We start from the raw sequence: 57,671 nt of genomic DNA, 5'->3' as shown, positions 1-57,671 counted from the left end.
ATTTGCCTGGTGCAAGGCAAATAGTCCCACTTGTTCCCTCTCCCATCCGACCAGTTCCAGAAGCGCATTGACATTCTTGTGTACTTGGGTAATGGCAAAGTTGAATATTGCCATACCATCCATATAAAGGTCATTCTGAGTACGTCCGTTATTATCTTCGTCATATTTCAGCTCTGAAGTTTCGGCTGTGATTGGCTGACGAAAACCACCGGCAGGAACTATGAGACGATCTGCGCCGCTTCCGTCTGACTGGATATGAAATCCCATCGGCTCAGTTCCTTTACAAACAAGAGAAGCCGTACCACAATCACCAAATACCATACGTAAAGATTTATCCTGTGGATTAATCATGCGTGAAGTTGTATCTCCTGCCAGTACTAATACATTATTGCACATTCCACTGTTAATCCATGTCGCCGCAAGAAACAATCCATAAATGTATCCGGAACAACCGTAGTGCACATCTATGCAAATAGTATCCTTGGATAGTCCTAAACGGTCTTGAAGGCAGATGGATGTGGCTGGAAGGATATAGTCACATGTCTGAGAAACAAACACAAGTCCGTCAATGGTTGATTTATCTATATTCTCCTTCTCAATTAAATGCTCCGCAGCTTTTTGGCACATATCGGCACTGGTCATCTCCTTGTCTGCCACTCGCACACGCTCCACTCCAGTCGTTCTTATTATATTCCTCACCTCACTTTCGCCATATAAGCTATTGAATGATATCATCTCAATAGTATTGGTGGGCAGCCATGAGGTTATCGCCTTTATCTGTATATGAGGTATTATCGTTTTCATCATCAACTATTGTAATGTAAATCCTCCGTCTATGACAATATCCGAACCTGTCACAAAGCTCGATGCGTCAGAAAGCAAATAGATAATGCCATAAGCTACTTCCTTTGGGTCTCCAAAACGCTTCATAGGATAACGCTGAGCTTCAACAGCAAGTTGTTCTTTTGAAATAATTCCAGCATCTAATATGTGAGTATTAATCATGCCTGGACATACTTCATTTACTCGTATTCCTTTTGCAGCTAAATCCAAGGCAGCATTCATGACAAAACCTCGAACCGCACCTTTAGATGCTGAATAAAGTACATTTCCCCCCCCACACACACTAGTACCGGAAATCGAACAAGTAAAAACAATACTTCCACCTTTTCCAACTCTCTTTTTTTTCAATACTTTTTGCGTCAAAAGAATAGGCGCGATGGTATTGACTTCCAATACCTTTTCTAACTTCTCACGCTTTATAAATTGTGTTGGACAAGTCTCGGTTATACCAGCATTATTCACAAGACCCTGAATATCAGGAAGCTGATCAACAAGATAATCCAATTGTTCACAATCTGAAAGATCTGCTATGATCATAGCATGGCCAGTCCCCTCAAGCATATTAAACGTTCGCTTCAAACGTTCTTCATTACGTGCAGTTATCACAACCTTTGCCCCCATCTTAGAACATTCAATAGCAGTAGCCATGCCAATACCTGAGTTAGCACCTGTTATGAGAATGGTTTTACCTTCTATTGAGAATGGATTATAATTCATTACTGCTTATTTTTAACCAAATCAAATAACTCTTGAATGGTATTAGCCCGGCGCATTTCATCAGCCTTTAAACTAATATCATATTCGTCATCAATCATTGCCATCAAACCTAGAGCGACAAGTGATGACCACTCGTCTAAATCGCGAAATTTTGTATCTGGCTTGATCTCGCTTACATCCGTCTCATCAAGTTGTTCCGCAAAATGCTCAATAAATTCTTTCAGTTCCATATTTCCTAATTTTAAAGTTGTTCTATTTTATAATCAAGCTATTAATAATAAATTATTTAAAATCCATATCAGAATCGGCCGAGGTATGAAAGACCGCATATTCCCGTTGAGTAGCTGGCTTAAAACGAGCTACAATGTCCGCTCCACCTTGCTTCTCCCCAAAAGCATTCCGCTTTAGTTGCTGAGAAAAAACAGGTAGGGAGGAGCGTATGTAAACCCCAGCGAAACCCATCTGCCGAGACAGAGAAAGGGAAGCTTTTATAATAGCGTTTTGCCCTTCTTCATCACCAATTGCAAACCGATAATCCACGACATAAAGCAGTGGAATCCCCTTAAAAGAATCGTATTGTCTGCAAGCGAAATAGATATCATAACCGGCTCCTGCCACTTCGAGGGCATACACCTGATATTTGTCTTTCAATGTGAAAAAGCGCCAATCCATAAAACCAACCGAACGATCAAACTCAATCAGTCCGTCATTCCAATATCCGCCCTGCGGATATCTTAGGTCACCGGCTTTATCCAGCCGGCGAAACTTCCCCCAACGTGTCTTTATTTCTGGTGGATAGGAGGAATCCCCTACAATAGGCCTCCGTGCCGAAGGGAAAAAGGGCACAAGAATATATCGAAGCAAATATCGGTTAAACCGTATAAATGCCACAGACTTAGCGATAAACTTGGAGCGCATCCGTCTTTGAAGCTCAATCGATATCTGAGACAATCCAGCTCCAAAAAGGTTCTTAATCGAGAATAACTCTCCACAAATAAGAGTTCCCGCATCTGTCTGGCGATAGTCATCCAAAACCTTCGTGTCATACGACCAAACGATATCTTGCTCTTCGCTACCGATCCGAGCCTTCGTTCGCAAAAACATATTTGCTCCGATGATCTCTTGCCCCCTATAAATCAACAATGACATCTCCTCCCCTCCTAGCGGCATATACGATAAAGTAAAATCGATAAACGAACTCAAGTCCTTGCGAGAAGGATAGGCCTTCGCTATATAACTTACCAAAGCATTTTTGTCTGAAGAAGTATATCTCTTACTATAAATCTCCGTATTATCCATCAATTAATATCTATGTAGCGTATTATAATGCAATTTCTGATAATGGGATGCAAGTATATCCATCCCTCCATGAAGAGCCAATCGGGCTTGAATGGGAGATAGCGACTGAAAAAAAGATCTATGTTTCACCATTTTATCCATGTCATATTCCCCCGGTACAGAAATATAAAGTTTCTGATAACCTGCTTTCAACGATTCTGAAATAACTCGGTCTGAATAGTATCCTTGCGGATAGCAGACGCTATCGACCGTTTTTCCCAAAAGACGTTCAAAATAAGTCTTTGAAGTACACAAATCGTCTTGAAGTTCCTCATCAATCAGTGCACTCATGTTTTTGTGACGAACGCCATGTGACTGGATATTGAAACCCATCTCATGCAATCGCATGATCTCAGACTCTGACAGATAACCCTCTTTCCCAATCAAGGTAGTGGGAATAAAGACCGTGGGATAGACACGCTGGGAAACCAACCAATCCGCACAATCCAGCAATCCGCGAAAGCCATCATCGAAAGCGATTTGTATCTCCCCTTTGGACCTCTTAATATCTCGGACAATCTCAAAACCAGCCTTCCGTATAACCTCTACATGCCGCTTAAACAAGTCAAGAGAGGTCGACATATCTGTATACGACACACAGCCATGAATGTCATGATAATAGATCACCCTGCTACTTCTATTCTGACCTAAGAAGCTACCCACCAAGAAAATCCCAGTCCTAACTAGTTCTTTAATATTCATTGTTATAAAAAAATAAGGTTCACCTATTATTTAACTGATCACTTCTCAAACGAGCTTTTCTCTGGAAGGAGCGATTCAAAAGCGCTAATCAATGAGAGCTTAGCCTTTTCAAAGTCAACTGTCAAGTCTGAATCGTTCAAACAAATCACTCGTTTGCGCTGGTTGCGTATCAAATCTGATATATAGTCCAAATTATCGTTTTGTATCGCAACATATTCTGAGTCCTTCCAAACATTGTAAGGAGAGAACTCTCCGGAACAAAGCCTCCAATACCGCATGAGATATTGATTTACATTCGTAATGTCACGGAACCGAGACGCGGAGGTCTCTCGCAACAACTTCGGCTCCAACTCCCAAACTCGCTCGAAAGTAGACTTCAAGTAGGCGTTAGGCATGTGAGGATCGACAAAGCCTGTATGCAAGCTCCAAGGCCATAAAACCAATGTTCGATACCATTGGCTGGCATACCTCACGTTCAGCCATTTCCCTAGATGCCTCTTAAGCAAGTCCTTCTTGGGAAAATACTTATTGATCACTATCAAATCATTACAAATGATATGATCTATTCCACTATTATTAGGCTGCATTGCGTTTAGAGCTGCGATGTCGCAGGGTAACCCGTCACGGAAGAACCGCTCTTCCACGACATGATCGATCAAGAACGTATCATCATTAAAATAGATGAAATGATCAGATAATCCCTTGATCCGGTGAATATTCATCTCTATGGGATTACAATTGAATGTAGGAAGATATTCCGCCGGAATGAAATCCGCATGTTTGACAAAATGTAGCTTGGGTGCTTCTAAGTTCAACCATTCCGGGGCATGCCCACATGTCACAAAATGAACTTTCCCAACCCACGGCGCATATTTCTCGATACCCCGAAACAAGAACCTTAGATTATTCCAATCCCGGAAACGGACTTCTCTCTTATCACCTTTCACACAAGGAGCATACTTCGCATACTCCGCCTGCCAGACAGGATCATTCCCGTCTACCCATAGTAAAACTATGTCTATCATTCTATTAAATAATTATCATCTATTAATCAAATATCGTAGTGTAAGGAGAAATACCCAATCCACTGCCTAAGTAAACCTGACTATCCGTAATAGTCTTCTCATACAAGATCAAATAGATTAGGAAAAAAAGGAACAAGATTAACTTCTGATACTTCGGAGCCAAAACCTTACATACTGGATCTACCAAAAATGCGGGAACAAAGGCAAAGCATCCCATCAAACGGCCAAAAATGTGAATTTTTGCAGCCAACAAATAGCTTCCGATATATAGCATATCCAATATGGCAAAAAATGCTACATGACTATATCCAGCAGATATTTTACGATTTAACAAAAGGAATAAAAAAGGAATTATCAAATTAGCGATGATCCCCAGCCCAGTACCAACACTAGCCTCTCTATTATAAACATTCTCAGCATACACTCCATACGTAGAATCTATAAATAATGGGTGTGAGAATAAACGATCAATCAACTCCGTTCCAGACACGGCCAATAATATCACGCAAAAAAATAAATAAACTTTGGTAACAGATAGTCTAATATTTTTCAAGAATAAAAGAGGAAAATAAAGAACCGATGAAAAGTGAATCAAAAATGCGAGGATGGTACACAGCGTATACTTTAATCTACCTCTTTCCTTATATAAAGCAAACAGGCCACAGGTTATTAACGAAACCGCAATCGCTTGCCGACTAGTACTCATACAACTTGGGAACAATAGGAAAAAGTAAAAGACAATAAACGGATAAAACTTCCTTTTGGGAACATAATAGCAAATCGGCGCAAAAGCCAAAATAGCCAAAACAGCTATAAATATTTGATGGTTAAACCCAAATGTATTCATCAATTTCCCCAACAGCTGAAAACCTATTTCATGCTCATCACTATTCGTCCTATACCAATCATATAGTCCTACATAAGCCCAATAATCAGTACCTATCCCTTTACGGATAGAGGCCGGTATTACGATAGATAAAAATACAATCGTCCTATAAAAGTACTCAGTGTGCCGGGTGGATGATATCTTCACGAGATACCCAAACCATAATACAAACAAAAGTATCGCATTATATATTATATAAGTAAATAACATGATGATTATTTTTTAGAATCCCACAAGCGATTTACAAATAAATCTTAAGACATACATAATCCGGGCTAGACAAAAGGATAGATCTTCCTCTCTTATCTCAACCATTTTTTCAACCATTGAGTAAATCCGGACAAGGAGGCCTCTATCTCAAAGCGGGAGTAATAATGGCTAATATTCATACGCGACAGCGAGTACTCGGAAGCCTCAGCGTTATATTCATTCATCACGGCAAAAGCGAAAGCGGATTGTGCGCATTCTTTGATGACACGGGGGGTCACGTCCCGCTTATGACCATAAGGATAGGCGAACAAATCCGTGTTATACAAATGTCCTACCCGCTCGGAACAAGCCTCAAAGTCCAATCGCAACTCCCGTTCATTAAGCATTGATAATATATCATGGCACACGGAATGCCCTCCGATCTTATGTCCTTTCCGTTTCAACATCAAAAGCTCCTCTTCGGTCAGCCCCTTAAAGCGGAGGTCAAAATAAGCGGGATCAATCGGTAGCGCTTCGTAAGGATAAGTCACTCCCAACATCTCAATAATAGAATCTTTATCGTATTTCTCATACAACGTATCAATCAAAGAAGAGAACGCCAGCTGCCTGCTTAACGAATCTCCGATCCGTACCTTTCGGTTCGCAATCATATACTCTCCTTCGGGCACGTAAGCGAACCACGCCATAATCCGATCAATCCACAAAGGCATGGAAGAACCGACATTTGAGATAGGCATAAAAAAATAGGCGTTATTAGTTCTTTTCGCCAATACCTCATCCGCTATTAATGCTGCCCGATAACCATCATCGAAAGTGATGATGACAGAACCGGACCGCCCCAGCTCGGTAGTCACCTCAAAACGCTTATTGACTATCGACATCATCCAATCAAACCGTGAACGAGACGTACAAACAATCGCTTGCTCAAAACTATTATTCATATATTCATCTGGTATAATATGATGGAAAACAAGGATACGCTGCTTCTTCCTGTTTATCCGGTAAAAGAAGGAGAGGATACCGAGATAATAACACAATCCATAAATAAAAGGCCGCAATTTTCTATTCAGCATTATATCTTAATTTTTTAATTTATTAAATAGATTAACGAATAAGTGTTTAACGGATAAAACGAATGTATAAACAAATGGTTTCCAGTTATCTTTATAAAAGATATTGAGCTGCATATACTTACATATAAACAATTGGCATATATCCTTAAATAATTCCCCATAACGATGCTCTGAAAAGCGAGCTGATAATGTGGATCGTAAATCCATATATTTTACATTTCGAATCGTTAATTCATATTTAGCTACATCTAATATACCTACAGCATCCTCATAGGCGATTAAGGATAGAGGCAAAAATGAGTCGGATATAGAAATAAAACCATCTATGCGAATACTCATTTCTATAAAATAGTATTTACCATTAAAATATTTAAACTCAAGACCTCCAATTCCTTTATAATCAATCCTAGACAGGAAATCTCTGCAAATCCTCATTAACTCTGGATTTTCTTGAGTCTCTCCTATAGCCATAATCCCGTTACCCGGAGGAGACTGAAGTGTCTTTACTCCCATTACATCTAATACTTTTCCAGAATGAGACCTCACAAACAAATAGAACCATACAGAGTTGTCGTTTCCTGGTATGTACTCTTGGCACAAGAAATGATGGCCATTCTCTACAAATGAATTAGTATACGACCTAAAATCATCCCGCTCACATATTTTTGTTTTAAATCCCAATTTATCTTCACTTCTAGTAGAGACTGGTTTTATAATAACTGGAAAGTCAAATTCCTGTTCTATAAAATCCATATCAACAGTATTATTCACGAGCTTACTTTTAGGAACACTCAACCCATGTTCAGACGCATCAACCTCGGCAAAACCTTTCAATGTATATATGTCAATAATTTCTACAGAAGGGAATGTCAATAAAAAAAGCTCTTCATACCGATTCCTAAAGGTATTCACATAGATACAAGAAATATCAGTCGTTGAGATCAGAACCGGTCTCATTTCAAATCCCATCTGAGCATACCATGCCTCCATCTCTCTCAGTAAAATAGAAGGAGACTCAATCCCATCAAATGTAAATACTCCTGTAATATACTTACTCTTAGTAAAAACGGGCTGTAGATATGAGCTATTTATGCAAACTACATACGTATCAATCCCATAGGTTTTCCGTATATTCCTGCATGCAGAAATCACACTTCCAATAGCTCCTCCCGCAAAGACTACTACTTCTGGATATATCATTATTTTCTTATTATATTAACCAAACTATCCAATACCTCTTTTACAAAACCCTTGTTCAACAGTATGAACAAAGCGAAAAAGAGAGAGAATGACATGAGCCTCAAAGACCAGGCATCCAAAAACAGGATTCCTATGATAGCCCCCAATAGGAGTGCTATTTGAGATAAATAATCACCTTTGCCCTCTAGATAAACGTATTTATCTGACTTTATAATTCTCAAATACAAGATGATAAAATGTGCGATCAACAAGGAGACAGTAGCCCCCATAATCCCATATAAAGGTATCAGCAAAAGATTCATTCCAAGACACAACAGACCACCCCAAAGGCTTGTAGTAAGAAAATAGCGTGTATTTTTGGTTGCCATAAACATCGTCCCCATCAGCGTAGAGAAAGAGGAGAAAACCGCAGCGAGTCCCAAGAAGGGGATATATCGCCAAGCGTCGAGATAGGCTTCGTCCGCAAAGAAACGGATCAACCAATAGCTTGACAAACTAAGGAGGAACTCCACCAATAGTAACAAGACAAAACACAGTCTCATGATACGATTATAAAATATACGGAACCCGGGCTTCTCAAATTCTTCCAGTACAGAAATCTGCCACGAAAGGAAAAAGGTATTGAACACCATAGTTATAATCGAGGGAAAACGATTGGAAACGGCGAAGATCCCAACCAAGTCAGTCGAATGGTAATGTTCCAGGAACAACCGATTGGATGTACCCAATATCCACCAAAGCGTGGCATTTGGTATCATAGGAATTGAATAGGATAACATCTCTTTCATTGCAGATACAGAGATCGAGGAATAAGACAAATAACGATCTATGCGCATAGAAAAGGATGTATAGGAAATCGAAGCTGCAAAACCAATCAATTGGGAGATCAGATAACCGTCTACCCCCCATTTGGGAACCAACAATAACGAAGAGAGCGCTATAACAAACGTCAGGATGACTCCAGACATTACAAAGACAGACATCCGATCTATACTTCTTGAGAATTGCTGAAGATACAATTGCAAGAAACTAAAGATCAACAACGTATAGATATATCCAGCATAGGCGTCAAATACCCCCCATCGTACTCCCGTAGCCCATTTAAGTAAGCCATAATAGAGCCCCCCAAATAAGACAAGGGAAAGCGAAACGACCGCCAATCCAGAAGAGAAGAGTATCCGTTGCTCCTCACGGCCCTTTCCTTGTGGAAACCGGAAAATGGCATCAGTCACACACAAGGTCACTATCCCCATGATCAAAGAGACATAGGTACTCACCAAATCGACATCCCCGTAACTCTCCACAGAAAGCCATGCCGTATAAAAAGGAAGCATTAAGATAGCCAATAGCTTACTACCTATTGAACCCACAAATACCAATAAACTATTTTTCCCTAACCGTTTGTATTTATTCATTCGGAAAAGATGTTTTTCTTCCAATATTCCTCTAAAATTGTTAGGCAGCCGTTAACGGGCATCTTGAGAGTAATCCCTTCCCAAAAGGAACAAGCTGAGTCTCCCCCTTATCATTAACAATTATTAATAAATTTATCCACAAGCAAATAATAACAATCAACAACGTCAGGAGAGGACCGATCAACATATCAAATAGTACGAGGGTATCCGCACCAAAAGAAACCCACCTCACGAGTAACGTCTCCAGAAGCAATGATTGAATAACATACACTCCTAACGTGTATTGCCTCCACTTAGCAAAAGAAAGGGAACAGGCATCGTGCGCATCAGTGCACAACCAATAAAAAGGGTGATAAAAAACAGCGAGCCCGACAATCCGATAAAAAGCTGAAAATACCTCTTGAAAATCACCTCCAATAAAAAGAGCGCATTCTCCGTCAGCGACAACGTTCCTGAGAAAAGAGCTTCGCAAATCTCTTGATTCCTTACCCAAAAATCAGGCGTGAAAGCAACATACAACGATGATGCCACAAAAAGTAAACCCGATATGGTCAGCGCCCACCCCTTGAATCGCATGATCTCGGACAAATAGCTAAAGACACCGATACCGAAAAAGAAACAAGGATACATGATAAACACATTCCAAACCAATGTCACTTGACTCAGCAAAAGAGAGAAGGTGACCCATAGGACTCGTTTTCCTTGCAGCTTAAATGCCACGAAACCTAAGAGCCCGCATACAAAAACACTCTTCAAGAACCACAAGGTATTGACAGCGAACGATCTGATCCCATGGATATGTATGTCTCCATCCAAAAAGGCCAATACAATGTAGATTATCAAGCTCCATAAGGAACAGGGCAAAAGCACTTGCCGACCCCGCTTCACCAAGAAATCCTTAAAAGAACCCTGATACGCCCTCCTAGCAAACAAACCTGACAAAGCCATGAACAAGGGCATATGAAACGAGCTTATCCACAAAAACATCGGATTATGTGTGACATCTACCTCCAATAGATACTACATACAATGGTCGTACACCACCAATAAGATAGCAAATAAATTAAGCAAGTCCCAAGCCACTACACACGTCGGGCAAATGGATGAATTCACTAACTCCATAAACAATAAAAATATAAGCACTCAAGACTGCTGTCCGGATGTATGGATCCAGCTCCGACAGAATAAATCGAGTGTCTAAATTTAAATTGAGTTTAAGCTATATTTATAAAGATAGATTACTGAGATAAAATAGCCTACCACTTTTTTATCTCACCCCTTCCCCCAGCACATACTTCCTGATCCCATACCGAATGCTCGGTACATTCGCCCCGTTCACGAACGTGAGGTGAGGCAAGAGGGCGCTGATGAAGGCACGGCTCTTGACCAGCTTGAGGGGAGACGAGTAGTCGGCTAGGATCTCGTTGTAAAGGTCCGTCAATACCGTCTGGCAAAGGGTGACCGTGTCCGGGCAGGCGCATAGGCGGGCCTCGTAGACAAGACGGGTCGCCTCGTCCGGGATGAACAAGGCCAACGAGGAGGGTTCAGCCGTCACTGGAGGGGCAGGAGAGTTTATCGGAGGAGACGGAGACTCATGAAGTCCCGATTCCGCGGGCGTAATCCAACGTTCCGTCCGTGTCACCGTCCCGTCACCCCAATGGATGTTCTGGATAGCGATGGTGGCATTGGGCAGGATCTGCACGTTACCTCCATTGACCGTAAAGGCAGAACGTGCCTGTTCCGCCCGCTCTTGATTTTCTGTCATATCCGTTTTTAATTTAAGTGTTAACAATAATCACCCCTTTCACGGGGGTATATTTTATTTCTATCCTCATTTCATCCACCGTACGTCCGTTTCCGTACCCGTCCCGTCCATCGCTATTCCGGGAACGGGCAGGAACGCGTTCCTTTACCGGCAGTAACCGAATAATCAATTTATTTTATCCGATCATGAAAGAGTCTATCTTTTCCTTTTTCAACGCCCCCATCACCAATCAAGTACCGAACGGGGTCGTCTGTGTCAGTCAATTGTACGCCTATATCACCACCAGCGAGTGGCTGCGTGAGCGTACCGATCAGGTACGTGCCGCATCGGGCGACGAGAAACGGTTCAGGCGGCTGAAACAGAGTTTGCTACCCTATGTCACGCCCGCCGGTATCTTCTCCTACCGCAAGGAAGATCACTTGCTCGTGCCCTCGGGCGAGTTCGTCATCGACATCGATCACCTTTCCTCACCCGAAGAGGCGATCTGTTGGAGGGACACGCTGTTCGCCGATGAGCGGCTACGCCCCGATCTCTCCTTCGTGAGTCCCAGTACCACGGGAATCAAGCTCCTCGTACCCTATCGCCTGTCGATCAAGAAAACCGTAGAGGAGTCTTTCGATGAGGCGGTACGATTCGCTTGGGAATATCTTGAGTGGAAATACGGGCTGAAAGCTGATGCCACGAACGCAGACCTCTCACGGGCTTGCTTCCTTTGCCACGATCCCTCAGCGAGGCTAGGAGACCGGAATCGTTGACAGAGGACAAGTGACAGTTGGCAGTTATAAATCGTTATTCATTATTCACCATTCATTATTCATTCATCATGAACCCATTATCAGATCTGGAGCGGCTCGTTGCCGCCATCGAGAAACAGGGGGCGAACATCGCTCCCACCTATCAAGAGTATATGCCGATCGCCTTCGCCATCGCCAACGATTGCGGAAAGGCCGGCCGGACATTCTTCCATCGTATCTGCCGGATGTCGGAGAAATATGTCTCTACCGAGGCGGATAAGCTATACGACCATGCCCTCAAAGGAGGCAATGGACGGAATGGCTTGGGATCCGTATTCCACTTGGCGGACCTAGCCGGCGTGAGGCTGGACAAATCCTTGGCCGAGGCCGGGAAACTTTCAAACTTTCAAACATTCACGCCTCCTTCACACACGCACACGTGTACGCACGAGGAACAGTCCGTGAAAAATGTCCCGCCCGCCTTTCCGGAGTATCCTTGGCCCGCTTTCCTCAAGCGGATGATCGACCGGGGCGATACCCCCGCCCAAAAGGATATCCTCCTGCTGGGCGCTATCACCGTGTTGGGAGCGACACTCAACAAATCGATCCGGATATCGTACGGGCGAAAATTCTACTACCCTTGCCTGCAAACGTTCATCGTCGCCCCTCCCGCCTCGGGAAAGGGAGCCCTCGCTTGGACACGCCGGCTTGCCGAGCCGATACATGAGGCGATGATGGCGAACTACCGGCAGAGGCATAAAGCTTACCGGGAGGAGAAGAGCCGTTGGGACTCGCTGGGCAAGAAAAAATCCGATACGCCGGAGCCCGAGATGCCTCCCCTCAAGATGTTCCTTATCGCCGGTAACAATTCCGGCACCGGCGTGCTGGAGAACCTCATCGAGGCCGACGGCATAGGGCTGATCTGCGAGACCGAGGCCGATACCGTGAGCACGGCCATCGGCACCGAGCACGGGCACTGGAGCGATACCTTGCGTAAATGCCACGACCACGAGCGACTGGCCTTCAACCGACGCACGAACCGGGAATACCGGGAGTGCCCGGCCTCTTACCTCAGTGTCTTGTTAAGCGGCACTCCAGCGCAGGTACGGCCACTTATTCCCTCGGCCGAGAACGGGCTGTTCTCACGCCAATTGTTCTACCGGATGCCACCCATCGACGAGTGGGCGGATCAGTTCGAGCAGGGCGACGAGGACATGGATAGCCTCTTCTCCGATTGGGGGAGACAGTGGAAGAAACTCGTGGACTACCTACATGAGAGGGTCAATGTCATACAATTCCATCTCTCCGACACGCAAAAGGAGCGATTCAACAGCTGCTTCGCACGCATATTCGGGCACGCCGGTCTTTCCTACGGTTATCCGATGCGAAGCTCCGTGGCCCGTATCGCCATCAATATCTGCCGGATCGCTTCCGTGGTGGCCTTCCTGCGATCGGTGGAGAGTCTCTTCATCCCACAAGCCATTCTCGATTCTCAATTTTCAATTCTCAATTGTCCCGGTCTCTCGCCTGCCCCCGAGATCCCGGAGGAGAACGTACGGGACGGTATCGTTCCTTCCCTAGAGTTACGTATCAACGATGACGATTTTAAGGCTGTCCTCTCGCTCGTGGAGCCGCTCTACCGTCATTCGGCGGGCATACTCTCCCTGCTTCCGTCTGACGAGGTGCCACGCTCTCGCACGCCCACGCCCCAAGAGGCTCTCTTCGCGGCCCTTCCACTCTCTTTCAACCGACAACAGGCCTTGGAGGAAGCAGAGAGGAACAACATCCCCACCGCCACCCTAGATACCTGTCTCAAGCGAATGCAGGAACGAGGCACGCTGGAGAAGAACGGCCGGGGCGAGTACAGCTTCGGCGGCCGTGTCACCCATAAGTAATCCCGGCCTCCCTCACACCCCTATATAACGTACCCCACGGGCGTGTGTGTGTGAGGGGGGGACGAATGTTTGAAAGTTTGAAAGTTTCATTCTCCCAAATCTATAAATCATAAATCAAATGTTCTTGCCATTAAGAAAGTCCGCACTAGCGGCATCCTATTTCCCGGAGCTGGCCTCCCATCAAGCTTGCAACCGCTTACGTCGTTGGATCATTCGATGCACGGAATTGCACGACAAGCTGCTGGAGACGGGCTACCGCCCCGAGCAACGTATATTCACGCCCCGACAGATCAGATTAATCATCCACTACCTAGGAGAACCGTAAATTAGTTGACAGTTGCGCACAGAGGTAAATAAAAACAGCCTACTGTCACTAGTCAACTGTCAACTTGGATGGGTATTCTAAGATCTTTACAATGCCCATCCAAGGCTTCTTATAATGCCTATTCAAAGGGGCTTACGATAGGCAGCGTAAGAAACCGGCGGTTATCACTGCGTCCCATGTTAATTAATCGTTATTCCCTACCCCGGGCATCAATCGGCATCACCGCCCCTTACGGCGGAACCTATCTTTGTAACATTGATCAGCAAGCAATTAATTTTCTATTATTAATCTTTAATTATCAAACTATGCCACAAGCATTTCAAGCACGAAAGTTTTTTATCCCCAAGACGGATCCTAAGCAGGAGGTGTACAAGCCGGTTCCCTATTATTTCGGTACCCTGTCCACACAAGATGCGGCCGACCAGATCGCCGAGGAGTCTTCGCTCACGAAGGGTGACGTATTGAACGTATTGGATCGTTATCAGCGGTATGTCATCAAGAACCTACAGAAAGGTTACAAGGTGGAGCTGCTAGGGTTCGGAACCGTCTATAACCGCTTCGTCACGGAGAAGGGGGTAGCGACCGCCCCCGAGGTCAAGGCTACGCATATACGGACTATCGTGCCGGGATTCTCGCCTTCCTATACCATACTGAACGGGGCACGACGCTACTCGCTGCTGGGCGAGAAGACTTCGTTGCTCAAGGTGACGATACTCGGGACGCCGGTAGAGGAAGGGGGCGGTTCCGATTCTGAGTCGCCTGATGAGATCTGATGTGTCACTTTTGGCTTGACCCAAAAGTAACCAAAAGGTCAAGGCTGACGCTGACGGGCTACTTCGAGACCTACGCTCGCTGTCGCATCCCAACTCGCTTCGCTCAGACAGGGATACTCCTCACGCTCGCTACGGTCTCTTCGCTTGACGCCCGTCCGCTGAGGCCGTCCGAAGGAAAGCGAAGCTTTCCTCTTATATCAGCCGGGATATCATTATTCAATTCATTATTCACTATTAATTATTAATTATCATGAAAAAGTCCGTATGGAGTACTATTATCAAAGTGATCATCGCCGTAGCTACCGCCATCGCGGGAGCACTTGGCATCCAATCCTGTATTCTCTAATTTTCAATTTCAATTATCATGGGTAAGGTTTATTGTTTCTACCAGAATTACAGGGAGGTCAGCCTCCTTGTAATTCATTGCTCGGCCACACGATATGACAGGGATTTTCCTGTGGAGGCGCTCCGTTCATCGCACAAGGCACGGGGATTCGCCGATATCGGCTATCATTTCTATATCACACGGGACGGGGAGCTACATCGTTGCCGACCGGTCAACCAGATCGGGGCGCACGCAGCCGGATGGAACGACAAAAGTATCGGTATATGTTACGAGGGAGGACTCGACGAACAAGGCCGTCCGGCCGATACCCGGACCTACGCCCAGCGCTGTACCTTGATGGATCTGCTACGGCAATTACGAAGGGATTACCCGGAGGCACGCATCCTAGGACATTACCAACTTAGCCCCTATATCCGTAAGGCTTGCCCCTGCTTTGACGCAAGGGAGGAATACGGGGAGATCTAGCATTAGAATTTCTTACCGAACGCTATATTCAAGAAGGTCTTCACCAATATCTTGAAATCGAACAGCCAAGAGCGATGTTCCAGATAGAACAGGTCGTAACGCAAGCGGCGGAGCATCTTATCGACCGTGTCCGTATACCCATTGTAGAGCGTGGCGTAAGAGGTCACGCCCGGACGGATCTGGTAGAGGTAACGATAACGAGGATCACGCTCCATGATCTGGTCGATGTAGAACTTACGCTCGGGACGGGGACCGATAAAGGACATGTCGCCCACGAAGACATTCCATAACTGGGGCAGCTCGTCCAAGTGATGTACCCGGAGGAATTTTCCGACACGGGTTATCCGGGGATCTGCCCCACCCTTGTAAAGGGCCGGACCGAACTTCTCCGCGTCCAGACGCATACTGCGGAACTTATAGATGTTGAACGGGCGACCGAAACGACCGATACGCTCTTGCCTAAAGATCGCCGGGCCTCCATCCTCCCGTTTTACGGCGATATAACAAAGTAAAAACAGCGGGGAGAAGACGATCAAGGCCAAAAACGCCAGCGCACAATCCCCTATACGTTTTACATTACGTTGGAACATACCCATCCCATCCGGGATGAATCGCTCCGGTTCCTCTCTCTCACTTTTCCCCAATGGCGTAGTTTTCTCTTTTTCCATACTTACCATAATCCACTTTTCTTTCTGACATCAGGATCTTTTACACCTCCTGACCTTAAAAAAACTCATACGCTCTCACTCAATAAAGGCAATCCCTCCACCTCGCCGGCGTGCCATTCACGGTAGTCCGCCAAGGGAAACCCGGGGACGGTCAATAGCTTGTAATCCGACCCGTCTCTTCTCAAGATATGCTTGCGAGTATATGAACGGAGCGAGCGATCCGTTACAGACACCATCACGATCGGGAACGGGTAGGCGAACAGGCGCAGCGGCGTGGTCTCGCTATCCGAGAACGCACGATGCAGTTGGTAGGCGGAACGCTCGAACGCTACCCAGTAGGGACCCGTGCAATACAGGTGTATTGAGTTTCGGTTCACACGCTCACGATCCATGATCTCTGTCAAATGCTCACGCAACAAGTTCATTAACCGGATACCCGAAGGAAGAGAAGACATTTCTTTTTGAATCTTGATTTCTGAATCTTGAATCTTGAATTATTTAATTCATTATTCCTTATTCACTATTCATTATGTTTCAGCCACCGGTCGTAATCACGTAAACGACGTATCAACACGGTCTTACTCTTCTTGGGCGAGGCCTCCTCCTGCCAAGGGTCAACCAGCTCGTGCGCCATGCGCTGGTAGAGGCTGCTGTCCGTACAGCCGTACAGCGTGACCAGCAACAAGGCACGGGATTGCCCCGCTTTTATCACCGGGAGCATGCTGCGCATCGTGGAGCGCAAACGATCGAACTCATCCGACTCGCCCAAAAGCAGATAGGCAGGAAGGAGCAAAGAGTAAAGCTTGCAACGGATCACATCGGTCTCAGCACGGAGAGAGGCGTAGCCACGCAGGACCTCACGGGCCAGACAGGCATCCTCATCCACTACCACGCCGGAGGCATGGTAACGGCCCAAGGCATCGTGCAAGCCCTCCGACAGACGGTCGTTGTCCAAATGGGTATACACGTGCTTGCCCCCCGTGTTCAGCTCGATCAGCTCGTACTCCCCAGCTCTCACCTCGAACAAGGGGACCCACAGACAGTCGAGGATACGCACCATCACGTCCTTATGCCCACCGCCCGGCTGCACCACCACCTCCGCCTCCATGTCGGTAAAAGGGCCGGAGGTGATACGCACACGGTCGCCTTTCAACAAGCGGCCGCTATCTGGCACGTATACGGGAAGCTCGTTGGAGTAAGAAGCCGCGACCCAACGCAAGGTATCCATCTCACGATCCGAGAGGTAGGGGAAATAAGACCGCCCACCGGAGGAAACCCGGGGGAGGAAATTATACAGGGGAAGCGTACGCTTCAGGCGGAAGATCTCGTCCTCCGAGGCGTGGACGAACACGTAGTTGTACAACAGGGGTTGCCTCGTGTTGACCATCTTGCCGCCCACCTTCCTCGCCTCGACATACGAGGGGGAGAAATACTCGAACAAGGCCTCCCCACGACGCTCACGGCGGGAAAGCTCAGCGTCCAGCCCCTTCGAGGGGCTGATCCTGTCACGCCCGCCACCAGCGGTAGGGAGCGTGAGCACGTACCAGCGGACGGCCTCTTGGTCACGTCGCTTCAGAACATGCGCCATGAACCTATCCGAGCACTTGCCTGTCAATATATCCATCTCTATGATTATCTTTTCTAGTGGTTATCCCGTGGCCCGAAAACAGACCCCACGGCAATTCAGAGCCCTACCAAGAATCTTTTACATCATCTTGATAAACAGCGCTTTATATTTTTAAATATGGCATTACTGAAAATTACCATCTCTTGAAATCTTAGGCTACTTGGGGAGTAGCCTAAAAGGTGCGAGAACGGTTATCACCCGGTTGTAGAGACGGGGCGTGTCCCGTCTCCCACTGTCTGATAGTATCTTTAAGTTACCATTTGGAGGGGATGAGACGGGGTACGCCACGTCTCTACAGGAATGTATGTTCGATTTTTTAGAAGGGACGTGATGATGTAGGAAATACGAGATCATTTCGTCTCTATTGCCATGTCTATACACTAGGAATAAGAACGAAGATTTAAGGAGAATCAAGGCCGGAGCACAAACTAAAACTAATGATTGCTTGTTATTTGCTATTTTTTGCTACATTTGCACCGTGAAATGAACGCTACTCCCCAAGTAGCCTCAACCCACCTCTGGCATATAATTATATACATTCTCAAAGCAAGACTTATTTACCACCGTCATTTTCTCCAACGAGAAACTTCTTAGATAAATCTGGGTTGTCTTGATGGATTTATGCCCCAATAACTCGCTGATCATCTCAATGGGGACATTTTGCTCCTTCAATGCCATGGCAAAAGAATGACGGATCGTGTAGGAAGTCACATCCGAGGCTATTCCGGCAACCTCCTTCAACGTCTTCAAGTTCCGGTTAAACCGGGACAAGGCCGCATTGTACTCGAGATATTCCTCATGGCCGTTCTTCGTCCCACTTAAAAAGGGAAATAAATAACCGGAGCCTCCACCCCTCTCACCTGCCAGCTCCTTATACATAGCCTCCGCCGTATCCAAGACCTCCAACCGCATAGAGGTCCCGGTCTTCTGGCGATTGTAATCCAATATGCCGTTCTTGATATTACCCCTATTCAAATGGGCGAAATCAACGAACGACATCCCCCCATATTGAAACATCAAACAAAGCGTCAGCTGTGTCTTCCTCAACTTCTCTCCTTTTACCGGGACAGTCATCAGGCGATTCAAATCCCCCAGAGGCAAGGATTTCTTGCGCTGGCTTTCCACACCCGTAAAAACCCCCTTGAATAAAGAGGGGATAAACGCCGCCTCGCCATTCTCCACCGCCTTGTTATAGATACAACGCAAACGGCGGATATACGTGGAGACCGTATTACGCATGCAGCCTTTCTCCAACAAATAAGCCTCGTACCGGCGAAGAGTATCCTTATTTATATATGTATATGGGATACGATCCGTCCCGCTATACCGTATAAAAGAGTTCATCGCATCCTGATAACTTTTCGCCGAGGAATACCGTCCTTCCTTTTGTAACAGACTTATATACTCTCGCATCCCTTCCACCAAATCTTTCTCATCCATATCTCTCTATTTTAAATTCCAACTGAAAACAAACACGCGAAATTAGACATCCTGACAAATTATATCTTTTGCGGCAAGTTGTTTTATTGACGAATAGCCACTATATTTGTACGTTGTTTTAAACAGAGTACAGACTAAATTAAAAAGTAAAGCATATGCACAATTGGTTTGAATGTAAGGTCTCTTACGAGAAAATGCTGGAAAATGGCATGCAGAAAAAAGTAACCGAGCCTTACTTGGTAGACGCCCTGTCTTTTACGGAAGCGGAAGCTCGCATCATCGAGGAGATCCGCCCCTTCATCACGGGTGAATTTACGGTAACAGACATCAAACGAGCTCGTTTATCCGAATTATTCTTCAACGAGAATGGTGATCGGTTCTATAAGATCAAGGTTTATTTTATCACGTTGGACGAGAAGAGCGGAGCGGAAAAGAAAACCGCCGCACAAATGCTTGCCCAAGCCACTACGCTGAAAGAGGCCATCGCCGTATTGGAAGATGGAATGAAGGGTACATTGGCGGATTATACCATCGCCTCGGTAACGGAAACCCAGTTGATGGATGTATTCCCATTCGACGCAAACAGTATTCCCGGCGAGAAGAAAAGTGGCGAGGAACTGATAGCGGAGCAAAAACAACAAGCTGAACAAAGAGGATAAAAACATGAGTATCGCTCAAAACATAGTACAACTGAAAACGTCGCTCCCGCAAGGGGTGACGTTGGTTGCCGTCTCTAAGTTTCACCCGGTGGAGGCTCTATGGGAGGCTTACAACGCCGGACAGCGGGTGTTTGGCGAAAGCAGGGCACAGGAACTGAGCGCCAAGCAAAAAGTACTACCTGAGGATATCGAATGGCATTTTATCGGCCCGTTACAAAGCAATAAGGTAAAAGATATCGCTCCTTTTATTCATTTGATCCATAGCATAGATTCCTTGAAGCTTTTGGCTGAGGTGAATAAACAAGCGAAAAAACACAACCGCACGATCCGGGTATTATTGGAGATCCATGTGGCGCAAGAGGAATCCAAGCACGGACTCAGTCCTGAGGAATGCAAGGAGTTGTTGCGTGACGAGTCCTTGGCCGAATTCCAGCATATTCGTATTTGCGGATTGATGGGTATGGCTACCAATACCGATGATACGGGGTTGATACGGGAAGAATTCCGCAAGATCCATGATTTATTTATCGAACTGAAAGAGACGCTCTGTAAAGATAATGTCGATTTCAAGGAGATATCCATGGGGATGAGCCACGATTACCCGATCGCTATCCAAGAAGGAAGCACCTTGATACGGGTGGGTACCAGTATCTTTGGCGAACGGGAATATTAAAGTAATTATTAAATCTAAATATAGGCAACATGATTGACATTAAAACCCAATACGCGGGGTTAACACTTCGCAATCCGATTATCGTCGGGAGCTCCGGACTCACCAATAAGGCGGAACGTAACAGGGATTTTGAGAAAGCAGGCGCTGGAGCTATCGTATTGAAATCTCTTTTCGAAGAGCAGATCGAGATGCAGAGCGAGGCTTTGATGCAAGACTCCGATTACCCCGAAGCGGCGGATTATATCCGTGGTTATGTAAAAGCGAATCAAGTAAATGATTATCTGGAACTGATCAAGAAGAGCAAGGAATTATGTACGATCCCCATTATCGCCAGCATCAATTGCTATAAGGCGGACGCTTGGATCGACTTTGCCCGCCAAATTGAGTTAGCGGGAGCGGACGCTTTGGAATTGAACGTGTTCTTCATGGAAACCGAGCTGACCGAAGATTTCGAGAGTATCCGGGATACGTATGTCAGTATCATCCGCAAGGTAAAAGAGACCGTATCGATTCCGGTTATCATGAAGATCGGAAAGAATTACAGCAATATTCCTTCACTGGTTAATTTGTTGAAAGTAAACGGTGCTGATGGTGTCGTGCTATTCAACCGTTTCTACCAGCCGGATATCGACATCAATAATATGCAGATCGTTTCGGGTAATGTATTTAGCAATCATTCCGATTTGAGTGACACGATTCGCTGGACGGCTATCGTATCCGGAAAGATCCCGGGAATCAGTATCGCTTCCTCTACCGGTGTGCATGATTGGGAAGATGTCGTTAAATGTCTATTGGCCGGCGCTTCCGCCGTACAGATGTGTAGCGCTGTCTATACACATGGAGCGGAAATCATCTCCCAAGTATTGACTTGCGTGGAAGAGTGGATGCATCAGGCACATTACCAATCCCTTTCCCAATTCCAAGGCAAATTGAATTACGCCAATATCCCGAACCCGGCGATGTATGAGCGTTCACAATTCATGAAATATTTCTCCAACAGAGATTAAAAGAAATACCTAGTAGTAGAGACGGGGCGTGCCCCGTCTCTACTATAGGATAATATACAATAGTCTTAATTATTTTCTACTAGAAAGTATTTTTATTAGAAAATAGTTATATCTTTGCATCATCAAACAAGTTATAAAGAAATATGGAACCAATTTGCGCCATAAAGGATATCTATAAGATACTGTACCAGTTCGAGAAAAATTTCTCGGAAGTACATGCTATCACCATCAACGAGGCCATGTTGCTTTGTTGCTTAAAGGATAATGAGGCAAAGTCGGCGGGAATGATTTGCGATTATATCGGTCTTTCAAACTCCCGGGTCTCAAAGGTGATCACCTCTGTCGAGAACAAGGGGTTTATCCGCAGGAACATCAATAAAGAGGATAAGCGGCAAATGTTTTTCTCGCTCACCCCAAAAGGGAAAGAGAAAATACAACAGATGATGCAGGCCGAGCTAAACATGGACAGCCTGTTCAATCAACTCAAAGAATACATACAAAAGGGATGAATCCCTTTTTTTAACTAATTATTGTCTACTAACAAATATGTATAATACAAATTAAATAAAAATAGATATGAAGTATTTGATTATTGGAGGTGTAGCCGGTGGAGCTACCGTAGCAGCCCGGCTGCGTAGAATGGACGAGAAAGCGGAAATCATCCTTTTCGAACGTGGAAAATATGTTTCTTACGCAAACTGTGGATTACCTTATTATATAGGAGACACGATCAACGACCGGAATAAATTATTCGTACAAACCGTGAAAGGCTTCACGGATCGATTCCGCATCGATATACGTACGGAGCAGGAAGTGACCCGAATCCTTCCCGAATCCAAGCAAGTGGAGGTAAAGAAACTCGGCACAGGAGAAACCTACACGGAGACTTACGATAAACTAGTGCTCTCTCCCGGTGCGGAGCCTTTGCGTCCACGCATCGAAGGAATCGAGAGTAAAAAGATATTCACGTTACGTAACGTGCCGGATACGGACACGATCAAGAATTACGTGAACACAGAAAAGCCCCGTACCGCCGTTGTTGTAGGGGGTGGTTTCATCGGCTTGGAGATGGCGGAGAATTTGCATGAGCTGGGTATCCACGTCACTGTCGTGGAAATGGCTAACCAAGTGATGGCACCCCTCGACTATTCCATGGCCGCTATCGTACATCAGCAATTGATCGGCAAGCAGGTAGGCTTGATGCTGGAAGATGGCGTATCTCGTTTCGAGGAGACTTCCGGAGGCGTGACCGTTCATTTGAAAAGTGGGAAGCAGATCCCGGCGGATATGGTTTTATTGAGTATCGGTGTCCGTCCGGAAACCCGATTGGCCAAAGAAGCGGGACTTACGATCGGAGCACTCGGCGGTATCGCTGTCAATGAATATATGCAGACCTCGAACCCGGATATTTATGCGTTGGGAGATGCCGTGGAAGTACGCCACCTCGTGACAGGCAAACCAGCCTTGATCCCATTGGCGGGTCCGGCGAATAAGCAAGGACGTATCGTAGCCGATAATATCGTATCCGGCAATAAGGAAACTTATGACGGGACGATGGGAACCTCTATCGCCAAGGTATTCGACTTGACGGTCGCCACGGCGGGAGCTAACGCTAAGCTGTTGAAACGGGAAGGAATCGCTTATCAATCCTCCTATACGCATGGAGCCTCGCATGCGGGATATTACCCGGGAGCCGTGCCTTTATCGATCAAGATATTGTTCGCACCGGAAGACGGACGACTGTTAGGGGCGCAAGTCGTAGGTTTCGGAGGCGTAGACAAACGGATCGAGATGTTAGCGCAAGTGATCCAGCGGAAAGGTACGGTCTATGACCTGACTGAGTTAGAACATGCGTATGCTCCTCCTTATTCAGCCGCTAAAGATCCTGTAAATATGGCCGGTTTCGTAGCGGAGAACCTGCTTACGGGAAAAGCGAAAGCGATCCAGTGGAGAGAAATCCAGAACTTATCGCCAGATACCGTACGTATCGATGTCCGTACCCGTGACGAGTACAGCTTAGGGACAATCCCCGGCTTCATCAATATCCCGGTTGATGAGTTAAGAGAACATTTGGCGGAACTGCCCAAGGATAAACCGATCGTAGTGACTTGCGCCGTTGGATTAAGGGGCTATTTGGCTTATCGCATCCTGACTCAAAATGGCTTCACGAATGTCCGGAACCTATCCGGTGGTTACAAGACTTGGAGTGTAGCGACAGCAAAGATCAAGAATGAGCCGGCCTGCGCACCTTGTTCGTCCGAAGCTGTTTCTGATAAGGCATCTGGTAAAAGTAGCTCTTGCAAATCGACTCCGGCAGCTACGGCGATTAAGGTAGACGCTTGCGGATTAATGTGTCCGGGACCGATCATGCAGTTGAAAAAGAACTATGAGAACTTGCGGGAAAATGAGTCATTGGAAATCACCGCAACAGATCAGGCTTTCGGAAAAGATGTCTCTTCATGGTGCAAGATAACCGGGGCAGAGTTAGTCTCTCTGGAAAATAAGGGAGGCACGATCGCCGCCACGGTACGAAAAAAAAAAGCTGAATGCAAAATAGCGACAGGTGGTAATAGTGCCGACAACAAGACATTGATCGTTTTCAGCGATGACCTCGATAAGGCGTTGGCCTCATTCGTCATAGCGAACGGGGCTGCCTCCACCGGAAAGAAGGTGACTATGTTCTTTACTTTCTGGGGACTTAACGTGATTAAGAAACGGGAAAAACCTGCCGTATCTAAAGATATCTTCGGCAAGATGTTTGGCTGGATGCTTCCGGCAAATAGCGAAAAGCTGAAACTATCTAAAATGAATATGGGTGGAGCCGGCAGTTGGATGATGCGCCTTATCATGAAGAAGAAACGGATCGACAGCTTGGAAAGCCTTATGGCACAAGCCGTAGAGAATGGTATCGAGATGATCGCCTGCACGATGAGCATGGACGTAATGGGCGTCAAAAAAGAAGAACTGATGGATAACGTTGTCCTAGGAGGCGTAGCCACCTATCTGGAACGTGCGGAAGACGCAAACGTAAACTTATTCATCTAATTCATTCAAAAAAAATATCCCAGCATATCCACAATAAGGACAATGCTGGGATATTTTATAAAAAAGAGATTATACGAAGTCCAATGTTGAACGTTTCATAATAAGAGGATAACGTTCTGGATGTTTCAAACTTTCGATCTCCAAATCAACATCTAACTCCGGCCATTCTATCGCATTACGCCCAGCCATCCGAACATTTAACACATTACTAATACGTGCTTCTTTCAACCATGGAACACGATTATAGGACAGAAAATAATCCCGTCCTAACACCGAAAGCATAATACCCTGCGCATTAATCATTAATACGTTTACCGATGTGTTCATCAAATGATTTGATGCTTATTTAATCATATCAAACCCAGTGTAAGGGATCAACGCTTTCGGGATGCGGATGCCCTCGGGGGTTTGGTTGTTTTCCAATAAGGCGGCTACGATGCGAGGTAAAGCCAAGGCACTACCATTCAAGGTATGGCAAAGTTGCGTTTTCTTATTCTCGTCACGATAGCGGCATTTCAAGCGGTTGGCTTGATACGTATCGAAGTTGGACACGGAGCTAACTTCCAACCAGCGTTGTTGTGCCTCGGAATACACCTCGAAGTCAAAGCAAAGGGCAGCCGTGAAACTCATATCACCCCCACAAAGACGAAGGATGCGATACGGCAACTCCAACTTCTGAAGTAATCCCTCCACATGATTCAACATCTCTTGGTGAGATTGCTTAGAGTGCTCCGGTTTATCGATCCGAACCAACTCCACCTTAGAAAATTCGTGCAAACGATTCAAACCACGTACATCCTTGCCATAAGATCCGGCCTCACGACGGAAGCATTGTGTATAAGCGCAATTCTTGATCGGTAACTGCTTCTCATCCAGAATGACATCCCGGTAAATATTTGTCACGGGCACCTCCGCTGTCGGGATCAAATAGAGGTCGTCTACCTCGCAATGATACATCTGTCCCTCCTTATCTGGAAGCTGTCCCGTACCATAACCGGAAGCCGAGTTCACCACCGTAGGCGGCATGATCTCCAAGTAACCGGCGTCACGGGCCTCATCCAAGAAGAAGTTGATCAACGCACGTTGCAAACGAGCGCCCTGTCCTTTATAGACCGGGAAACCTGCTCCCGTGATCTTAACACCCAGATCGAAATCAATCAAATCATATTTCTTCGCCAATTCCCAGTGCGGAAGAGCGTTCTTCGGAAGTTCCGTTTCCATACCTCCCATTTTCTCTACCACATTGTCCTCCGCAGAGATACCCTCGGGTACCTCATCATAAGGTACGTTCGGGATCGTATAAAGTAAGTTCTGCAGCTCCTCGGCAGCCTGATCCATCTCAACCTGCAAAGCCTTGCTCACCTCCTTGATCTCGGAAACATGTTTCTTAGCGGCCTCCGCCTCTTCCTTCTTGCCCTCTTTCATTAATTGTCCGATCGACTTCGAGGTTGCGTTTACCTCCGCTAGGTTCTTATCTAATTGATTTTGTGCGATACGTCTTTTATCATTCAATTCCAACACTTTATCGATGCTTTCTTTCGCACCCTTAAAATGTTTCTTTTCCAGTCCACGGATTACGGCATCCGTGTTTTCAGTGATTAATTTGATTGTCAACATATTCTATTTATGTTTAATAGTTTTTCTAAGACGCGAATTTAGTAATTTTATTTTACCCTACCACCCGTTAACCAAGTTCTTGTATAATAAGGTTCGCTAAGGCTACTTACCATCACGCCACTGGAAGTACTGGTATGGATGAAGCGCCCATTTTTCAAGTAAATCCCCACGTGATTCGGAACGCCACGTTTCCCGCCACGACCCGTCTTAAAAAATACCAGATCTCCTTCCTGCAATTTGGCACGACTCACTTTCTTGCAATTATACTTCAGCATATCCGCCGAGGAACGAGCCAGCTGTTTTCCGTATACCTCCCGATAAACGATCGATACGAAACCGGAGCAATCCACGCCCCGCTTCGTGCTCCCTCCCAATTTATGACGTACACCCAACCAACGGGCCCCCTCGTTGTACAAGAATATATTATCTTCCGGTGTGATACGTACCCCATATAAGCGAGCCAACTCCTTCGGTCCCTTGAAATCGGCGGGCAAAGCTACTTTTTGTTGTTTTTTGCTACCGCACGAGGTCAGACATATAAGCAGGATAAAGATCCGGATAAACCCTAAAGGAATGCTATTCTTCATATCGTTTTCTCTTAATTAAGGCACGAATATACACATAAAGTTTAGAATGCCCATTATAAGGTTCCTACAATGGGCATTGTAAGGTCGTTAGAATGCCCATCGTAAGGAGCTTTGAATGGGCATCCAAGTTCAAGAAGGTTGAGCAGCTTTCAGATAAGCGTTGAACGCCTCTTTGTAGGCATCCGTCACGTGGATGATCTCCTTTCCGATATAAACGCAATTATTCCGATCAACGGAACGGATCTTATCCAACGCCACGATATAAGAACGATGTACCCGCATAAAGCGACCGGTAGACAGCATCTCTTCCATGGCCTTCATCGTCACGTGGGTGATAAGCGGACGGGCCTCCCCTTCCAGATAGATCATCACGTAATCCTTCAAACCCGTCACGTATAATATCCGGGAGATTTCCACCTGCCGCAACTGGCTATCCACCCGCACGAAAAGGCTGCCTCTCTCCTCCTTCACGCTACTCATCTCAAACCATTGGCGGGCCTTCTCCGCAGCTCCGAGAAACTTATGGTATCGGATGGGCTTCAGCAGGAAATCGAGGGCATTCACCTCATAGCTATCAAAGGCATACTCCTTAAAGGCGGTCGTGAAGATCACCCTCGTACCGGGGGGCACCATGCGGGAGAGGTTCAGCCCGTCCAGATCCGGCATCTGAATATCCAAGAAAAGCACGTCCACCGAAGACTCACGCAACGTGGAGAGTGCCAGTACCGGATCATTGAAGGAAGCCGCCAGCCTCAGATAAGGCGTACGGCTTACGAAGTCCTCCAGCATCTTCACCGCCAAGGGCTCATCGTCTACGATCATGCAAGTCAGTGTTTTCATAAGCAGTCTCGAAGTGTTATTTGAACAAAGTAACTATTTTCCCGGAGCTCCTGATCATATCGGTAACGACCGGGATAAGCCAGATCCAGCCTACGCCTCAGGTTTTCCAACCCGATCCCCGATCCGCTACGGTTCACATCCGGTTTCGGATGGTCGCTATTCTCGCAGGTAAAAACAAGGTCATCTCCTTCCGCCTTGAAACGAATACGTACGAACGACGACTTACGGCTATTCACGCCATGCTTGAATGCGTTCTCTATTAAAGAGATGAACAAAAGCGGCACGATCCTCATCGGTTTAGGCGGAACTTGCAAATCCACTTCCACGGTAGCCAACTCATTGCAGCGCAATCTCATCAGCTCGATGTAATTATTCATGAACTCGATCTCGCCTTCCACCGGTACCAGCTCATGGTTCGACTCATAGAGCGTATACCGCAGCAAATCGCTCAATTGCCCGATACGTTCTTGCGCCGTATCTTGGTCTATCTGGACCAAGCTGGATATATTATTCAAGGTATTAAAGAGAAAATGCGGATTCAACTGGTTCTTCAGCCAAGCCAATTCCGCCTCGGCGTTTTTCTGCCGCTCCTCTTTCAAACGCATCTGCATATCGCCCCAGCGTACGATATAACGGAACCCCACGGCACATCCAATCACTAGCAAATGTAAGAAGAACGCTCCGAAAGCGACCATATACATTCCCGAACGCCATTCGTCCGGGAAATCCGCCTTAGGAGAAAATATCCATAGGTTAGCCCCCGTGATCAATAGCAAATTCATCAAACCAAAGAGCATCTTCCGATCCCGATAAAGCAAATAGGGAACCAATACATAGAAATTAGCGGTGAAAACAATAGCCAACGGAGTAATGAACCCCGTATTAATCTTCCACACCTCGAAAGCCGAGCTCGGATTAAAGCGTATGAAAAAATCGATCGCAGGAGGAATCAGCCATAAAGTGATCCACAATAAAGCCTGTCCTCCCGCCAATATATAATCTTGCCTCGTGAGTTTCATAATACCGTTTTTTATAAAAGTAAACGAATCTAACGCCTGCGCCTATGAACGCAAGCGTTTATTCGACGAAAGGCAGGATCGCTTTAGACGAAAAAAGAATTATCGTTTCTGGATACGAGCCGCATAGCCTCCACCGGGAGCCATATGGATCTTTAATTTGCGATCTGTTGGGACTGGGATTACCTCTTTCTTATAATCACGGGCGGCACGATCGGCATTTATGCCATCCTTGAATAATTCCAAAGTATAATCACCTTCGCCCAAGAAAGACAGGTCTAAATCCAGCTCCCTCGGCGTCCAGTTGGTCAACGCCCCGATATACCAATCATTACCATGACGGCGGGCGATCGCTACATACTCGGAGACCTTTCCAGCCAATGAGACCGTCTCATCCCAGATGGTCGGAATGTTAGAGATAAACTCCGTACATTCCTTTTCCCTCCTATAATTAGACGGGGCATCGCACAGCATATTGAAAGGAGACTCGAAGATCACGTAAGTAGCCAACTGGCGGCAACGGGTTCCTTGGCTCATCGGCTCCGAGTTTACCGACCGATGATTACCTCTGGCGGCGTTACGCATAGCACCTTGCGTATAATCCATCGGGCCGGCGATCATACGGATAAATGGGATCGTGACATCATACGTCACCATATCGAACTCCTTCTCGGAAGACCACTTCATTTGCTCCAAACCATTCACACCCTCATAGTTCAACACGTTCGGATAGGTCCGTTGAAGACCTGTCGGCTTGAATACGCCATGGAAATCCACTAGCATCTTATATTTAGCGCATACCTCGGAGGCTTTATAAACAAAGTTCACCATTTCCTGATCGTCACGATCCAAGAAATCCACCTTGAAGCCTTTCACGCCCATATCCGAATAATGCTTCACGACATTCTCCATATCACGGGCGAAAGCCCAATAACCCGCCCAAAGGATAATTCCGACATTCTTGGACTTACCGTAATCCACCAATTCTTGAAGATCGATCTCCGGTATTACTTGCATCATGTCCGCTTGCAGGTTCACGGCCCAGCCCTCATCCAAGATTACGTACTCGATGCCATGCTCGGCGGCGAAGTCGATATAATATTTATAGGTGGGATTATTGATTCCGGCACGGAAATCCACACCGTATAGATTCCAGTCGTTCCACCAATCCCAAGCCACCTTACCCGGCTTGATCCAAGAGATATCGTTTACCCGGGAGGGAGAAGCCAGACGGTAGACCATATCGCAATCGGCCAACTCCTTATCATTCCGGGAGATTATAAACGCACGCCAAGGGAAAGAACGGGTTCCGGATGTTTTGGCGATATAGTTCTCACGCTCTTTCACCAACATCTGTAACTGATTATGGCCACCTTGCTCCTTCACTTTCGGATAAGGCGCATGAACCGCTTTCAAGGAAGGTTTTCCCGTCTCGTTATTCAAGAACATCCCGGGGAAATCCTCTAGATCGGCTTCCGTGATACAGACCTTGCGACCGTCTCCCAGATCCACCAAAAGAGGCAGGATCTTCAGGCGTTTATCATTTAGGCTAGAGATCGTCTCGTTTACGTAGGGCTGCTCGAAGGAGTTGAAGAATTGCTCCTCGAACGTCGGCTTCGTACTATTCACGTAAGCGGTGAATGTCTTATAATCCGAGGGGAAGTTATAGACGGCCTCCTCGTCGGCGATAACGATCGGTTCCTTTCTTTTCGTCGTGAAACGGTAAGCGACTCCATCGTTATAAACCCTGAACACCAATCCGTAATCTCCCCGGAACGAGATTTGCATCTCATTATAGATATCCTTTACTACGTCCTTCTTATAGAACGGAGAGGGTATTTCCTTGTCTACCGAGGTCTTCGTCACTTTCAAGACTTTCGGGTTAGCGCCAAGTACCTCACCTCCTTGTAAAGTCATAGATACGGCAGAATTCATCACCTCCGAATGATCCTGTACGATAGCGAAAGTGACTTTATCGGCTACCGTAACCTCCACCTTTATATCCCGGTTCGGAGACTGGACTTGATAATTCTTCTGGGCGATCGACGGGATAGCGCCCATTAAAAAGAGAAAAGCAAATAGAATGTTTTTACTCATGGTTTATTGATTTAAGTTTGTTTATGAATACAAATATATATTATCTTTGTCATATTCATAACAAAAAACAAATAATACCGAAATGATGAGACTTCACAAAATCCTCTTAACGCTCCTATGTTTCACGGTTCTCTCCGCCCACGCACAATGGAAATGGCTCAACCCGCTCGAATGTGGATTCCCTGTCATACAAAACCAAGGATGGACCGAAGAGATCGGAGACCGTTACGTTCGGCTTCCCCAAAGAGCCGAAGGCAAGGTACGTAAACCCGTCTGGGATTTATCCCGCAACTCCGCCGGGTTGGCGATTCATTTTTTCAGCAACGCCCCTGAACTAAAAGTACGCTATCAAGTAAGCGGACCGCTGAATATGCCACATATGCCCACGACAGGCGTATCCGGTGTAGATCTATATAGTATCGATAGCGATGGCCAATGGAGATTTTATTTCGGCGGTTATCCTTCCGGAGATACGCTTCAATATCATTATACGAACATAGGCAAAGATCTGTATCATGACAGGGGCTATGAGTTCCGCCTCTACCTGCCTCCTTATAATACGATAAAGTGGTTGGAAATCGGCGTGCCCGAAAACGATGAGCTTACGTTTATCCCCGTATCGCCCGAGAAACCGATTCTTTTATACGGAACCTCGATCGCCCAAGGCGCATGCGCCTCCCGTCCGGGCATGACTTGGGGCACGATCTTGCAGCGTTCACTGGGATATCCGCTTATCAACCTAGGCTTCTCCGGTAACGGACGTTTAGAGAAAGAGGTATTGGATTTTATTTGTGAGATAGACGCACGCCTTTATATCCTTGACTGCCTGCCCAACCTCACGCCAAAGAGCAAAGATGAGATCACGCAACTCGTATCGGACGCAGTCAAGCAAATACGTGCCACCCACTCCTCTCCGATCTTATTGGTGGAGCATGCCGGATATAGCAACGCACTCGCCGACGATACGAAGCTACAAGATTATGTGCGCATGAACGAAGGAGCTAAAAAAGCATTCGAGGAATTGCAGGCACAAGGGATAAAAGATATCTACTACCTTACACGAGAAGAGCTGGGACTGCACCCGGATGCTTGGGTAGATTACGTCCATCCTTCCGACTGGGGCATGGAAACACAAGCGAACGCCGTAGAGCGGAAAGTACGGGAGATATTACGCATCCCCAAAGGAGACCTCTCTACCACAATGCCTGTCACCCAGCGCCGGGAACCCAATAATTACGAATGGCAAAAACGTCACCGGGATATTCTCTCGCTGAATCAAAGCAACCCGCCTCGACGGGTGATCCTAGGTAATTCCATCACGCATTTCTGGGGAGGAGAGCCCAAAGGACCGTCCGTGCGAGGTATGGAAACATGGGAGAAAATCATGCGTCCGGCTGGATTCCACAATCTCGGATATGGTTTCGACCGTATCGAGAACGTACTTTGGAGAGTCTATCATGGTGAATTGGATGGATACAAGGCTGAGGAAGTAGTATTGATGATCGGCACGAATAACATCGGAATCAACAATGACAACGAGATCGTGGAAGGCATTCGTTTCTTGCTTTCCGCCATCAGGCAACGGCAGCCGGAGGCCAAGATCAAGGTAATCGGCATCTTGCCCCGCCGTAACCAAGAAGAACGGGTAAGGAATCTCAATCTCCGCATCCGTCAAATAGCCGAGACCGGATGGTACACGTTCAAGAACCCGGGTACGAAGTTGCTTCAGGAAGACGGCAAGATAAACGAATCCTTATTCTCAGACGGATTACACCCGAACGAGGAAGGCTATAAACGAATCGTGGACGAGATCGCCCATTAAGCGATAGTCCCTTTACTCACGAATCAATCCGAGCAACATACGCAACGCCGCCTCTGCCGACAAGCGAATGTTCTCCATACGAGGATTCTCCCCGAAATGATAGCACTCGGAGAGAATCCTCTCCTTATAAGCGGCGGCAATCCATACCGTTCCCACCGGTTTCGAGGGAGTCCCGCCTCCCGGCCCGGCGATCCCGGAGGTAGCGACGGCACAATCACATCCCAATACCCGCATAGTCCCACGGGCCATCTGCTCCACGACCGGCTGGCTTACGGCCCCGAAAGTGTTCAAGTCCGCCTCGGAGACACCGAGCACATGATGCTTCACCTCGTTGCAATAGGCTACCACGCCCCCGGTGAAGTATTCCGAGCTGCCCGCCATGGAGGTTATCATGCTGGCAATCTTTCCGCCTGTACAACTCTCTGCCGTACCCATCATCAGGTGTCCTGATTTGAGTGCGTCCGCTACCTCTAACTCTATTGGTAAATCATCTACTTCCATTGTTATAATGATACTAGGAGTTTCATTATGGGAAAACAATAGTTTCATTAGGAAGAAACTTTTGTTTTCCCTAGAAGAAACTTTTGTTTCTCTATAGCAAAACTATCTTTTCCTATAAGACAACCCTAGAAAAAGGAGCGGCATCCATCGGACAGAACTCCTTATCCATATACTTATAATATCCCGTGATAGCTACCATAGCGGCGTTATCCGTGGTGAACGAGAACTTCGGGATATGCACTTTCCAGCCATAACGTTTTGCGTGATCCAAGAATGCCTCACGCAAACCGGAATTGGCCGATACACCTCCGGCGACAGCTACTTCCTTTATATGCAAATCCTTCGCAGCCTTACGCAATTTACTCATCAAGATATCGATTACCGTAGCTTGCAAGGAAGCGCATAGGTCTCGCTTGTTCTTCTCAATAAAATCCGGATCATCTTTCAAATGATCACGCAAGGTATATAAAAAGGAGGTCTTCAGGCCACTGAAGCTATAATCATATCCGGGGATATGCGGCTTGCTGAACGTAAAGGCATTCGGATTACCCTCGTTCGCCAAACGATTCACGACTGGGCCACCAGGATAACCCAGTCCCATCACCTTAGCGCATTTGTCGAAAGCCTCTCCTGCGGCGTCGTCGATCGTCTGGCCGATCACCTCCATATCATTATAAGCGTTCACCTTTATGATTTGCGAGTTACCGCCCGAAACCAACAAGCAAAGGAAAGGAAACGAGGGAGCATGGTCATCGTCCGGAGTCTCCTTGATAAAATGAGCCAACACGTGAGCCTGTAAGTGATTGACCTCGATCATCGGGATATCCAAGGAAGCGGCCAAACCCTTGGTGAACGAGGTCCCGACCAATAAAGAACCCATCAAACCCGGTCCACGAGTAAACGCCACGGCACTCAACTCGGACTTATCAATGCCGGCACGCTTGATGGCCTCGGCTACTACCGGAATAATATTCTGCTGATGGGCACGGGAAGCCAACTCGGGGACAACCCCGCCATAGGCCTCATGAACGGCTTGACTGGCTATTACGTTGGACAGCATCACGCCGTCACGGATCACCGAAGAGGAAGTGTCATCGCAAGAAGACTCGATTCCTAATATCGTTATACTCATATCTTCATTCTTTTTTCCGCGAATTAACGAAATCTATCGCGATATTGTTGTAGATTTGCGCTAAATAAATAGAAAAGATATCAGAGGACTTAAATACATAATCATTACCCTGCTTACATTATTCTGGATATTCTATGCGTTGCCGGGCATCTTACTGAGAATTCCTTATATTCAAAACAAAGTATCAGAAGTAGCCACGACCCAGTTATCCGGCCACCTCGGTGTGCCCGTAAAGATCGGTAACGTGGATATCGAATGGTTCAATCGCCTAGTACTGGAAGGGCTTTATCTGGAAGACCAAGACGGGAAAGTCATGTTCGAGGCGAACCATGTGGCGGCGGGATTCGAGATCATGCCGTTACTGGAAGGGAAGTTCGTCTTCACGACGGTACGTTTGTTCGGTTTCTCCTTCAACCTACGAAAACATACGCCCGAAAGCCCCTTGAACCTGCAATTCGTCATCGACGCTTTCGCCAGCAAGGATTCGATAAAGAAAGAGAAGAATATCGATCTCCGTTTCAACTCCATCATGATCCGAAGAGGTAATTTCAGCTATAACGTGGATAGCGAGAAAGAGACCCCGGGAAAGTTCAACGCCAAGCATATCGATATCAAGAACCTGAGTGCCAAGATATCCCTCAAGGCTTTTAACAAGGACAGCGTGAACGCCCATATCAAGAAGATGAGTTTCGATGAGGCATCCGGTTTCTCCTTGAATAAGTTATCGCTGAACGTGGTCGGGAACCGGGATAGCGCTTTCGTGCAGGACTTCGAGGTACGCTTGCCGCAGACAAACTTGAAGATCGGGCGTGCCCGGATCGATTTAAGCGAGATCGATAGCCTTCCCGCTCTCTTGAACAACGCTCCGATCGATTTGAATATAACACCTTCGCAAATCTGCCTGAAAGACTTATCCCCTTTCGTCCCGGCGTTCAAGAACTTCGCCGACACGATTGAGTTATCGGCCGAGGCAAACGGCTACATCAATAATTTTAACTTGAAGCGCCTCACCTTGAAGTATAGCGATAAGATGCTGTTTATCGGCCAGATGGAACTGAAAAACATCACCTATCCTGAGGAAACGTATCTTTTAGGGAAGGTGAATAAGATGTATATCACGACAGACGGCATCTCCAGTCTGGCCAATAACTTCAATGAGCGTCCGAAGAGTCTCCCGGCCCCGGTCGTCAAATTGGGGACGATCAATTTCACGGGCGAGATATCAGGCTTTTTTGATAACCTAGTCGCTTTCGGAAAATTATCGTCTTCCATCGGCTCCATACAGACAGACTTGATATTCGGTAGCAACAAGGATAAGAATATAGCCGCTTACCTACGGGGACGCATCGCCTCCAGCAACTTGCGGCTCCATGAGTTATTTGGTGAGAATAATCCTTTCGGGGAGGCTCGCTTCGACATCAATATCGATACCCGTAGACCTGTTGGCGGAAATTTCTCCGGAAATATCCAAGCACAAGTCAAGGAGTTCGATTATAAAGCTTATAAATACAAGGATATAAATCTTTCCGGTAATTTCAGGAAGAGTAGTTTCGATGGGACTATCCATGTAAACGATCCCAATGGCGAGTTACACGCCCAAGGCATCTTCCAGCACCAAGGGCAAAACTCCTTGTTTAATTTCACCGCCCGCCTCGATCATTTCCGGCCGGACCGATTGAACCTGACAGACAAATATGAGGCGCCGAATATCTCCTTGGCTTTAAACGCGGATTTCACCGGAGATAATATCGATAATCTGGAAGGTAGCATCACGTTGGACAGTCTTTCTTTCGAGACCACTCCCAGCAGCTTCTTCCTTAAGAAATTCGAAGTAGTTGCCTCGGGGCATAGTCTCGACCGGCAATTAACCATAACGTCCGATATCTTGAATGGAGAGGTCACCGGGTCTTACTCATTCAACACGCTAATCCCCAGCCTTATGAATACGTTCAAGGGATATGTGCCAGCCTTGATCAACACGACCCAGAAAAAACAAATCGTGAAAGAGAATAACTTCGCCCTCCTATTAACGATCGAGAATACGGAAGCGCTTTCTACGACATTAAAACTACCGTTCACGATGGTGCAACCCGGACGGATCACGGGACATTATAATAATATTTATAATAAGTTCCGTATCGAGGCGTGGCTTCCGAAGTTCAATCTCGGGAAATCCATGTTCGAATCCGGCTACTTGGTCTGCGACAATCCGAACGATAAGGTAAACCTCCAATTAAAAACGATTAATTATAACGACAAGGGACTGCGTAACTACCTTGATATCAAAGCAGACGCTAAAGATAATCTGGTGAACACCCTGATTGGCTGGGCGAATAATAAAGAGCGGTTATTTAAGGCCGACATCTCCGCCTCTACCCTTTTTGTCGAAGAGGAAAGCGAGAAAGGGCCGGCCAAGTTACGTACGGAAGTCACGTTGAATAAAAGCCCCCTCATTATTAAAGACACGCTCTGGACCATCAATCCGGCGAATATAACGATTCGTGAGGGCAAGATCGGTATTGAGCATTTCCGGGTAGATCATGAGACCCAGTATTTATCTATGGAAGGGACGATCTCAAAAGATCCGGCAGATACTTTATTGGTAGACTTGAAGCAAATAGAGCTGAGTTATGTCTTCGACGTATTGAATATCCCAGTCTTGCAATTCGGAGGTGAGGCTACCGGTAAGTTCTACGTGAATGATTTATTCAATAGCCGTATGCTAAACACGGATCTGGAAGTAAAGAATTTCTCATTCAACCAAACCCCCTTGGGTCGCCTCAATCTCTTCAGCGAATGGGACAACGCACAGAAAGGTATCCTTATGCTGGGAAGCATCTACAAGAACGACAGCACTTGGACGGATGTAAACGGCTATGTATTCCCGGTCGGACCCAATGCGGGGCTATCCTTGTATTTCGATGCCAATGATATCAATCTAGCTTTCTTGCAGCCCTTTGTCGATACGGTCGTAAAGAACTTGCAAGGCCGGGGATTCGGAAGTATACATTTGCACGGCCCCTTTAAGGAGCTGAATGTCGAGGGAGATGCCTATGTCATGGATGGAGGGGTAGGCGTTGATTTCTTGGATACGTATTATACCTTCTCCGATTCCGTCCACCTTGACTCTACATCCGTCAATTTACGGAATATCACGGTCAAGGATCAATTCGGCAACCTAGGGAAAGTCAGCCTCAAGTTCAACCATTTGCATTTCCGGGATTATAGCTTCCTCGTAAACGTGCAAGGCAATAATATGTTGATGTATAACGCCAACCAGAAAAAGAATCCGCTGATTTACGGAACTGTATTCGCCAGTGGAACGGCGCAGATCAAGGGTAACGGTAAGTTGATCGACTTTGATATTAATATGAAAAGCGAACCTAAGACCGCTATTTATCTGGACTTCATGAATAAGAACTCGGCTACGGACTATGATTTTATCACGTTCGTCGATAAAAGCAAGTTGGCCGCTAACGTAGATTCCACGTCCACACACCCATTGAATATCGTACACGAGACAGACGAGGGAGCCGAGCTACGAATGAACTTCCTCCTTGATATCACACCCGATGCCGATATAGAGCTAATCATGGACCCGATAGCGGGAGACCGTATCAAAGGAAACGCCAGTGGAAGTTTACAAATACAATATGGAACAAGAAGTGATCTTCGTATGTATGGCGACGTGAATATCGTACAAGGAAACTATAATTTCAGCTTACAGCAAATCATCCATAAAGACTTTAAGATCAGAGACGGTAGCACGATCAATTTCCGTGGCGATCCCTTTAATGCCCATATGGATATCAATGCGATCTACAATCTGACCGCAAATATCGGAGACTTGGATCAGAGTCTCTTACAAGAAAGTTCTCGAACAAACATACCCGTCAATTGCGTCTTAAACCTTAAAGGCGCATTGCGCAGCCCGTCTATTTCCTTCGACTTAGAATTTCCGAACTCTAACGAGGAATTAGAGCGTCAAGTCAAAGCGTTTATAGACACAGAGGATATGATGACTCGGCAAATTGTTTATTTGCTGGTGTTAAATAAATTCTACACACCAGAATATGCCCAAACGAGTTATAAGTCTAGCGAGTTAAACGCCGTGGCTTCATCCGCTATCTCAGCGCAATTATCCAATCTATTAGGTAGTTTCACGGATAAAGTACAAATAGGGACAAACATACGAGCGGGACAGGACGGTTTCAAGGAAGACACGGAATATGAGATGATATTATCCAGCCAGTTGCTAAACAACCGCTTATTGATCAATGGTAATTTCGGTATGAGAAATACGGTCACTACAGGCAAAAATAACACTTTTATCGGAGAGTTCGACCTAGAATATAAGTTGACCCCCTCCGGTGAGATCCGGCTAAAGGCTTATAACCATGCCAGAGATATGTATTTCGGCCTGAAGCAAGCATTAACCATACAAGGTGTAGGTATCATGTACCGGAAAGACTTCACGAACTTCTCTGAGATTTTCAGGAGAAGAAAGAGGCCTCTTTTACCCTTGATCCCCAAAGACTCTACGAATGTCCCTCCCGTAGTCAAAGACTCAACAAATCTTTCACTGCCGACTGATAAGAAGTAAGGGAAGTACTTTTCAATACTTTCTTGCGAAGCCTTTTATCGGCCTCCGGCAAAAGATAATCCCAGATTGTCTTCATTTTAGATAATACCTGATGCTCGCCACCTTCCAACCGGGCAGCATATTCATCCATCAACGACTCATGGAACATGACTAGTTTATCCCGCCTCTCATTCACGGTCAAGACCTGTCCGGACACAAACTCAGTGGCCAGCCAAGGAGAGGCCAATAACCCTCGTCCCAGCATGATCCCGGCAAGCCCCGGAAAACGCTCCTTTATTCCTCGGATATCTTCCAGCCCCACTAAATCTCCATTATAATATAAGGGAAGTTCACATTCATCATAAAAACGAGAGAATCCATCCCAATCGATAGCTCCTTTATATTGCTGTATCCCTAACCGGGGATGCAAGGTTATATGCTTCAAAGGTAACTTATTTAATAAGGAAAGAAGCACGAATGACTCGTCGGTACACTCCCACCCCAAACGCATTTTCATAGAAAAAGAAATATCCGGGAACTCCTCAATCGTACGTAATAAAGACTCGGCCTCTTCCTTGTACCGCAAAAGTCCCGAGCCTCTATGCGCACGGACCTGCATAGGGAAAGGGCATCCTAAATTAATATCCGCTTCCTTGTATCCATTCTCTTGGAATAAACGCACGATCGGCCGAAACTCGTCTGGTGTGGAAGCGATCAATTGCGGTACGACATGTACCTGCCTATTTCTATCGCAAGCGATATCCTTCAAGTCCTTATTCCGGAAACCACCTTTCTCTATCCTTACGAAAGGAGTATAATAGGTATCTACGCCCCCGAATACTCGGGTATGCGCCTCTCTATAAACCGAATCCGTATATCCTTGCAAAGGAGCGAAATGAATGACTGCCATATCAAGCGAAGATTTCCATGAAAATCGATCTCAATTGACTTTTTGCCAACTCAAAGTCTTGGGGTACCCCCAACTCCATAGCCAAGGAGGTAACGCCTTTATCCGTAAAACCACAAGGGTTGATCAATGAAAAGTAACTCAGATCCGTATTTATATTCAAAGCAAAGCCATGCATCGTAACGAACCGGCTGCTTTTCACGCCAATCGCACAGATCTTACGGGCACGCCCCGGTACTTCAGGGTCTAGCCATACACCCGTCGCCCCTTCCAAACGTTCCCCTTTCAAGTCGTAAAGCGATAGGAAACGGATGATCGTCTCTTCCAGCATATGGATGTATTGTTTCAATCCCAGATTCCAATATTCCAGATCAAATACCGGATAACCGGTAATCTGTCCCGGCCCGTGATACGTTATATCCCCCCCTCTGTTTATATGGTAAAACGAGACCCCTCGTTCCCGTAAAGTTTCCTCGGGGATAAGCAAATTAGAGTCCTTGCCACTTTTACCGATCGTCAAGACCGGTAAATGCTCACAAAAGAATAATTGATTATCCTCTTTCTTTCCCGTTGCCTTCGCATCCAATAAGACCTCGAAAGCAGCTGTCTGATATTCTAACGCATCGGCATAAGCGATTCGTCCCAAGTCATGATAACGGAAGCTCTCCATTTCTTTCTTTTTTTAACCTTTCCGGTACCGGGATCAACTTGCCCGGCACCATATCCCATTTCTACTTTTATCAGTTTTCCCATTAAGGAAATTATTTTCGCTTGTCGTTTCAGCATATAAGGTGACGGTTTAGCAGAATTAAACTTCCGGGGATTTGGAAGTGTGGCCGCTATTAGGGCTGCCTCGCTTTTGGTCAATTGGTAGGCATGCTTACCGAAATGAGCCTCCGCTACCGCCTCCGCACCATAGATGCCCTCCCCCATCTCTATCGAGTTCAGATAGACTTCCATAATACGTTCCTTTCCCCATATCCATTCGATCAAGAAGGTAAAATAGACCTCGATACCTTTCCGTAAATAACTTTTCCCCGGCCAAAGAAATACATTCTTAGCGGTCTGCTGGGAAATCGTGCTGGCACCTCTTACCCTTTTACCTTTCTCGGCCTCGGCCCGTGCCTTCTGGATTTGTTCCACATCAAAGCCATTATGCTCCATGAACAGGTTATCCTCCGACGCTATGACCGCTTGAACCAAAGGCTGGGCGATCTTGGATATAGGAACCCACGTATGATCGAGTTTCATTTTCTTCCCATCCTGATGCTGCTCATACATACGAATAAACATCAATGGCGTATAATATACGGGTACAAATTTATATACCATTACCGCCAATATACTGGATACAAACAGGAAGATCAACAGATTCCTGCACCAGATCCATATCCGTTTTACCAGAGGTGCTACCATATTCTTCTATTTGGAGAGGCAAAGGTAAAGAATATTTCAGTTTCCGGCAGACTGAAACTCATAATTTACAGAAAAGGCACTATCTTTGGCTTTTGACAACTTTCCACCCTGTCATATGGTTATTTGATAAATAAATTAGTATGGAGAATCGTTTTTTAGGACTCATAGAGAATAGCATCAAGGAGCATTGGGATCTCCCGGCGTTCTCCGATTATAATGGACATACCTTCCATTATAAAGATGTAGCTCGTCGAATCGAGAAATTTCATATTATCCTAGAGCATGCCGGCATTAAAAAGGGGGATAAGGTGGCTTTAGTTGGACGGAACTCCTCCAACTGGGCGATCTGTTTCTTCGGGATCTTGGCTTATGGAGCCGTAGCCGTGCCTATCCTACATGAATTCAAACCGGATAATATACATCATATCGTAAATCATTCCGAGGCAAAGGCAGTCCTTGCCGCTTCCAGCAACTGGGAGAATATGAATGAACGCATGATGCCTGACGTGAAACTGTTCATGATGCTGGATAACTTCTCGATCATTCACAGTAAAAGCAAAGAAGTCCGGGTAGTAAGAGATCGGATTAATGAATATTTCGGTAAAAAGTACCCTCGTTCATTCACGTCGAACGATGTTCGGTATCACGTGGAAAAGCCGGAAGAATTAGCGGTACTTAATTATACTTCCGGAACCACCAGTTTCTCGAAAGGGGTTATGATCCCCTATCGGAGCTTATGGAGTAATACGCAATTCGCTTACGACAATTTACCGTTCATCCATCCGGGTGATAATATCGTATGTATGCTTCCGATGGCCCATATGTACGGATTGGCATTCGAGGTATTGAATTCCGTGAATAAAGGCTGCCATGTACACTTCCTCACACGTACCCCCAGCCCGAAAATCATAGCGGAAGCTTTCACGACGATCAAGCCGGCGCTGATCCTAGCCGTACCTCTGATTATCGAGAAAATCATCAAAAACAAGGTATTCCCCGAACTGGAGAAGCCTTTGATTAAATTGCTCTTGAAAGTCCCCTATATAGACCAGAAAGTGCTGGATACCATTTCCGCCAAGTTAACGGCGTCTTTCGGAGGAAACTTCGGGGAGATCGTTATCGGAGGAGCCGCTATCAATAAAGAAGTGGAAACGTTCCTTCATTCCATCCATTTCCGCTATACCGTAGGCTACGGGATGACCGAATGTGGCCCGCTAGTCTCCTATGCGCAATGGGATGAGTTTAAGCCCGGTTCCGTAGGACGTATCGTCGACCGTATGGAAGTCCGCATCGATTCAGAGGACCCGGAAAACAAGGTGGGAGAAATATTGGTGAAGGGTATGAACGTGATGCTCGGTTATTACAAGAATCCGGAGGCTACGAAAGCCGTTATGATGCCTGACGGATGGATGCGTACCGGCGATCTGGGAACCCTCGATAAAGATGGATTTTTATATATCCGCGGCCGTAGTAAAACCATGATTCTAGGCCCCAGCGGACAAAATATCTATCCGGAAGAGATCGAGGATCGCTTGAATAATATGCTATATGTAGCGGAATCGCTCATCATCTCCCAAGGAGGTAAACTAGTCGCCCTCATCTATCCCGATTGGGAGCAAGTAGATAAGGCAGGTATACAACATTCCGAAATCGAGAAGTTGATGCAGACCAACATTGACCAAGTAAACGAGGAGATGCCGAATTACAGTAAAATCACCTGTTTCAAGCTGTATCAAGAAGAATTCGAGAAAACACCCAAAAGAAGCATCAAGAGATATTTATACCAACCGGCCGAATAAAAAGAAAGCCGTCTTTTGTTAAAGACGGCTTCTTTTATATAAAGTAAATTTTATCCTTGACGAAAATCTTTTAAAACTTTTTGTAATTCTTGTCGAGCGAAAAAAATACGGCTCTTAACCGTCCCCAGAGGAACATCCAGTTTATCAGCGATCTCATTGTACTTATAGCCGCTCAAAAACATAGAGAATGGAACCTTCAACTCATTGTTCAAACCGTTGATCGCTTTCGTGATCTCTTGAATTTGATAAGCGCCATCCGGAGAGTCAAAACCTGAATCGTTCACGACATCCAAGTTATATAAGTCGACACCTTGATCTACGACAGTTTGCGTGCGAACGATCTTGTGATAATTGTTAATGAAAATGTTACGCATCACAGTCAAGACCCAGCCCTTAAAATTGATATTGTCTACAAATTTTTCTTGATTGTCTAAAACCTTCAGCGTTGTGTCCTGCATCAGATCTTGGGCATCATCCCTATTCGCTGTAAGCATAAGCGCAAAATTCATCATGTTTTCTTGCATGCTCAATAATTTTTTCTGAAATTGCAACGCATTCATATTTTTACTAGTTAAATAAAGTTTAATACTGTATAAGTATTATCCCTCAAACATTGAAGGATGCAACAAATATATAAATTAAAAATGGAGATATACAGTTCTTTGATAAATATTAATATTAAAAATCGTAACTTAATATTTTTGTTGTAAATCTTACTGAAAATGAGTATTATTTACAAGTTGCACAAGTTACAAAAATCAACATTTACAACAAGCCAGTTACAATTTTCAACCAAATATTAAAAACGAATATAATACAAACAAGATGAAACGTTTATTAACAATATTAACAGCTATAGTATTAATACTTGCAATCTCTCTTCAATCAGAGGCTAAAGAGAAGTCCTTAATATATACGATTGATATAAAAAAAGAGATCGATAACACCACGTGGATTTATCTCCATAACGGATTATCAGAGGCCAAGCAATTGAACGCCGATGCCATCTTATTGCATATGAACACATACGGCGGATTACTGGAATCTGCCGATTCTATGCGAACGGCTATTTTATATAGTCCCATACCAGTATATGTATTTATCGATAATAACGCAGCTTCAGCAGGTGCTTTAATTTCCATAGCATGCAAGAAAATCTATATGCGGAAAGGGGCGAATATAGGTGCGGCAACGGTTGTCAATCAAACGGGTGCGGCTCTACCTGATAAATATCAATCTTATATGCGTTCCATGATCCGTTCGACGGCTGAGGCACAAGGGAAAGATACGCTTATACAAAACGGCGACACGATCTATAAATGGAAAAGAGATCCTTTAATCGCCGAAGCGATGGTCGATGACAGAGTGATCGTCCCCAACCTCATCGATAGCGGTAAGGTATTGACACTTACCTCTCAAGAAGCACTCAAATGGGGTTATTGCGATGGCATCGCCGAGAGTCCGGATCAAGTAATCACAGAATATATCGGATGTAAGGACTATGAGATTAAAAGTTATGAACCCTCATGGTTCGATAATGTAAAAGGTTTCTTTATGAGTCCGGTAATACAGAGCTTATTAATCATTATTATCATCGGTGGTATTTACTTCGAGATGCAAACCCCGGGGCTTGGTTTTCCATCCGCCGCCGCGATAATAGCGGCTATCCTTTACTTCGCTCCTCTCTATATGGACGGGTTGGCTGAAAACTGGGAAATCCTGTTATTCATTCTCGGCGTTATATTAATAATGTTGGAGATATTCGTGATCCCGGGCTTTGGCATAGCGGGGATAAGTGGAATTATTCTCGTGGTCGGCGGACTTACGATGAGCTTACTGAACAATACTGTTTTTGATTTTCAAAACGTATCTGGAATGGATACGGGCAGAGCCGCCTTAACGGTTCTATTAGGTCTGGGTATCGGATTCACGTTAGTGATATGGTTATCCAACAAAATAGGACATAAAGGACCGCTAAAGAAAATGGCATTAAACGCTGATTTGGAAAAAGCGGTATCCAGCCCCAATTTGACACAACTGATCGGAAAAGAGGGCACGGCCGCTACCGTTTTACGTCCTTCGGGTAAAGTATCTATCGAGGGAGAGTTGTATGACGGCGTATCGGAGTCTGGCTTCATCGAGAAAGGGACTCCTATCAAAGTCGTCAGATTCGAGAGCGCGCAAGTCTATGTAATCAACCTATAAACGAGTCTATGCGATCCGTTTATAGGCAATACATTTATCGATCACGACATATTCCATCGCTCCCATAGCCATCAAATCACTTAGGATGTTACGGGCCGCATAATAATTGATATGGGCGATACGGCAAAATTGCTTTATGCTGATATAAGGATGCTCGTCGAGCCAAGAAAACAGGATCTCGACGGGCTTACTTATTTTCAGCAATGTACCTTCTTTGGTTTTCTGCTTCTTCCATGCTTGCATGAGGACTTCGTTCGCTAATATATTCTCGTCTGCAACCCGGATATAGGCCTTGTATTTATCGTCTTTATCCGGTGCCGTATGCGGTTTCTCATCGCTTGGGGCGATATAGACCTCCAATACGGTCTTCCCGTTGACATCCCAGCGCTTAGCTGTAAACGGCACCTCGGGATGCGTATACATTTTAGAAGCAGCCTCGATCATATAATATTCCTCCTCACTTCTCACACCGGAAATAGCGCCGTTATCCTTCACTCCAATCAGCAGCCGCCCGCCATCTGTATTCGCGAACGCACTCAATGTCCGGGCAATCTTCTTGCTGTCGCTCACCTCAAACTTGAAATCAAGTTGTTGATGTTCCCCTTGCTCTATAAGCGCTTCAATCGGATGTTTCTTCTTCATTTTGGCTTCTGTTTTGAGACACAAAATTAAAATAAATACCTAACTTTGGCAATCGAAAAAACAATAAACGATGTCTCAGATACCTGCGCTAATATCAGATCTTGCGGTCATACTCATATCCGCCGGGTTGGTTACCCTGTTATTCAAAAAGTTAAAGCAACCGGTCGTATTGGGGTATATCGTAGCCGGAATACTCGCCGGACCTTCCATCGAGCAAATACCGACAGTTACAGATGTGGAAAGTATCCGTATCTGGGCTGATATAGGCGTTATCTTCCTGTTATTCGCTTTGGGGCTCGATTTCAGTTTCAAGAAGTTGATGAAGGTGGGAGGAACCGCCGTCATTGGAGCCATAACCGTTGTTATAGGTATGATGACAGCGGGATATATCACGGGCTTATCACTGGGTTGGGGACATATGAACAGTCTTTTCCTCGGAGGTATGTTATCGATGTCTTCCACGACGATTATCTTCAAGGCATTCGACGACATGGGATTGCGTAACCAACGATTCGCCGGTGTCGTATTCGGTATCTTGGTGGTGGAGGATCTATTCGCCGTATTATTAATGGTATTACTTTCTACCGTAGCGGTAAGTAAACACGTGGAAGGCATGGAGATGCTGGATAGCGTGGTCAAATTAGGCATTTTCCTTTTATTCTGTTTCGTTGTCGGGATCTATTTGATCCCCTCTTTTCTGAAAAAGGCAAAAAGCTTCCTAAATGAGGAGACTCTGTTGATCGTGAGCATCGGGCTATGCCTTGGTATGGTTATGATCGCCACAAAAGCCGGATTCTCATCGGCTCTCGGAGCTTTTGTCATGGGTTCTATTTTGGCCGAGACCATTGACGCTGAACGGATCGAGCATTTGGTAAAACCCGTAAAAGACTTATTTGGAGCGATTTTCTTCGTGTCTGTAGGCATGTTAATCGATCCTCAGATGCTCTGGGAGTACAAAATCCCGATTTTCATTATCACGCTCGTAGTCATGGCCGGACAGATTTGTTTCGCCAGTTTCGGAGTATTACTGTCCGGACAACCGATAAAAATAGCCATCCAGTCTGGTTTCTCGTTAGCGCAGATCGGAGAATTCGCCTTCATCATCGCAGGTTTGGGACTATCATTAAACGTGACGGATCAATATCTGTATCCGATCGTTGTCGCCGTATCCGTGATCACGACATTCTTCACACCTTATATGATCCGGCTAGCGGAACCTACCTACAAATGGGCGGAGCGGATCATACCGGAGAATTGGAAACAGTTCTTGGAGCGATATTCATCCGGTTCCAATACGATCCGTCAAAAAAGCGCATGGAATAAGTTACTAAAAGCCTTGGTCCGCATCGTCGGTACTTATACCGCCGTCTGCCTAGTACTTATCTTTTTATGGCTACAAATCGTGACTCCGTTCATCTGTAAACATTTGCCCGGCATCCAAGGAAGTCTAATCTCCTTGATCTTAATCCTAGCTCTGATCTCCCCGATGTTGCGGGCGATCATGATGAAAAAGAATCATTCCGTGGAGTTCCAGCAATTATGGAACGATAATAAATATAACCGGGGTCCCCTAGTATCACTCGTGATCCTCAGAATCCTGCTCTGTATCGGTCTCGTCATGCTTCCTGTCGCACGGTTATTGAATGCTGCGCTAGGAATTATGCTGGCGGTCGCCTCCGCTGTTATCGTATTAATGATATTCTCCAAACGGCTAAAGAGGCAGTCGATCTTGATGGAACGGCATTTTTTCAGTAACCTTGTAGCGAGAGAAATGGAGCAAGAGCGAAAAGCCCCGATTAACCAGCGTTTCGCGAACCACTTATTAGAACGAGATCTCCATTTAGCAGATTTCGAGGTGAAGCAGAATTCCCCCAGTATGGGAAAAAGCCTGAAAGAATTAAACTTCAGGCAAAAGTGCAACGTAAATATCGTAACGATTATCCGGGGAGAGAAGCGAATCAACATACCGGGAGGAGACGAGCGGCTCTACCCGTTCGATAAACTGGTAGTAGTTGGCGCAGATGATGATCTGGAGCACTTTAGGAAATATCTGGAGGAACGCTACAAGAAATCATACGCCGAGCAATCGAACACAAGAAAGGAAGAGATGAATATGGAGCAAATCATTATCTCGGAAGGTTCCCGATTGATCGGCCGCTCCATCATAGAGTCCGGTATCCGTGATAAAGCCGCTTGCTTGGTAATCGGTATCGAACGTGGAAGTAGCTCGATCAAGAATCCGCCTCCTAGTACGGTTTTCGAGGAAGGAGATATCGTATGGATCGTAGGCGAACGGGATAAGTTGATCCAGTTAAGCGAAGGAAAAGTAGTAACCAGTTAACAAAATGATATAGAATGATGAAGTTTATAGGAATTATTCCGGCGAGATACGCCTCTACCCGTTTTCCGGGGAAGCCATTAGCGGATATGAACGGAAAGCCCATGATACAACGTGTATATGAGCAAGTAAAGGATGTCTTAGACTCCGTTTGCGTAGCTACCGACGATATCCGGATAGAGAATGCGGTTAAAGCCTTCGGCGGCCAAGTCGTCATGACCTCCGATCAACATCGTAGCGGTACGGATCGTTGCTACGAGGCTTATCAGAAAATAGGCGAAGGGTATGATGTGATTGTCAATATCCAAGGTGACGAGCCTTTTATCCATCCCGAGCAAATCCAGACGATCAAAACCTGCTTCGCCGACGCAAACACGCAAATAGCGACATTGGTAAAGCCTTTCCGTTCGGACGATGATTTCGAGAGTTCCCTATTCAATCCCAATTCCCCGAAAGTCGTACTCAACAAAAACAACGAGGCTATGTATTTCAGTCGATCTATTATTCCTTATATCCGGGGCAAGAAATATACGGAATGGTTGCCGAGTCATACCTTTTACAAACATATCGGGTTATATGCCTATCGTGCGCAAGTGCTGAAAGAAATCACCCAATTACCTCAATCCGCTTTAGAACTGGCGGAAAGCCTTGAGCAATTACGCTGGTTGGAAAACGGATATAAAATCAAGGTCGGCATCACAGAGCAAGAAACGATCGGTATAGATACACCGGAGGACATGGAGAAAGCCTTAGCCTTCCTTGCGAACCGCTGATCACTTACACTATTATTCAATGAATATAGTCAGAGTAGTACCAATAGGTGGAGGAATAACGTTCTCGTAATTCCTCCTTTGCTTTTCTACCCGATTTACAATGGATGTAATCTTGGTAATTCTCGATAACATCTTGAGGTATCTGATAACCGGCCACCTCCTCGTCCGAGCTTTTAGATAAGACTTGTACCAAAGCCTCCTCGTACAAACGGGGTACAACCTCAAATTTTCCTTTATAATAAGTATCGAACGTATTCTTAAAACTATTCAAATTCTCGTTCAGTAAATAATAGCACAACAAATAATCCAATGCCTGTTTATTTTCCGGATATTCCGCCACCAAACTTGACAGTACGCCCGGATAATCGGATATGGACATTAGTATGTCGTGCTCTCGCTCCCAATCACTTTTCCTCGGCAAACGTTTCTCCATCGACAAGGTCTCCTCACCCTTCAACTGTTCCTCCTTCGACCTTGCCCATGAGTGATAAAATAACGTCGCGTCCAATAGGTTCAGGTATTTTCTAGCCTCCTCAATATCCCCTCGCCGCATATCAATCTCCACCAGCCGCTTGATCTGCCGTACGCTTCTTTGTTTAGGGCTGAACAAGATTCCTTCGATCGCCCGGTGACGGGCCATATCCATATCTCCCAATTGATAATACACCTCATTACTGAAAAACACGGGAAGTATAGAAGACCTCAAATCGATCGGCAAGAACAAGGCGTCCGCCCCTCGTTGATAATGATCCATCAAATTCTGGGGCAACTCGTTCTTCTTGGAGAAAGCGATATTCCTATAATAACTTACCAAGATATCGGGAGAATCAAATCCGGCAGACAAATCCAAGACTCGCTCCCAATCACCCCTATAGATCGCTTGGTCTACTGCCAGAACCTTTTCCCGCTTCCGGTTCGTACCCGCTATAACAAATGAAAAGAATCCAAATACGACTAAAAAGGTTATAAGCAAGCTATGCCGGTTCAGACGTATCCTACGTATACCTTTAATCTCCAAAGCGAATATCTCTAGAATCAACGCTAAAGCGGGGAAATATACGCTCAAGCCATCCACATGGGAATATTTATAGGCCTCCTCAATGCTCAATCCATAAAAATGACGCATGAACAACGGATATAAATAACTCGATAACAAAAGAGAAAGCCAGAACCACCACCGTTTCCTATTCTTGGCTCCCTCATAGAATATCACCATCAAGGAGAAGACAAACAGCCGGCTACCGACCATGCTATAAATTATGGGAAGAAGTATAAAAGCCACCCAAACGGACGTTCTCTTATTCTTAATCCGGATGTATCCCAAGAAGAGCCATAGCACGAAAATCAACGTAAGCGTAGACGCTATACTATACGACAACCGGCAAATCAATCCCCACTCTAACGCTACCGGAAACAACGCATATATGGAGACCATATTACCATTCCCGAACTTGCGTAAAACCCGCATAGAGTAGTACCATAAGAGCAACAACACGCACGTCACGATTAACGGGCCTATCACAGTCAAATGGAAGAACTGTATCAAGAAATTCCCCACATAACAGCTCAACCAAGCCGGCTCATCCCAGAACGAAATAAAATAATCGGTGGTATACAAAAAAATCCTCATCTGCTCTTTGAAGAACAAATGGTTTGGGTAAATCCATTGAAAGAAAGCAAAGCATACTACGAAGAATATTCCCGCTATTACCCATTGAAGCGATCGTTCATTTTTTGTCATTGACAAAATCTCTTATTTATAACCTCCCTATTTCCTCAATATAGAAAAAATCAATTTCCTCATCAATCTTTTGAATACAAAACAATGCAAACAAACAAAAAGTTTTGAATAAATACAAATAAACAAATAGAATCATGATCAAGACGTCTTGTTTTTCAAGTAGACGAGCCAAGATATACAAAAAAGTCCCTTTATCTACCAATAAGCAGATAAAGGGACCTTTTTCAAGGACAACAATTACTATTATCCTATCGTTTTTTCTTAGCCTCTTGTTGTTTACGCAACGTCTCCTGCTGTGCTCGTTGAGCCTCTTCCAGACGTTTCATGAAACCGGATTTCTTCATCGGTTTCCGTTTGTTTGCCTCCAACTTAGCTAACAATTTATCCTCATTGATCGTATAGCGGAAGATCAATGTCTGCACGATTGTGATCAACGTAGAGATGAAATAGTAATACGTCAAACCGGAAGCATACTGGTTGAAGAACACCAAGAACATCAACGGCATCATGTACATCATGGCCTTCATGCCCGGCATCTGTTGCTGCCCGGTATTCGTCATCTCCATATTATACTTGGTATAAAAAATATTCGTGATCGTCATCAACAAACAGAACAAACTGATGTGATTTCCGAAATACGGAGTGATGATCGGAATATATTTATTCCAACTAAAGATAGCGTCGTAAGTAGACAAGTCGTGCGCCCAAAGGAAACTCTGGTGACGTAACTCGATCGCCGACGGGAAGAACATGAATAAAGCGATTAAGATCGGCATCTGCAACAACATCGGCAAGCAACCACTCATTGGGCTCGCCCCCGCACGGCTATATAGCTCCATCGTCGCTTTCTGCCGTTCCATAGCCTTATCCTGTCCGGGATACTTAGCGTTGATCTCCTCCACTTGCGGACGCAATACACGCATCTTGGCGGACGACATATAAGACTTATACGTCAACGGGAAAAGGATGATCTTCACGATGATAGTCATCAAAAGAATCAAGATACCATAATTATGGATAAACTTACCCAAGAAGTCGAACAAGGGGATCACGAAATATTGGTTCACCCAGCGGAAGATACCCCAGCCTAGCGGAACCAACTTCTCCAGATCCAGTTGCTGCTCGGCAGAGACTCCCTTATCGAAGGACTTCAACAAGGCGAACTTATTCGGTCCGAAATAAAAGGACAGGTTCGTGGCCTCCTTACCTTGCAAGTCGAAAGGTACGGAAGCGGTCGTCTTGAATTGTTTCAACACATCCCCCTCCGGAATCGCTTTCGAGTCTAAGGTAGTAGCCTCAAAGCCCTCTTGCGAGATCAATACGGTAGAGAAGAACATATCCTTATAACCGATCCATTTCAAGCGGTTCGGGATCTGCTTGCTGTCACTCTTCGACTCGCTCAGGTGTTCCACGTCGTCCGCCATGAACTTGTAGTTCAAGGTCACGTAGCGATCCTCAAACTTACGTCCTTTTTCCTGTTGGCGGATATCCTGCTCCCACAATAAATCCAAGGCATTCGTGCTCGGTGCCAAGACACCGTTCAATCCCGTACCCAGAATCTGGTATTGCACCATATAATCATCCGGTTTCAAGGTATAGGTAAAATCCAGATGACTACCCTCGCCGGTGTTCAAACGCATGATCACGGAATTCGGGTCATTACCTTTAACCGGGGTAAAATACAAATCGCTCGTATTCACGACACGGTTCGTTGCCGTGACCAACGTGAAATTAAAATTAGACTCTTTCTCGTCGAACAAAACGAGAGGCTCGTCATTATACGTATCATACTCCTTCAAGCGTGCGTAACAAATACGTCCGCCCTTATTGCTGATACGCAGCTCGACCACGTCATTTTGCAGGGTCGTGTAATCTTCCGTGCCCACCATAGCGTCGCCGAATACGCCGAAGCTCTGCTGCAAACGTTGCGCCCGTACCGAGTCCGGCAGGTTCTCCAACGAATCCTCCACTAAAGCACTCTTGTTCTCTTGTTTCTGCAACTCCAGTTGCTGAGCATACTCAATCTTCGCGATTGAATCTTGGTAACGGCGCTGTGCCTCCAACTGCTCAGGCGTTGGCCGGTTGAACCAGCTAAACGCGAATAATACGACACCGATCAGCAGAAAACCTATTAATGTGTTTTTATCCATTTATCACCAATTATTTTTTATTTTCGATAGCAGCTTTCACGAAGCTGAGGAAAAGAGGATTCGGATTCACCACGGTACTGTTGTACTCCGGATGATATTGAACGCCCACGAACCATTTCAAGGCGGGGATCTCTACCACCTCTACCAGATTTGTCTCCGGATTCTCACCCGTACACATCATACCGGCGGCCTCGTATTGCTTCTTATACTCGTTGTTGAACTCGAAACGATGGCGATGACGCTCTTGGATATGCTCCTTGCCGTATGCCTCCAATACCTTGGAGCCCTCTTTCAGCATACAGTCGTAAGCGCCCAAACGCATGGAACCTCCCATATTGGTAACGTTCTTCTGCTCCTCCATCAAGTCGATCACCTTATGTGCCGTATTCGGCTCCATCTCCGTAGAGTTGGCATCCGCCAAACCTAACACGTCACGCGCAAACTCGATCACCATGCACTGCATACCCAAGCAGATGCCCAAGCAAGGGACATCATGCTCACGAGCGTATTTGATAGCGGCAAACTTGCCCTCGATACCTCTCTGCCCGAATCCGGGGGCGATCAAGATACCATCCATATCCTTCAATTGCTCGGCGGCGTTCTCGTTATTTAATTTCTCCGAATGGAACAAATGCAAATCCAGTTTATGATGATTGTAAATAGCGGCTTGCAACAAAGACTCGTCGATCGACTTATAAGCGTCTTGCAATTCCACGTATTTACCAACCAAACCGATCTTCACCGTATCCGTAGCCGTGCTCTTCAAGGCAAGGAATTCCTTCCAAGGCTTCAACTCCGGAGTCGGGCCGACTTCCATACCGACCTTACGCAAGACCACCTCGTCCATCTTCTGGCGTTGCAATACCAAAGGAACCTCGTAGATCGTCGGTACGTCGATCGACTGGATCACGGAATCCTCGGCCACGTTACAGAACAACGCCACCTTACGTAACAAGTTCGCGTTCAGCTCATGCTCCGTACGTAAAACCAACACGTCTGGCTGGATGCCTAATTCCTGCAATTGCTTCACGGAATGTTGCGTAGGCTTCGTCTTATACTCTTTCGCCGCGGCGATATAAGGCACGTAAGTAAGATGTACGCAAAGGCAGTTCTTGCCCAGCTCCCATTTCAACTGGCGAACGCTCTCTATGAAAGGCAGAGACTCGATATCACCCACCGTACCACCGATCTCGGTGATCACGAAGTCAAATTTATACTTGCTACCCAATAATTTCACGTTACGCTTGATCTCATCCGTGATATGAGGCACCACCTGCACCGTCTTACCCAGATAATCCCCCTTACGCTCCTTGTTGATCACGCTTTGATAGATACGTCCGGTAGTGATATTATTCGCACGGGTAGTCTGGACATTCAAGAAACGCTCGTAATGGCCCAAGTCCAAGTCAGCCTCATGTCCATCGACGGTCACGTAACATTCCCCATGTTCATAAGGGTTCAACGTACCCGGGTCGATGTTGATGTAAGGATCAAATTTTTGGATAGTAACCTTGTAACCTCTTGCTTGAAGGAGCTTACCTAAAGAAGCGGAAATAATACCCTTACCTAAGGAAGAGACCACGCCGCCTGTAACGAAAATGTACTTTGTATCTGCCACGATAGTAATATTTTAGTTATCTTTTTAATTGCACACCTGCATTTCGAAACCGCAAAGTTAGCGATTTTCATCGAGACATGCCAAATTTAATGTTTTTATTTCTCGCTGAATATCTCCAGAACTGACCCGGGCTTCGGCAGGACTCTTCCGATTCCCGACCCGAAGCCCGGCACTAAAGACAGTACTTCTCATGGAATTACTTCGGTACTACGCAGGAAGTACTGAAGTACTTTGAGCGAAGTATTCCAGTACTTCCAGCGGAGTACTGAGGCAAGTCCGTATAAGCCTCGTTAGACACACCTGCTTTGCCTCAGTGATCGTAACTTTTGCCCAGATAAATATCAAATCGTATGTTATATATCATTCTTTTTAGCTAATTTTGCGACCACTACAACTAATAGATGTAAATAAGGTATTATGATGATGAAGAGGCATGGTGTGTATGCGCTATTATTACTTTCACTAATTGGAGGCTCGGCATACAGTCAAGAGAACCAGCTAGTTACCGGAACGATAGTTCAACGTCCCGCACAGCAAGTCGTATCGGATGATACGATTCCCGCGATCAATCTTAGCGAAGAGGAATTAGACAACATCGTAGACATTCGTAAGCAATTCGAGAAGCAAAACAAGACTTACTCGGAGCCCTTGGCCCCAAGCACGAATTTACTGCGTTTCTTGAAGAAAGACGAGCTGGAAATCTCGGACGAGGCGATGTATTGGGCCCGTCTGGTACGAGACGCCTCCACGATTTTCGATAATACGATGACCTTCCGGGATACCGTGATCGTAAACCCTTTGTTCATGCCGATCGTTTTCCGGGGAGATTATTTACCCGAGAACTTGATATTCTACAACTTCGATTCGTTGAAGGAGAGGACTCCCTATGATAACCTATACCGGGCAGATTCCATTTTCAAAGATCTGGAACGAAACAAACAATTCGAGGAGATGGCTTACAAATATGTACAGAACAATTACCCGACTTATTTCCGCTACTCCGAGAGGGATCTGCCCAATGAGGTAATCAAACCTAAATTCATCAAGAAGAATATTTATGAGGACTTGCCGATCAAGGTGGAGGCTGATGCCAATTTTGAGGACGTAGACGCTCCCGCCCGCTTTATCCCGGAGCGGAGATACTGGATATCGGCCTTCGAGAGCGCCATCCAATTCTCCCAGAACTACGTTTCGGAGAACTGGTATAAAGGTGGAAGTAGCAACTTGAACCTGTTCACCAAGAACAATTTAAAATACGACTATAAGAAAGATAAGGTACAAGTAACGAACGAACTGGAATTCAAAGCCAGCGTATATACGGCACCGAAGGATACCTTAAGGAACTATAAGATCGGTGACGACGTATTCCGTATACACAGCAACGTCGGCTACCAAGCGTTCAACAAATGGTACTATACGTTCGACGCTGAGTTCAAGACCCAGTTCTTCACCAACTACCAAGAGAACGAGCGCATCAAACAGGCCGCATTCCTAGCCCCGTTCTCTATCAACTTCGGTCTCGGTATGAAATACGAGCTGGAAAAACAATTTACCGACAAGCATAAGAAGATTAAATTCAGCACCAACTTGGCGCCGATCTCCTATACATATATGTATACGACACAAGAGATCGATTATAGCCGTCACGGTTTCAAGAAAAACGAGGAAACCGGTGAGTTCAATAACAAGCTAAGCCAAATAGGTTCCACGATCCGCGCAGACCTCGCCTTCGATTTCAACCGTAACGTAAGCTGGCAATCCCGTCTTTATTTCTTTACCACTTACGGCGATCATACCATCGGGGAGTTCGAGAATACCTTGGTTCTGGCCATCAGCCGCTTTTTCTCCACACGTATCTATTTTCACCTTAGATACGACGATGGAGTGGAAAAAACAGAGGATAACAAGAGTTATTTCCAGCTTAATGAGTTGTTAAGTTTCGGTTTTAATTACAAATGGTAAGCTAGGATTTAAGATTTCGAATAATAAACTTTGTTAATCGTGACATAGTTTCTAAATTATACTTACTTTTGCCTTGATTTTGCAATGTCGAGATTACAAATATGAGCGAAAGTATAAATCATACAGGATTTGTAGAGAAGATCGATGGCGACACCGTCTTCGTCCGCATTACCCAACAATCCGCATGCTCGGGATGCCACGCACAGTCTATGTGCTCGGCATCCGAGAAAAAGGATAAGATCATTGAGGTACCCGATCGGTCGGGACGGTTTCACGTAAACGAGGTAGTGATAATATGCGGACAAAATTCCATGGGACTTCAGGCCGTATTGCTAGCATTTGTCATTCCTTTGGTGATAGTCGTGGGGGCCATCGTAATCGGGACGAATCTACAATGGGACGAGACCACGAGCGGGTTAACCGGTTTATCGCTTTTACTGCCTTATTACTGTATACTATACTTAATGCGTGACAAACTAAAAAGACGATTTATATTTACTTTGAAAAAACTTAATTGATAATATATCATGATTTTAATTGCCGTTATTTCATTAGGAGCAATCGGGGCGGTCGGAGCGGTTTTCCTCTACGCTGCTTCCAAGAAATTTGAAGTCTACGAAGATCCTCGCATCGCACAAGTACAGGAAGTCCTTCCCGGGGCGAACTGTGGAGGTTGCGGTTATCCGGGTTGCGCCGGATTCGCAGGCGCTTGCGTAAAAGCTGACTCATTAGACGGATTGCTCTGCCCCGTTGGTGGTGGCCCGGTCATGGCCAAGGTCGCTACAATACTGGGTAAAGAGGCGGGTACAGCCGAACCCATGGTAGCCGTTGTCCGTTGCAACGGAACTTGTCAGGCCCGCCCACGTACAAACTCTTATGATGGAACGAAAAGTTGCGCCATCGCCTCTACCCTTTACGGAGGCGAGACGAATTGTTCTTTCGGTTGCCTAGGTTATGGCGACTGCGTGAACGCCTGCGCTTTCGACGCCATCCACATCAACCCGGCTACGGGAATCGCCGAGGTAGACGAGGAAAAATGTACTTCCTGTGGTGCTTGTGTGAAGGCTTGCCCGAAGAATATCATCGAGCTAAGAA

53 protein-coding genes (2 of these 53 only partly in view) are annotated in these 57,671 nt (G+C 45.7%); 21 read left to right on the top strand and 32 right to left on the bottom strand.

What is annotated here, in order from left to right; translation table 11 throughout:
* The 12 genes from BDI_RS02815 to BDI_RS02760 form a co-directional block, all read right to left on the bottom strand.
* Nucleotides 1-804 carry the 5' portion of a 3-oxoacyl-ACP synthase III family protein gene (locus BDI_RS02815; RefSeq protein ID WP_011966065.1) on the bottom strand. It extends 243 nt beyond the left edge of the window, so only the first 804 of its 1,047 coding nucleotides appear in the window; the start codon lies at nucleotides 802-804; the stop codon falls past the left edge of the window.
* 6 nt (nucleotides 805-810) lie between these two features.
* Complete coding sequence (locus BDI_RS02810; RefSeq protein ID WP_011966064.1) at nucleotides 811-1,560, bottom strand: SDR family NAD(P)-dependent oxidoreductase; 750 nt, start codon at nucleotides 1,558-1,560, stop codon at nucleotides 811-813.
* The gene (locus BDI_RS02805) at nucleotides 1,560-1,790 is read right to left on the bottom strand and encodes an acyl carrier protein (RefSeq protein WP_011966063.1); all 231 of its coding nucleotides are present in this window, start codon (nucleotides 1,788-1,790) and stop codon (nucleotides 1,560-1,562) included. Before BDI_RS02805 ends, BDI_RS02810 begins: the two co-directional genes overlap by 1 nt.
* 52 nt (nucleotides 1,791-1,842) lie before the next feature.
* Nucleotides 1,843-2,859 (bottom strand): hypothetical protein, encoded by a 1,017-nt coding sequence (locus BDI_RS02800; RefSeq protein WP_011966062.1) that lies wholly within the window; start codon nucleotides 2,857-2,859, stop codon nucleotides 1,843-1,845.
* Nucleotides 2,860-2,862: 3 nt separating this feature from the next.
* Nucleotides 2,863-3,600: a polysaccharide deacetylase family protein gene (locus BDI_RS02795; RefSeq protein WP_011966061.1), complete on the bottom strand. Its 738-nt coding sequence runs from the start codon at nucleotides 3,598-3,600 to the stop codon at nucleotides 2,863-2,865.
* Between the two features lie 38 nt (nucleotides 3,601-3,638).
* Nucleotides 3,639-4,625, bottom strand: a complete 987-nt coding sequence (locus tag BDI_RS02790) for a stealth family protein (protein ID WP_011966060.1) — start codon at nucleotides 4,623-4,625, stop codon at nucleotides 3,639-3,641.
* A gap of 22 nt (nucleotides 4,626-4,647) precedes the next feature.
* Nucleotides 4,648-5,721, bottom strand: a complete 1,074-nt coding sequence (locus tag BDI_RS02785) for an EpsG family protein (protein WP_011966059.1) — start codon at nucleotides 5,719-5,721, stop codon at nucleotides 4,648-4,650.
* A 92-nt stretch (nucleotides 5,722-5,813) separates the two neighbouring features.
* Nucleotides 5,814-6,794, bottom strand: a complete 981-nt coding sequence (locus BDI_RS02780) for a polysaccharide deacetylase family protein (protein ID WP_011966058.1) — start codon at nucleotides 6,792-6,794, stop codon at nucleotides 5,814-5,816.
* Nucleotides 6,795-6,800: 6 nt separating this feature from the next.
* Complete coding sequence (locus BDI_RS02775; protein WP_011966057.1) at nucleotides 6,801-7,994, bottom strand: hypothetical protein; 1,194 nt, start codon at nucleotides 7,992-7,994, stop codon at nucleotides 6,801-6,803.
* Nucleotides 7,994-9,409 carry a lipopolysaccharide biosynthesis protein gene (locus tag BDI_RS02770; protein ID WP_049762282.1) on the bottom strand — a complete coding sequence of 472 codons (1,416 nt, stop codon included), beginning with the start codon at nucleotides 9,407-9,409 and terminating at the stop codon, nucleotides 7,994-7,996. The genes BDI_RS02775 and BDI_RS02770 overlap by 1 nt, the downstream gene beginning before the upstream one ends.
* Before the next feature lie 273 nt (nucleotides 9,410-9,682).
* Nucleotides 9,683-10,369, bottom strand: a complete 687-nt coding sequence (locus BDI_RS02765; RefSeq protein ID WP_041525544.1) for an acyltransferase family protein — start codon at nucleotides 10,367-10,369, stop codon at nucleotides 9,683-9,685.
* Nucleotides 10,370-10,676: 307 nt separating this feature from the next.
* A complete protein-coding gene (locus BDI_RS02760) occupies nucleotides 10,677-11,174 on the bottom strand; it encodes a hypothetical protein (protein ID WP_011966054.1) in 498 nt (165 codons plus the stop codon).
* A gap of 185 nt (nucleotides 11,175-11,359) precedes the next feature.
* Here BDI_RS02760 and BDI_RS02755 point away from each other — a divergent pair, with 185 nt between their 5' ends.
* The 7 genes from BDI_RS02755 (at nucleotide 11,360) to BDI_RS02735 (ending at nucleotide 15,712) form a co-directional block, all read left to right on the top strand.
* Nucleotides 11,360-11,929, top strand: a complete 570-nt coding sequence (locus BDI_RS02755; protein ID WP_011966053.1) for a BT4734/BF3469 family protein — start codon at nucleotides 11,360-11,362, stop codon at nucleotides 11,927-11,929.
* 68 nt (nucleotides 11,930-11,997) lie between these two features.
* On the top strand, nucleotides 11,998-13,803 hold the full coding sequence (locus tag BDI_RS02750; RefSeq protein WP_011966052.1) for a DUF3987 domain-containing protein: 1,806 nt from the start codon (nucleotides 11,998-12,000) through the stop codon (nucleotides 13,801-13,803).
* A 118-nt stretch (nucleotides 13,804-13,921) separates the two neighbouring features.
* Complete coding sequence (locus BDI_RS02745; RefSeq protein WP_005857913.1) at nucleotides 13,922-14,128, top strand: DUF4248 domain-containing protein; 207 nt, start codon at nucleotides 13,922-13,924, stop codon at nucleotides 14,126-14,128.
* Between the two features lie 305 nt (nucleotides 14,129-14,433).
* On the top strand, nucleotides 14,434-14,901 hold the full coding sequence (locus BDI_RS02740; protein WP_005857915.1) for an HU family DNA-binding protein: 468 nt from the start codon (nucleotides 14,434-14,436) through the stop codon (nucleotides 14,899-14,901).
* Entirely contained in the window at nucleotides 14,901-15,146 is a 246-nt protein-coding gene (locus BDI_RS21445) for a hypothetical protein (protein ID WP_011966051.1), read from the top strand. The genes BDI_RS02740 and BDI_RS21445 overlap by 1 nt, the downstream gene beginning before the upstream one ends.
* 5 nt (nucleotides 15,147-15,151) lie before the next feature.
* Nucleotides 15,152-15,247, top strand: coding sequence for a smalltalk protein (locus BDI_RS20835; RefSeq protein WP_005855736.1), 96 nt, complete (start codon nucleotides 15,152-15,154; stop codon nucleotides 15,245-15,247).
* An 18-nt stretch (nucleotides 15,248-15,265) separates the two neighbouring features.
* The gene (locus BDI_RS02735) at nucleotides 15,266-15,712 is read left to right on the top strand and encodes an N-acetylmuramoyl-L-alanine amidase (RefSeq protein WP_011966050.1); all 447 of its coding nucleotides are present in this window, start codon (nucleotides 15,266-15,268) and stop codon (nucleotides 15,710-15,712) included.
* A 2-nt stretch (nucleotides 15,713-15,714) separates the two neighbouring features.
* Here BDI_RS02735 and BDI_RS02730 read toward each other — a convergent pair whose 3' ends face one another.
* The 4 genes from BDI_RS02730 to BDI_RS02715 form a co-directional block, all read right to left on the bottom strand.
* A complete protein-coding gene (locus BDI_RS02730) occupies nucleotides 15,715-16,380 on the bottom strand; it encodes a sugar transferase (protein ID WP_049762385.1) in 666 nt (221 codons plus the stop codon).
* A gap of 65 nt (nucleotides 16,381-16,445) precedes the next feature.
* The gene (locus BDI_RS02725) at nucleotides 16,446-16,835 is read right to left on the bottom strand and encodes a hypothetical protein (protein WP_009017757.1); all 390 of its coding nucleotides are present in this window, start codon (nucleotides 16,833-16,835) and stop codon (nucleotides 16,446-16,448) included.
* Nucleotides 16,836-16,900: 65 nt separating this feature from the next.
* Nucleotides 16,901-18,004 (bottom strand): transcription termination/antitermination protein NusG, encoded by a 1,104-nt coding sequence (gene nusG / locus BDI_RS02720; RefSeq protein WP_011966049.1) that lies wholly within the window; start codon nucleotides 18,002-18,004, stop codon nucleotides 16,901-16,903.
* A 510-nt stretch (nucleotides 18,005-18,514) separates the two neighbouring features.
* Nucleotides 18,515-19,447 (bottom strand): tyrosine-type recombinase/integrase, encoded by a 933-nt coding sequence (locus tag BDI_RS02715; RefSeq protein ID WP_009276318.1) that lies wholly within the window; start codon nucleotides 19,445-19,447, stop codon nucleotides 18,515-18,517.
* A gap of 155 nt (nucleotides 19,448-19,602) precedes the next feature.
* Between BDI_RS02715 and BDI_RS02710 the strand changes: the two genes are divergently transcribed.
* The 5 genes from BDI_RS02710 (at nucleotide 19,603) to BDI_RS02690 (ending at nucleotide 24,831) form a co-directional block, all read left to right on the top strand.
* On the top strand, nucleotides 19,603-20,106 hold the full coding sequence (locus BDI_RS02710; RefSeq protein WP_005855722.1) for a DUF4494 domain-containing protein: 504 nt from the start codon (nucleotides 19,603-19,605) through the stop codon (nucleotides 20,104-20,106).
* Nucleotides 20,107-20,110: 4 nt separating this feature from the next.
* Nucleotides 20,111-20,779, top strand: a complete 669-nt coding sequence (locus tag BDI_RS02705) for a YggS family pyridoxal phosphate-dependent enzyme (protein WP_009017753.1) — start codon at nucleotides 20,111-20,113, stop codon at nucleotides 20,777-20,779.
* Nucleotides 20,780-20,808: 29 nt separating this feature from the next.
* Complete coding sequence (locus BDI_RS02700) at nucleotides 20,809-21,786, top strand: dihydroorotate dehydrogenase-like protein (protein ID WP_005855718.1); 978 nt, start codon at nucleotides 20,809-20,811, stop codon at nucleotides 21,784-21,786.
* Nucleotides 21,787-21,929: 143 nt separating this feature from the next.
* Nucleotides 21,930-22,295: a MarR family winged helix-turn-helix transcriptional regulator gene (locus tag BDI_RS02695; protein ID WP_005855716.1), complete on the top strand. Its 366-nt coding sequence runs from the start codon at nucleotides 21,930-21,932 to the stop codon at nucleotides 22,293-22,295.
* Nucleotides 22,296-22,362: 67 nt separating this feature from the next.
* Nucleotides 22,363-24,831, top strand: coding sequence for an FAD-dependent oxidoreductase (locus tag BDI_RS02690; protein ID WP_009017752.1), 2,469 nt, complete (start codon nucleotides 22,363-22,365; stop codon nucleotides 24,829-24,831).
* Nucleotides 24,832-24,900: 69 nt separating this feature from the next.
* Here the strand turns inward: BDI_RS02690 and BDI_RS02685 are convergent, their stop codons facing one another.
* From BDI_RS02685 to BDI_RS02660, 6 genes are all read right to left on the bottom strand, one after another.
* On the bottom strand, nucleotides 24,901-25,158 hold the full coding sequence (locus tag BDI_RS02685; protein ID WP_005855712.1) for a DUF2442 domain-containing protein: 258 nt from the start codon (nucleotides 25,156-25,158) through the stop codon (nucleotides 24,901-24,903).
* 15 nt (nucleotides 25,159-25,173) lie between these two features.
* Nucleotides 25,174-26,448 (bottom strand): serine--tRNA ligase, encoded by a 1,275-nt coding sequence (serS, locus tag BDI_RS02680; protein WP_008780959.1) that lies wholly within the window; start codon nucleotides 26,446-26,448, stop codon nucleotides 25,174-25,176.
* Nucleotides 26,449-26,495: 47 nt separating this feature from the next.
* Nucleotides 26,496-27,035, bottom strand: coding sequence for an NlpC/P60 family protein (locus BDI_RS02675; RefSeq protein ID WP_005865414.1), 540 nt, complete (start codon nucleotides 27,033-27,035; stop codon nucleotides 26,496-26,498).
* Nucleotides 27,036-27,164: 129 nt separating this feature from the next.
* Nucleotides 27,165-27,875 (bottom strand): LytR/AlgR family response regulator transcription factor, encoded by a 711-nt coding sequence (locus BDI_RS02670; RefSeq protein WP_011966047.1) that lies wholly within the window; start codon nucleotides 27,873-27,875, stop codon nucleotides 27,165-27,167.
* On the bottom strand, nucleotides 27,872-28,894 hold the full coding sequence (locus BDI_RS02665; protein ID WP_011966046.1) for a sensor histidine kinase: 1,023 nt from the start codon (nucleotides 28,892-28,894) through the stop codon (nucleotides 27,872-27,874). The genes BDI_RS02670 and BDI_RS02665 overlap by 4 nt, the downstream gene beginning before the upstream one ends.
* 99 nt (nucleotides 28,895-28,993) lie before the next feature.
* Nucleotides 28,994-30,988 carry a glycoside hydrolase family 97 protein gene (locus BDI_RS02660; RefSeq protein WP_011966045.1) on the bottom strand — a complete coding sequence of 665 codons (1,995 nt, stop codon included), beginning with the start codon at nucleotides 30,986-30,988 and terminating at the stop codon, nucleotides 28,994-28,996.
* A gap of 82 nt (nucleotides 30,989-31,070) precedes the next feature.
* On the opposite strand from BDI_RS02660, the gene BDI_RS02655 reads away from it, so the two are divergent.
* Nucleotides 31,071-32,810: an SGNH/GDSL hydrolase family protein gene (locus tag BDI_RS02655; RefSeq protein WP_041525543.1), complete on the top strand. Its 1,740-nt coding sequence runs from the start codon at nucleotides 31,071-31,073 to the stop codon at nucleotides 32,808-32,810.
* Between the two features lie 12 nt (nucleotides 32,811-32,822).
* Here the strand turns inward: BDI_RS02655 and BDI_RS02650 are convergent, their stop codons facing one another.
* Nucleotides 32,823-33,359, bottom strand: a complete 537-nt coding sequence (locus BDI_RS02650) for a CinA family protein (protein WP_005855698.1) — start codon at nucleotides 33,357-33,359, stop codon at nucleotides 32,823-32,825.
* 64 nt (nucleotides 33,360-33,423) lie between these two features.
* A complete protein-coding gene (tsaD, locus tag BDI_RS02645) occupies nucleotides 33,424-34,443 on the bottom strand; it encodes a tRNA (adenosine(37)-N6)-threonylcarbamoyltransferase complex transferase subunit TsaD (protein WP_008780953.1) in 1,020 nt (339 codons plus the stop codon).
* 139 nt (nucleotides 34,444-34,582) lie between these two features.
* Here tsaD and BDI_RS02640 point away from each other — a divergent pair, with 139 nt between their 5' ends.
* Nucleotides 34,583-39,046, top strand: a complete 4,464-nt coding sequence (locus BDI_RS02640) for a translocation/assembly module TamB domain-containing protein (protein WP_011966043.1) — start codon at nucleotides 34,583-34,585, stop codon at nucleotides 39,044-39,046.
* Here the strand turns inward: BDI_RS02640 and BDI_RS02635 are convergent.
* Genes BDI_RS02635 through mtgA form a run of 3 tightly spaced genes read right to left on the bottom strand, consistent with a single transcriptional unit; the run spans nucleotide 39,003 to nucleotide 41,348 of the window.
* The gene (locus tag BDI_RS02635; RefSeq protein ID WP_005855693.1) at nucleotides 39,003-39,935 is read right to left on the bottom strand and encodes a tRNA-dihydrouridine synthase family protein; all 933 of its coding nucleotides are present in this window, start codon (nucleotides 39,933-39,935) and stop codon (nucleotides 39,003-39,005) included. The genes BDI_RS02640 and BDI_RS02635 overlap by 44 nt on opposite strands.
* Nucleotide 39,936: 1 nt before the next feature.
* Nucleotides 39,937-40,602, bottom strand: a complete 666-nt coding sequence (gene lipB / locus BDI_RS02630; protein WP_005855691.1) for a lipoyl(octanoyl) transferase LipB — start codon at nucleotides 40,600-40,602, stop codon at nucleotides 39,937-39,939.
* Nucleotides 40,548-41,348 carry a monofunctional biosynthetic peptidoglycan transglycosylase gene (gene mtgA, locus BDI_RS02625; RefSeq protein ID WP_011966042.1) on the bottom strand — a complete coding sequence of 267 codons (801 nt, stop codon included), beginning with the start codon at nucleotides 41,346-41,348 and terminating at the stop codon, nucleotides 40,548-40,550. The genes lipB and mtgA overlap by 55 nt, the downstream gene beginning before the upstream one ends.
* Nucleotides 41,349-41,488: 140 nt before the next feature.
* On the opposite strand from mtgA, the gene BDI_RS02620 reads away from it, so the two are divergent.
* Nucleotides 41,489-43,147, top strand: a complete 1,659-nt coding sequence (locus tag BDI_RS02620) for an AMP-binding protein (RefSeq protein ID WP_005855687.1) — start codon at nucleotides 41,489-41,491, stop codon at nucleotides 43,145-43,147.
* 50 nt (nucleotides 43,148-43,197) lie between these two features.
* Here the strand turns inward: BDI_RS02620 and BDI_RS02615 are convergent, their stop codons facing one another.
* Nucleotides 43,198-43,707, bottom strand: coding sequence for an RNA polymerase sigma factor (locus BDI_RS02615; protein WP_005855686.1), 510 nt, complete (start codon nucleotides 43,705-43,707; stop codon nucleotides 43,198-43,200).
* 265 nt (nucleotides 43,708-43,972) lie between these two features.
* Between BDI_RS02615 and BDI_RS02610 the strand changes: the two genes are divergently transcribed.
* Nucleotides 43,973-45,352, top strand: coding sequence for an NfeD family protein (locus BDI_RS02610; RefSeq protein ID WP_005855684.1), 1,380 nt, complete (start codon nucleotides 43,973-43,975; stop codon nucleotides 45,350-45,352).
* 6 nt (nucleotides 45,353-45,358) lie between these two features.
* Here the strand turns inward: BDI_RS02610 and BDI_RS02605 are convergent, their stop codons facing one another.
* A complete protein-coding gene (locus BDI_RS02605; RefSeq protein WP_005855682.1) occupies nucleotides 45,359-45,994 on the bottom strand; it encodes an AlbA family DNA-binding domain-containing protein in 636 nt (211 codons plus the stop codon).
* Nucleotides 45,995-46,064: 70 nt separating this feature from the next.
* Here BDI_RS02605 and BDI_RS02600 point away from each other — a divergent pair, with 70 nt between their 5' ends.
* Both BDI_RS02600 and kdsB read left to right on the top strand, forming a co-directional pair.
* Nucleotides 46,065-48,335, top strand: coding sequence for a cation:proton antiporter (locus BDI_RS02600; protein ID WP_005855680.1), 2,271 nt, complete (start codon nucleotides 46,065-46,067; stop codon nucleotides 48,333-48,335).
* A gap of 17 nt (nucleotides 48,336-48,352) precedes the next feature.
* Nucleotides 48,353-49,105 carry a 3-deoxy-manno-octulosonate cytidylyltransferase gene (gene kdsB / locus BDI_RS02595; RefSeq protein ID WP_005855678.1) on the top strand — a complete coding sequence of 251 codons (753 nt, stop codon included), beginning with the start codon at nucleotides 48,353-48,355 and terminating at the stop codon, nucleotides 49,103-49,105.
* A 16-nt stretch (nucleotides 49,106-49,121) separates the two neighbouring features.
* On the opposite strand, the gene BDI_RS02590 is transcribed toward kdsB, so the two are convergent.
* From BDI_RS02590 to BDI_RS02575, 3 genes are all read right to left on the bottom strand, one after another.
* Entirely contained in the window at nucleotides 49,122-50,846 is a 1,725-nt protein-coding gene (locus tag BDI_RS02590; protein WP_011966040.1) for a DUF6057 family protein, read from the bottom strand.
* A gap of 248 nt (nucleotides 50,847-51,094) precedes the next feature.
* On the bottom strand, nucleotides 51,095-52,996 hold the full coding sequence (gene yidC, locus BDI_RS02580; RefSeq protein ID WP_005855674.1) for a membrane protein insertase YidC: 1,902 nt from the start codon (nucleotides 52,994-52,996) through the stop codon (nucleotides 51,095-51,097).
* Between the two features lie 10 nt (nucleotides 52,997-53,006).
* The gene (locus tag BDI_RS02575) at nucleotides 53,007-54,614 is read right to left on the bottom strand and encodes a CTP synthase (RefSeq protein ID WP_005855672.1); all 1,608 of its coding nucleotides are present in this window, start codon (nucleotides 54,612-54,614) and stop codon (nucleotides 53,007-53,009) included.
* Between the two features lie 417 nt (nucleotides 54,615-55,031).
* On the opposite strand from BDI_RS02575, the gene BDI_RS02570 reads away from it, so the two are divergent.
* The 3 genes from BDI_RS02570 to BDI_RS02560 form a co-directional block, all read left to right on the top strand.
* Complete coding sequence (locus BDI_RS02570) at nucleotides 55,032-56,576, top strand: DUF3078 domain-containing protein (RefSeq protein WP_011966039.1); 1,545 nt, start codon at nucleotides 55,032-55,034, stop codon at nucleotides 56,574-56,576.
* 101 nt (nucleotides 56,577-56,677) lie between these two features.
* Nucleotides 56,678-57,094 (top strand): SoxR reducing system RseC family protein, encoded by a 417-nt coding sequence (locus BDI_RS02565; protein ID WP_005855668.1) that lies wholly within the window; start codon nucleotides 56,678-56,680, stop codon nucleotides 57,092-57,094.
* Nucleotides 57,095-57,103: 9 nt separating this feature from the next.
* Nucleotides 57,104-57,671, top strand: the 5' portion of a protein-coding gene (locus BDI_RS02560; protein ID WP_005855666.1) for a Fe-S cluster domain-containing protein. Its footprint extends 365 nt past the window's final position; 568 of the gene's 933 nt are visible here — the first part of the coding sequence; its start codon is at nucleotides 57,104-57,106; its stop codon lies beyond the right edge, outside the window.

The organism is Parabacteroides distasonis ATCC 8503, from assembly GCF_000012845.1.
Lineage (GTDB): Bacteria > Bacteroidota > Bacteroidia > Bacteroidales > Tannerellaceae > Parabacteroides > Parabacteroides distasonis.
Note: the sequence above shows the minus strand (reverse complement) of the source record. Positions and strands in the feature narration are given on the sequence as shown.

Excerpts from the sequence above, each read along its gene's own strand:
- BDI_RS02810 (WP_011966064.1), bottom strand. The coding sequence starts at position 1,560 with ATGAATTATAATCCATTCTCAATAGAAGGTAAAACCATTCTCATAACA.
- BDI_RS02805 (WP_011966063.1), bottom strand. The coding sequence starts at position 1,790 with ATGGAACTGAAAGAATTTATTGAGCATTTTGCGGAACAACTTGATGAG.
- BDI_RS02800 (WP_011966062.1), bottom strand. The coding sequence starts at position 2,859 with ATGGATAATACGGAGATTTATAGTAAGAGATATACTTCTTCAGACAAA.
- BDI_RS02795 (WP_011966061.1), bottom strand. The coding sequence starts at position 3,600 with ATGAATATTAAAGAACTAGTTAGGACTGGGATTTTCTTGGTGGGTAGC.
- BDI_RS02790 (WP_011966060.1), bottom strand. The coding sequence starts at position 4,625 with ATGATAGACATAGTTTTACTATGGGTAGACGGGAATGATCCTGTCTGG.
- BDI_RS02785 (WP_011966059.1), bottom strand. The coding sequence starts at position 5,721 with ATGTTATTTACTTATATAATATATAATGCGATACTTTTGTTTGTATTA.
- BDI_RS02780 (WP_011966058.1), bottom strand. The coding sequence starts at position 6,794 with ATGCTGAATAGAAAATTGCGGCCTTTTATTTATGGATTGTGTTATTAT.
- BDI_RS02775 (WP_011966057.1), bottom strand. The coding sequence starts at position 7,994 with ATGATATATCCAGAAGTAGTAGTCTTTGCGGGAGGAGCTATTGGAAGT.
- BDI_RS02770 (WP_049762282.1), bottom strand. The coding sequence starts at position 9,409 with ATGAATAAATACAAACGGTTAGGGAAAAATAGTTTATTGGTATTTGTG.
- BDI_RS02765 (WP_041525544.1), bottom strand. The coding sequence starts at position 10,369 with ATGCCCTTGTTCATGGCTTTGTCAGGTTTGTTTGCTAGGAGGGCGTAT.
- BDI_RS02760 (WP_011966054.1), bottom strand. The coding sequence starts at position 11,174 with ATGACAGAAAATCAAGAGCGGGCGGAACAGGCACGTTCTGCCTTTACG.
- BDI_RS02755 (WP_011966053.1), top strand. The coding sequence starts at position 11,360 with ATGAAAGAGTCTATCTTTTCCTTTTTCAACGCCCCCATCACCAATCAA.
- BDI_RS02750 (WP_011966052.1), top strand. The coding sequence starts at position 11,998 with ATGAACCCATTATCAGATCTGGAGCGGCTCGTTGCCGCCATCGAGAAA.
- BDI_RS02745 (WP_005857913.1), top strand. The coding sequence starts at position 13,922 with ATGTTCTTGCCATTAAGAAAGTCCGCACTAGCGGCATCCTATTTCCCG.
- BDI_RS02740 (WP_005857915.1), top strand. The coding sequence starts at position 14,434 with ATGCCACAAGCATTTCAAGCACGAAAGTTTTTTATCCCCAAGACGGAT.
- BDI_RS21445 (WP_011966051.1), top strand. The coding sequence starts at position 14,901 with ATGTGTCACTTTTGGCTTGACCCAAAAGTAACCAAAAGGTCAAGGCTG.
- BDI_RS20835 (WP_005855736.1), top strand. The coding sequence starts at position 15,152 with ATGAAAAAGTCCGTATGGAGTACTATTATCAAAGTGATCATCGCCGTA.
- BDI_RS02735 (WP_011966050.1), top strand. The coding sequence starts at position 15,266 with ATGGGTAAGGTTTATTGTTTCTACCAGAATTACAGGGAGGTCAGCCTC.
- BDI_RS02730 (WP_049762385.1), bottom strand. The coding sequence starts at position 16,380 with ATGGAAAAAGAGAAAACTACGCCATTGGGGAAAAGTGAGAGAGAGGAA.
- BDI_RS02725 (WP_009017757.1), bottom strand. The coding sequence starts at position 16,835 with ATGTCTTCTCTTCCTTCGGGTATCCGGTTAATGAACTTGTTGCGTGAG.
- nusG (WP_011966049.1), bottom strand. The coding sequence starts at position 18,004 with ATGGATATATTGACAGGCAAGTGCTCGGATAGGTTCATGGCGCATGTT.
- BDI_RS02715 (WP_009276318.1), bottom strand. The coding sequence starts at position 19,447 with ATGGATGAGAAAGATTTGGTGGAAGGGATGCGAGAGTATATAAGTCTG.
- BDI_RS02710 (WP_005855722.1), top strand. The coding sequence starts at position 19,603 with ATGCACAATTGGTTTGAATGTAAGGTCTCTTACGAGAAAATGCTGGAA.
- BDI_RS02705 (WP_009017753.1), top strand. The coding sequence starts at position 20,111 with ATGAGTATCGCTCAAAACATAGTACAACTGAAAACGTCGCTCCCGCAA.
- BDI_RS02700 (WP_005855718.1), top strand. The coding sequence starts at position 20,809 with ATGATTGACATTAAAACCCAATACGCGGGGTTAACACTTCGCAATCCG.
- BDI_RS02695 (WP_005855716.1), top strand. The coding sequence starts at position 21,930 with ATGGAACCAATTTGCGCCATAAAGGATATCTATAAGATACTGTACCAG.
- BDI_RS02690 (WP_009017752.1), top strand. The coding sequence starts at position 22,363 with ATGAAGTATTTGATTATTGGAGGTGTAGCCGGTGGAGCTACCGTAGCA.
- BDI_RS02685 (WP_005855712.1), bottom strand. The coding sequence starts at position 25,158 with ATGAACACATCGGTAAACGTATTAATGATTAATGCGCAGGGTATTATG.
- serS (WP_008780959.1), bottom strand. The coding sequence starts at position 26,448 with ATGTTGACAATCAAATTAATCACTGAAAACACGGATGCCGTAATCCGT.
- BDI_RS02675 (WP_005865414.1), bottom strand. The coding sequence starts at position 27,035 with ATGAAGAATAGCATTCCTTTAGGGTTTATCCGGATCTTTATCCTGCTT.
- BDI_RS02670 (WP_011966047.1), bottom strand. The coding sequence starts at position 27,875 with ATGAAAACACTGACTTGCATGATCGTAGACGATGAGCCCTTGGCGGTG.
- BDI_RS02665 (WP_011966046.1), bottom strand. The coding sequence starts at position 28,894 with ATGAAACTCACGAGGCAAGATTATATATTGGCGGGAGGACAGGCTTTA.
- BDI_RS02660 (WP_011966045.1), bottom strand. The coding sequence starts at position 30,988 with ATGAGTAAAAACATTCTATTTGCTTTTCTCTTTTTAATGGGCGCTATC.
- BDI_RS02655 (WP_041525543.1), top strand. The coding sequence starts at position 31,071 with ATGATGAGACTTCACAAAATCCTCTTAACGCTCCTATGTTTCACGGTT.
- BDI_RS02650 (WP_005855698.1), bottom strand. The coding sequence starts at position 33,359 with ATGAAACTATTGTTTTCCCATAATGAAACTCCTAGTATCATTATAACA.
- tsaD (WP_008780953.1), bottom strand. The coding sequence starts at position 34,443 with ATGAGTATAACGATATTAGGAATCGAGTCTTCTTGCGATGACACTTCC.
- BDI_RS02635 (WP_005855693.1), bottom strand. The coding sequence starts at position 39,935 with ATGGCAGTCATTCATTTCGCTCCTTTGCAAGGATATACGGATTCGGTT.
- lipB (WP_005855691.1), bottom strand. The coding sequence starts at position 40,602 with ATGGAGAGCTTCCGTTATCATGACTTGGGACGAATCGCTTATGCCGAT.
- mtgA (WP_011966042.1), bottom strand. The coding sequence starts at position 41,348 with ATGGTAGCACCTCTGGTAAAACGGATATGGATCTGGTGCAGGAATCTG.
- BDI_RS02620 (WP_005855687.1), top strand. The coding sequence starts at position 41,489 with ATGGAGAATCGTTTTTTAGGACTCATAGAGAATAGCATCAAGGAGCAT.
- BDI_RS02615 (WP_005855686.1), bottom strand. The coding sequence starts at position 43,707 with ATGAATGCGTTGCAATTTCAGAAAAAATTATTGAGCATGCAAGAAAAC.
- BDI_RS02610 (WP_005855684.1), top strand. The coding sequence starts at position 43,973 with ATGAAACGTTTATTAACAATATTAACAGCTATAGTATTAATACTTGCA.
- BDI_RS02605 (WP_005855682.1), bottom strand. The coding sequence starts at position 45,994 with ATGAAGAAGAAACATCCGATTGAAGCGCTTATAGAGCAAGGGGAACAT.
- BDI_RS02600 (WP_005855680.1), top strand. The coding sequence starts at position 46,065 with ATGTCTCAGATACCTGCGCTAATATCAGATCTTGCGGTCATACTCATA.
- kdsB (WP_005855678.1), top strand. The coding sequence starts at position 48,353 with ATGAAGTTTATAGGAATTATTCCGGCGAGATACGCCTCTACCCGTTTT.
- BDI_RS02590 (WP_011966040.1), bottom strand. The coding sequence starts at position 50,846 with ATGACAAAAAATGAACGATCGCTTCAATGGGTAATAGCGGGAATATTC.
- yidC (WP_005855674.1), bottom strand. The coding sequence starts at position 52,996 with ATGGATAAAAACACATTAATAGGTTTTCTGCTGATCGGTGTCGTATTA.
- BDI_RS02570 (WP_011966039.1), top strand. The coding sequence starts at position 55,032 with ATGATGATGAAGAGGCATGGTGTGTATGCGCTATTATTACTTTCACTA.
- BDI_RS02565 (WP_005855668.1), top strand. The coding sequence starts at position 56,678 with ATGAGCGAAAGTATAAATCATACAGGATTTGTAGAGAAGATCGATGGC.